Genomic DNA, 57,671 nt, shown 5'->3' on the forward strand with positions numbered 1-57,671 from the left:
CGCTTGAAAAAGCGGGCATTTCCAAGTCGCAACTGAGCGCCATAGCTTTTACGCGAGGTCCTGGTCTTATGGGTTCTTTGCTTGTGGGCACTTCATTCGCTAAGTCCTTAGCCTACGGATTGGATATTCCTTTGATCGATGTCAATCATATGCAGGCCCATATTCTGGCACATTTTATAGATGAGGACAAGCACCAAAAGCCCCCTTTTCCTTTTTTGGCCATGACCATCTCAGGTGGACATACACAAATTGTGAAAGTGAGTGATTATTTTGATATGGAGGTTTTGGGTGAAACTATTGATGATGCCGTCGGAGAAGCCTACGACAAAAGTGGGAAAGTACTGGGATTGGGATATCCTGCAGGTCCAGAAATCGACAGACGTGCTCAACTCGGAAATCCCAAAGCCTATCCATTTACCAAACCTAAAGTAGAGGGTCTTAATTTTAGTTTCTCTGGATTAAAAACAGGCATCCTCTATTTTGTACAGCGAGAAACTAAAGCCAATCCCAATTTTGTTAAGGAGCACCTCAATGATATCTGTGCGTCCATTCAATACACTATTGTCGGTATTTTAATGGATAAGCTTAAAGTTGCTGTAAAACAAACCGGCATAAAACATATTGCTATTGGCGGCGGTGTTTCTGCCAATTCAGGTATTCGCAAAGCCTTAAAAAATGCTGAAAGTCAATATGGTTGGACTACCTATATCCCAAAATTTGAATATACAACAGACAATGCCGCTATGATTGCCATTGTAGGTTATTTAAAGTATTTGGATCAGGATTTTTCGGATTTTGATGTGATGGCGACAGCACGATTGAAGATATGACATGATCCTAAAAATAGTATACATAGCAAATATCATAGTCGCCGGATGGATTGGTATTACTTCGCTCTTCTATCCAAAAACTGCTGCGAGTTCCATTTTTGAAAATGTGTATTCCAATTCTGAATTCATTAGACTCATTGGAGCCTTATGGTTAAGTATAGCCATTTTATCGGGTTTTGGACTCTTTAGGCCCCAAAGTTTTTCTCCCGTATTGGTGTTACAACTTGTTTATAAAAGCGCATGGTTGCTCGTCGTGGCCTTACCTGCCATAATTAATCAAACTCCCTACCCTAAAGGTATGGCTGGATTTTTTGTGATTTGGGTCGTGGTATTGCCATTTGTTATTCCATGGAACTATTTGTTCTCCAACTAATTGTTAAAACATCTGTTAATAAGCTAATACTTATCGCTTCAATTCCATTTTAAAATTTAGTTGATTTGTGTAACCCAAATCCTATTAAAATTTTATACAATGAAACAACTATTAGTTTTACTAGTCTTTATTCCAATTTTAAGTCTTTCTCAAGAATCCTTAGAAGAAGAGCTAGATTCCATAAGTTCAATAGAAGACGCCAAAGTTTTTGCTAAAACCCACAAAAAAGAGAACAAGAGTAAAGTTCTCATTTTTAACAAGGAAAAGCACAAAACAAAACTCGCGGATGCACTTTTCAAATTGTCCGTAGGAGGTAAAAAAGTGTTGGATGAAGACCAGAAGAAAATCTATTATAAAGTCATAGATAAGAAAAAAAAGCTACACTATAGAGTGAGCTACATTTACTTTGATGGTCGCACAATGCCCATGGAAGACATTAAGAGTAAACGCTCAAAAATTATTGCACAATATAAAGAGGGTTATAAATTTGAAGCATTGGCAGAGCTTCACTCTATGGATCTCAATGCGAAAAGAGGTGGTGATTTGGGCTGGTTTCCTGAAGGACGTATGCATCCAGATTTTGAAAATGCCGCAAAAATTCACGACAAAGACGATATTTTTACGCTAGATATTGAAGATCGACAATGGTACTATATTGTCTTAAAGACGCACGAAGCTAAACCTATTGAAGAAATTACGGTTTTAAAGTATACAGAAGTGACCAAATAATGCAGCTCTTTTATAATCCCCATATTTCTGAAGATCAAACAGAGTTCAACTTTGATAAAGATGAAAGTCGCCATATTGTAAAGGTGCTTCGGAAAAAAGTCGGTGACCGCATCCATATCACCAATGGAACGGGTTGGTTATTTGAGGCAGAATTGACTTTAGCGGATATAAAGCATTGTACTGTTGCTATCGTTTCTAAAGCTTTACAAGTCCAACGCAACTATCATTTGCATCTTGCTGTTGCTCCTACTAAAATGAATGATCGCTACGAATGGTTTTTGGAGAAAGCCACCGAAATAGGCATTGATGAAATCACACCGGTCATTTGCGATAATAGCGAGCGTAAAGTGGTGAAATTGGAACGCTTCGAAAAAATCATTCAGTCTGCCATGAAACAATCCCTGCAGTGCTATTTACCAAAACTTAACGATATTATACCATTCAAGGACTTTGTACATCAAAATATGGCTGGTCAGAAGTTTATTGCGCATTGTGAAGATACCGACAAAACATCGCTAAAATCAAAACTCAAGGTCGGCGATAAATGTGTAATTATGATTGGCCCTGAAGGTGATTTCAGCACCCAAGAAATTGCATTAGCACTTGAAAAATATTTTATTCCAGTGACCTTAGGCCATACGCGCTTAAGAACCGAAACCGCCGCTGTTGCAGCCTGTCATTCTGTAGCATTTACCAACGAATAGCTAAAGGACTTTTTGACCCGCTCCGGTAATATCCAGCGTATTATTTTCAATTACGACGATTAAAGATAAATCGTCGGAAGCTTTGACTATGTTTGGAATTACAAGTGAGCCTTTTCCAGAATTTGTCTCTAACTTAAAGCGTTGCTCATTAACGACGATATTGGTATTAATGAGCTCTCGATTTCTATTTTCACCGCGTTTGACGGACGTTTTGCGCTCGTTAATAACTAAAATGGTTCGTATGTAACGGTCTTGGAGCCCACCGCCTATGTCGTAATTAAAACGTACCAAGTCCTCTGATTTCGAGACCTCAGATAGCTCAACACTATTGGCATTGGCTTTAGCAGCATACTTAGTGATCTTCTGATTTAAAGCTTGCCTATTAGAGCCTACAATATGCTCCTGTCCATTAATGACAAGTTGCGGCGTATAAATAGTACTGCTGTTAAACTTAGAGCCATAAGAACGTTGTCTCTCGGTATACACAGATTTGCTAAAAGGGTCTTTCCATCCGATATAATTCCAATAGTCCACATGATAGGACAAGGCTATAATGGTATTGCTTTTTACCTCATCTAAAAGGCGATCTGCTGGCGGACAACTAGAACAGCCCTGAGAGGTAAATAACTCGAGGACAATGACGTTATTAGTATCTACAGGCTTATCCGTAAGTAAGGAAAAAATGAATACAGGAATTATAAATAATGTTAACAGAATAGACTTCATAGGATTTCTTTTTTACATTTGAAACATGAATCTTAAGTCGAAAAAAAGAATACCTCTTACACTACTCGTTGGAATTGTGATGAGTTTAACAAGTTCTCAACTTGTGGCTCAAGATGTGGCCGTGCTAAGATATAAAGGTGGAGGCGATTGGTACAGCAACCCTACGGCCTTGCCTAATTTGGTAAAATATTGCAATGATCATATTGATACTAACATCAACGAAAATATCCAAACCGTTGAAGTTGGGAGTACTGATATTTTTCAGTTTCCCTTGTTGCATATGACAGGCCATGGCAATGTATTCTTTAGTGATGATGACGCCGAAAACTTAAGACGGTACCTCATCTCTGGAGGGTTTCTTCATATCGATGACAATTATGGGATGGAGCCCTATATTACACAAGAACTCAAGAAAGTATTCCCAAATAATGAACTGCGGGAAATCCCGAAAGATCACGAAATCTTTAATTCGGCATATAATTTCCCAAACGGTTTACCAAAAATTCATGAGCACGATGGCAAAGCTCCACAAGCCTTTGGTGTGTTTCACGAGGGTAGATTAGTACTCTTATTTACTTTTGAAAGTGATTTAGGTGATGGCTGGGAAGATCAGGAAGTACATAACGATCCCGAAGAAGTAAGGGAAAAGGCACTTAAAATGGGCGCCAATATAGTTAAATATGCTTTTGAGAATTAGAACTACATATGAAACGTTTTTCCATTAAATATAAAATCGTGGCCATCTTATTGGGTATAGCTTTTGTCTTTCAATCTATGAATGAGATCAATTGGCATACCTATACAACTGGAGTTGACAGTTATCACTATCAGTGTGGCTGTTTCGGATGTTGGCCATCGCACTTGGCTGTTAAGTGTAGTTCTTATAACCACCAATAATTTCATGATTTTTGCAACTTACGCACTACACTTCCAACTTTAAAAAACAAAAACATCCCATTACCATAGTATGCGATAACATTAGTAATGCCCCAAATATTGGGTCCTTATTTCGCATCGCAGATGCCTTTAATATTGAAGAACTCGTGTTTTGCGGTGCCGATATTACTGTTGGAAAGCGTATGTCTAAAACATCGCGTTCTACAGAGAAATACGTTAACCATAGAATTGAAGATGATATTAACGCTGTAGTACATCAATTCAAAAGTACGCACTTTATCATAGCCTTAGAAATTACGGATAGCAGTCTGGAATTGAGCAAATTTAAACTGGACACCAATCGTCCCATTGCCCTTGTTATTGGTGATGAAAACTTTGGTATTTCAGAGTCTGTGTTACAACAATGCGATGCAATAGTACACATCAATATGTACGGCAATAATAGTAGCATGAATGTGGTACAAGCCACAAGCATTGCTTTATATGAAATTACGAACCAACTTAATTCATAAAATTTGTTCCACTAAATTTATTTCAGCATCTTTGAGCTATGAATTCAAAAATCATCGCTAATGGCATTTTAAGAGCGTTGGGCATTCTTGCTGCTATAGCCTTGGTGTTGTTTTTTCTTTACAAAATTCAATCCGTCATCGTATACATTGCAGTCGCTGCTGTGATTTCATTAATAGGGCGGCCTATCGTCTTGTTTTTAAGACGTAAACTCAAGTTCAACAATACTCTGGCAGTCATAGTGACAATGATTTTATTTGTGGGTATATTGCTAAGTTTAATTGGGATGTTTATTCCACTTATTGCCGACCAAGGAAAGAATCTGGCTTTATTGGATTTTCAACAGTTGGAACGAAATGTCGACGACCTTTACCAACAGATTACCACCTATTTTGAATTCAATAATATCGATGTTGAGCAATCCATAAAAGATTCTAATCTCTTATCCAAGTTAGATTTTTCGCTAATTCCCAACTTCTTTAATGGTTTAGTTAGTGGATTAGGCAGTTTTAGTATAGGCTTGTTTTCGGTTTTGTTTATTTCATTCTTCTTTTTAAAGGATAGTCAGTTGTTCGAAAATGGTATGATGATATTTGTTCCCAATGGTAATGAGATGCGCTCAAGACGTTCATGGAATAAAATTAAGGACCTATTATCTCGCTATTTTGTGGGACTTATATTCCAGATCCTAATTCTTTTTGTGATTTATACCATTGTATTGTTGATTTTTGGAATCGATAATGCCCTTGTTATTGCCTTTCTATGTGCCTTGCTCAACCTTGTCCCCTATGTCGGTCCTTTAGTAAGTGGTTTTTTAATGCTGTTGCTCAGTATGTCCAGTAATTTGGGTGAAAGTTTTAGTGCCGTTATTTTGCCAAAAACAACCTACGTCATGATAGGTTTTATTATAGCACAATTGGTTGATAATTTCTTTAGCCAACCTTTTATTTTTTCTAAAAGCGTCAAATCGCACCCACTCGAAATCTTTTTAGTGATTATCATAGCTGGTATCCTATTTGGGATTGTAGGTATGATTGTCGCCGTACCAGCATATACTGCCATCAAGGTAATTCTGAAAGAATTCTTATCTGAATATAAAATCGTATCTAAGCTCACCAAAGGCTTATAGTTATAGTTTGAATAAAACTATCTTAAATATTGAAATACAGGAATTTATAAATTCTCATCTTAAATCTGATATTTCTACTATATTGCTAAAAGGGCTTCCGTTTAAAGACATTGATGCCAAACTAATCATTGAGCAGATTGAAGCTAAAAAACGTTGTGAAAAAAAGTTGCCAACTTGGTTTAATACCCCAACTATTTGTTATCCTAATAAGCTTAATATTGAGCAAACATCTTCAGAAGTCACAGCCAAATATAAAGCGGATTTAGTTTCTGGACATTCATTAATCGATCTCACAGGTGGCTTTGGAGTGGATAGTTTTTACTTTTCTAAAACTATGGAAAGCATCACGCATTGTGAGATAAACCAGGAGCTTTCGGACATAGTACAACATAATTATAAAGTTCTAAATACACCAAACATTAACTGTTTGAATGAAAGTGGCATCGACACGCTTAAGCGATTGGACCGTCCATTCGATTGGATATACATTGACCCATCCAGGAGGGACGAAACAAAACAAAAGGTATTTCTTTTAACAGATTGTACGCCAAATGTTAAGTCGTTTCAAGGGCTGTTTTTAAAGTATTCTAAACATGCAATGATTAAAACTTCGCCCTTACTCGATATCAAAGCCACCGCCATTGATTTAAAATTTGTTAAGGATTTACATATCCTAGCGGTCGATAACGAAGTCAAAGAATTATTGTGGGTTTTAGAACGGGATTATACGGCTGAATTCACAATTAAAACCATAAATATTACCAAATCCACAAATCAGGTTTTTGAATTTCAACATAGCGAAGAGGCCTCAGCCTCAGTTACATATTCCGAGCCTCTCAGCTATTTGTACGAACCCAATGCGGCAGTTTTAAAAGCTGGTGCCTTTAATTCCGTAAGTGCTCTATTAAAAGTTGTTAAGCTTCATAAACACTCGCATTTATACACATCTAACCATCTCATAGATTTTCCGGGGAGACGATTTAAAATTGAAAAAGTTATCCCGTTTAATAAAAAAGAATTCTCAAAAGAACGTATCACCAAAGCCAATATCACCACTCGTAATTTTCCGCTATCAGTTCATGATATCAGGAAAAAACTAAATGTAAAAGATGGTGGTGATCACTATCTTTTCTTTACTACGAATGCGAACAACGCTAAAATTGTGCTGTTATGCTCTAAAGTGTAGTGGGTGTATATGATACAATCTCATTATTGGCATCAATCTCAATCTCATAGGCCATACAAGAATTCATTTGCAATGTGACCTTATCATCTATTGAAGACTCGTCAGTATTGAGATAAAATATCACTTCGCCTTCGGGAAAACTCGCCCAAGATGTTGTTGTATCTGGGGGAATATTAGGTATATCAACTAATGCAGACCCATTACCATTAGCTACAAGCAAACTAAAAGCAACTGTACCGTTATTAACGACCCTAGTAACGGGATCGTCATCAATACAAGAATTAGCTTGTGAGGTTAAAACATCGTCTTCAGTAGTTGATTCATTGGGGTCAGCCGTGCAGGCAAAAACTATCATTGCCACAAATGGCAAAAATCTAAGTAGGTTTCTCATCGGTTAATAGTTTTTTTATTGTAGAACTCGTCTACAACAATCAATTTGGGATTTCAAACATATAAAACTAAATTCAATTATCGGTAAAAAGCATTAAATATTCGACGAAATGCATATTAGTCAAATTTGAAAATCGTCGATTCTGTAAATGCATAAGAGATGGCATCTTCAGGACTTTCGTGCGTATTTAGCCCTGTAAACAGGCTAAACGCTGGCAAAACCAGATATCTTGAAGTCACTTGATAGCAAGGTAGTTTCACCTTTTGCCTACCCTTACCTTTAATGAGAATACCTGGATGGATATGACCAGAAATCATAAAATATTCTGAGGTTTCTGCACTTGAATCATGAACAAACAAGAACGGTTTCATGTGCAATTCTGTGACCTCTTCAATTCTTAAATCGCTCATGAGATTTTTAGATTGCCTATCGTGATTGCCTCTGACTAAGATTATTTTAAGCTGTTTGAAAGCGTTTAACCAGGACTTAAAGGTTTGAAGGTTGCTATTAGCTTCAGCATGGAACAAATCGCCAACAATAATGAGTTTAGACACTTTGAAATAGTGGATTAAGGTTTCAAGGCGCTCCAGATCTTTTACCAAAATATCATCTGGCATTGGTATTCCATGTTTCCGGAAATGCGCAGTTTTACCAATATGAAGGTCTGACAGAATTAGAGCATCTTCATGTTCCCAATATATGGCTCTTTGATTGGTTAGTGCGAGACGTTCGGCCTCTATGGTGATATTCTCGGTTATTATTTGCATTTAATTGTCATATCGAATGAATTTGAGGCGTCAAGCAAGTCTCTCAAAAAGAAACAAAATTATGTGATTTCTCGCTTTGCTCGAAATGACTAGTTAATTTTAAAAGCCTGTTCTTTAATACGCTGAATACGCTTGTCTAGATTTTCGTTACTCATCGTACCTCTCAAACTATCTACTTTAAGCGGAAAACTCAAGGGTGTAAAGGACTTTGCATACTTAACTATAATCTTACTTTTAGAGATACGTTCAAACGCCTGTTGCAACCTTGCTTCTTCGAGTTGTTGATTAAACACCTCTGTATAAGCTTGTCGTAGTAATAAATTATCTGGTTCGTAATCTTCAAGGACCCTAAATATAAGACCCGAAGAGGATTGTAAACTCTTGTTGTTCTTTCTGGCACCAGGTTGGGACTGCACCACTAAACCTGCAATGACTGCGATATCCCTAAACTTACGGGAGGCCATTTCTGAGGCATTGATGCTGGCAATAACATCGTCCATTAAATGCTCTTTACTAAGGAGGTCTTCAATAGTGTCTTCATCAACTGGAATCGGCTGATCACTCAATAATTCAAAACCATAGTCATTCATGGCGATGGTGAAGGTTATAGACTTGATTTTACTTATTCTATATGCGATTAATGCTGAAAATACTTCATGTACCAGTCGGCCTTCAAAGGGATACATAAATAAATGATGACCATCTTTGGTTTCGATCAGTTCTACTAAAAACTCATCATCTTTTGGAATGTGCGAGTGTTGCACCTGCCGACTTATCAATGGATTTAAAAACCGTAATTCTTTTTCCAGTCGACCAGGTTGTAGGGCATCTGACAATTTTAATCTTAAATAATGACTTAAATGTGAGGTCAACGGAAGACGCCCACCCAGCCAGCTTGGCGAGACCGCTTTCTTAGCCTTGCTACGTCTCACCAAAACGGTCATATCCTTAATTTGAACCAATTCGAGAATGCGCCCTGCTAAAATAAAACTGTCCCCAGGTTTCAATTTGGAAATGAAAAATTCTTCAATCATCCCGATGTAACCTCCAGACATAAACTTTACCATGACATTGACTTCGCTCACGATAGCACCAATATTCATACGATGTAACATGCTGATACGCCTACTTTTTACGCGGTAGATGCCATCATCTTCCAATAGGACCTTATGAAACTCTTCGTAAGAATTCAGGGTTTTTCCGCCCTTAGTAATAAAATGCAGACACCACTGCCAATCTTCTTTGGTTAGATAATGAAATGCATGTACTTGCTGGATGCGACCGAATACATCTTCTGAATCAAAACCTTCGCCCACAGCTAAAGTCACCATAAATTGCACTAGGACATCAAAGGTCAATACCATAGGATCTCTTGGTTCGACCTGTTTATTTTTAATGGCTTCTTTTAGCGCAGATACCTCAACCAATTCTAAGGAATGGGTAGGTACGAAGTATATCTTTGAGCGCTCAAATGGTGAATGCCCACTTCGCCCCGCACGCTGCATAAAGCGTGCTACACCTTTTACTGAACCTATTTGAATCACACAATCTACGGGTTTAAAATCTACCCCTAAATCCAATGATGATGTGCAAACCACGGCTTTTAAATAGCCTGAGGCAATATGGTCTTCGATCCAATTACGAAGTTTCTTATCTATGGACCCATGGTGTATGGCTAACAGACCTGCCAAATCGGGTTGTGCGTTCAGTAATAACTGATACCATAATTCCGCTTGACCTCTTGTATTCGTAAAAATTAAAGTAGTGGTATTAGAGGCAATAATTGGAAGAATTTTATCAACCATTTTCGCACCCAAATGCCCAGCCCACGGCAATACTTCTATCTCGTTGGGTAGTACTGAGATGATATCCAATTTCTTTTTTTGCTTGGCCTTGATTTGCGTAATTTTTAAATCGCTATAGGGCAGTAATACAGATTTGGCCTCTTCCAAATTACCAATGGTCGCCGTAATACCCCAAATTTGAAGTTTTGTCGAATAATGTCTTAGTTGAGAAATAGCTAACTCTGTGAGAACACCGCGTTTATTTCCTATAAGTTCATGCCATTCATCAATAGCCACACATTGCACGCTTTTAAACCATCGCGAATTCTTTTTCTGCGAGAACAGCAAGTGCATGGTTTCTGGTGTTGTCAGTAAAACATCAGGCATTAGTCGTTCTTGTTTTCGTCGCGTCGCAGTTGGTGTATCACCATTTCTTACTTGAACCGACCAGTCTAAACCGATTTCCTCAACGGCCTCAGACATCGCCTTAGCCAGATCTTTAGCTAAAGATCGTAATGGACTTATCCACAACAGTTTTAAACCTTTTTGGTAGCGTTCCGGATAATTGAGATAATCGATAACTACTGCCAAAAACACTGAGAAGGTCTTACCAAATCCTGTAGGTGCGACTACCATACCCGAGTAGCCATTGGCATAGCGCTGCCAGGTTTGCATCTGAAATGGAAAAGGTGCATGGCCTTTTTCGCCCATCCAATTGTTTACAATACGTAAGCCTTCGCTGTCTTTAAATTGACTCAAGTTGTTGTGATTAGTTCTTTTACGGTTTCTATGGTATCAATTTCGTCAACGGGCTTATCTCTTCGCCATCTTGCTATTCTCGGAAATCGCAACGCCACACCCGATTTATGCCGCTTACTTAAAGCAATACCTTCAAAGGCTATTTCAAAAACCAATTCTGGTTTGACGGTTCTAACTGGACCAAAACGCTCAATGGCATTTTTATTGACCCATTGAGAAATCTCTGTAATTTCCTTATCGGTCAATCCTGAATAGGCTTTGGCTACGGTAACTAAGGCGTCTCCATTTTTCACAGCAAATGTATAATCCGTATACTTTGAACTACGTCGACCACTGCCCTTTTGGGCGTAGATCATGACCGCATCAATAGTTAAAGGGTCCACCTTCCATTTCCACCAATCCCCTTTTTTCCGTCCTGTATGGTATGGTGAATGCTTTTGTTTTAGCATTAGGCCCTCACTATTAATGGCTCTTGAATTATCCCGAATGGCATTTAAATCATCCCATTTTTGAAATGCTACAATAAAAGATAACTTGATGTAGTCTGGTAAAGCGATAGAATTAAATACCGCTTCTAATCGCTGTCTACGCTCCATAAAAGGTGTATCTCTAATATCATCTCCATTAAACTCTAGCATATCGTAGGCATAAAAACCAATAGGTACATCTTCTAAAAGTTTCTTGGTAACATTCTTACGATTCAGTCGCTTTTGCAAATCGTTAAACAACAATACGTCATTGTCCTTCATCGCTAAAATTTCGCCATCAATGACAAAGTCATCCTTAAAATTGCTCATAGCTTCAACGAGCTCTGGAAACTGTTGTGTTACCAATTCCTCGCCTCTCGACCAGATATAGATTTCATTATTACGCTTTACAATTTGCCCTCTAATACCATCCCATTTTTGCTCGACCATCCAATCTTCGGGTTCTCCCAAATCTGATAAGTCTTTTTCTAAAGCATAGGCCAAACAAAATGGGTAGGGTTTGGAATTGTCATAATTAATATGGGTGCCATGTATAAGGGCTTCAAAGGTTATGGAGTCTACATCCCATTTTCCAATAATACTGTGCATCAATTGATTGGCATCTATACCAGTGAGTTTTGACAGGGCATTGACAAGCGTTTTTTTAGAAACCCCAATTCTAAAACTGCCGCCTATTAATTTGTTAAATATGAGTCGCTCTTGCTGGTCTAAACCAGACCAGGCCTCTAGCACAAAAGCTTTCTTTTCTTCATCAGACTTGGACTTTAAGACCTTTAACTCGGTCATCCATTCATGCAAACTCAAATCTAATCGATGCGTCGGTTCAGGCAATAATAATGCCAAGGTTTCCCCTAAATCACCAACGGTGCTATAGCTTTCTAAAAACAACCACTCTGGTAGCTTTGTAAGTTCCATACACCACGTCTTCATTAAGGTGGTTTTTACTGGCCGTGATGGTCGCTTCCCGGTGAATAAGGCAATAAGCCAAAGTTTGTCTTTATCTGGTGCAGTTTTGAAATAATGCTCCAAAGCCGCAATCTTGGCATTGGTCTTATTGGTGATTTCTAAAGCACTGATAAGGTCCGAAAACAACTTCATTCTACATTCGCTTTATCAGTTTCAACTTCTGTGTTAGCTAAGGTCTCGTCCCCATATTCGGTTACTAATTCATTTGCCTTAATACCTATTTCGTTTAAATATTTTGAGAATACGGCCTGATAACCGTGCGTCACATAGACTTGCTCTGCTTCTGAAGATTTTACTGCATCTATTAAACCGTTCCAATCGGCGTGATCACTCACCGCAAAACCCGCATCTACGGATTGCCAACGGCGATTACCACGTATTTGCATCCAACCTGAGCAAATGGCTGTTGCAGGATTTGGTAAGCGCTTTAGCATTCTTGAACCTAGGATAGCAGGTGGTGCCACGATGACCTTATTTTGAAGCGCTTTTTTATCTAAATCTGCAGACCAAAGTTTTGTTTTTGGCAATTTAATACCTGTTTCCTGAATGGCTTGGTTTAAATTATGAATAGAGCGATGCACATAGATATCATCATCTACACCCTTTAATAACGACAATAAACGTTGGGCCTTACCCAACGAATAGCCTAAAAACACCGAAGTGCGATTATTTGATCTATTGGTCTGTACCCAAGCATGTAATTCCTTTTGTAATTCTTCCTCCGATTTCCAATTGTAAATCGGCAGACCAAAGGTGCTCTCGGTGATGAATGTATGACATTTTATGGATTCAAAAGGGGTGGTAATGAAATCGGGTTGTGTTTTATAATCACCCGTAAACACGACGATATAGCCCCCATATTCTAAGCGTATCTGAGCCGAGCCTATGACATGACCGGCTGGATGAAAGCTGACTTTGACGCCATTGATGTCTAAGGCCTCACCATAGCCAATGCTTTGAATATCAATCTCTGCGCCTAACCTATGCTTTAAAATAGGTAACGATTCGTTAGTGCATAGGTAATGTTTCATTCCCCAACGTGCATGGTCTGCATGACCATGCGAAATAATGGCATAATCCACTTTTTGCCAGGGATCCAAATAAAACTTTCCTTGTGGGCAATAGATACCTTTTTTGGTGAATTTAATAAGTCGATTTTCTTTTGACATAGCTTAAAATAGCTATTAAAAATACGACCTTTTAGTATTAAAAAAATGCTAAATGATTCGAATTATAAAAATCTTTATTATAAAACAAGCATTTCATCTTCTCTATTCTTTACTTGGAATGAAATATTTAGTTCACATGATATAAAAAACTGAGAAAAATTGTTGCGTTCTTTAATATGATAAGTTACATTTGCACCCGCCTAAACAAGAAAAGTTATTTTTTCGGGCGGGTCTATAATTTTAAGAAACGTTCTTTTAATTTGAGGAGAGGTGCCAGAGTGGTAATGGAGCAGATTGCTAATCTGTCAACGCGTAAGTGTTGCCCGGGTTCGAATCCCGGTCTCTCCGCCTTCGCCCGCTGAAGTTTAAACAAAAGTGGGCTTCGTTAAATAGGAAAGCGGGCTTCATCGGACAAGTCCGCTCTTTCCTCTTAATAGTTTGATTACAGCGCAAGCTGTTGTCCGGGGTGTAGCACCTCGGCTTCGCTCGGTACAGGCTCTGCCCGGAACCGGGCTATAATTTCAGGTTCCATTGGAATTTGGTAACTGTTTTTTTGAAATATTGACCAGTAATATTGTTTTCGGGGTGTAGCGTAGCCCGGTTATCGCGCCGCGTTTGGGACGCGGAGGTCGCAGGTTCGAATCCTGCCACCCCGACAAATGAAGCTTTTAGGCTTTAGTAGAAAGTTTAAAAGATTCATTAAATTGAAGCTAAGCTTCAATTTGCAACAACACATGTTCAGGATCAACGCAGTTAATCCTTTAATCAGTGTAAAGAAGTTAAGCCCGCCCACCAGCTGGCCCCTTCGCTAAAAATGTCTACTAGACATTTTTTAAACACTCGGTCCGGTCGCGTAGCTCAGCTGGATAGAGCATCTGCCTTCTAAGCAGACGGTCACAGGTTCGAATCCTGTCGCGATCACGAATAAATAGTTCGATAAGAAAAAACGCCAAGCTTGCTTGAGCGTTTTTTTGTTTGGACTATTTTCAAAGCGGAACGCTTTGGATCATGAAAATAATCCTATCACAATCACAATTAAATAAACCCAACAAAAAATCAATTTAGACTTCAAACTCCATATAAGATTCAAAAAGAATACTGCAAAAACTACCAATCAATTGGCGCCGTCTCTACGCGGCGATGATCCTCGGGAATATTTGGGGGATCATAATCAGGATTATTCTTTCTCTGGAAATAACTCTCGTGAATAAAACTACGTTCTGGAATTGTGCGATACCTCCCCCAGGGAATACACCAGCGCTTGATTCTTTTAGCATAGTCTATCACTCTTTTTTTAGGAATGATTTCAAGCAAATACCAAAAGGTATGCAACGATTTATGTAGTTTTCCATTAGGATCTGGAGCCACATAATTGCTATCATTACCAAGTACCACTTGATCGTATTTTTCTTGATCAACTAAAAGGGTTTCCTGCATGGCTTCGTGTACCATCCATTGTAATGCTATCTTTGAAAGACCGCTATCCGCTTCGGGATAGGACCCGCCAACATCTGAATGCACACCTGGGAACCAAACCTCTTTTACGCTTTGACCTTCATGATGTTTTAACCCTAATCTATTATTGACATAAAAAGCTCTACGCTCATCAATAGCCACCGCGTGTTTAATGGTTCTTATGTTTTTATTATTGGCTGTATAAGGATAGGTTTTCCAATTCCAGAAGAAACCAACAGATGAAACGGTATCCCAAATACCCATAAATTCTATAGGGCATTCTCGTGAATATTGTTTTTTAAACCTTCTTGCTATATCCCACTTGGGCTTCTTTTTAGAATATATTTCAAAAGCATAAGGAATCAAGTTTTGATTACCTTTTTCTATCAAGCCCAAAAAATAAATAAACCCAGATAATACCCTTACGGTATACGCCCCTCGACTAAAACCAAACAGGAATACCTTATCTCCAGGTACATAATTTTCCATAAGGAATGAATAGGCCTCATAGATATTATTGTATAAACCATGACCAGTCGCCAAACCCAGAAGTTGCCTCCAGCGACTTTTTAATGATAACCCCACAACACCTGAATACTGATGCGTTCCCACACCAGGGTCATAATAAGCAATCTGCCTATCAGGTATTTTTTTTATAACACTATAAAGTTTAACAACATTCGAATTTGAATTACCGAATTTGTTTCCTGTGCCATCACAGCAAATAATAATATTTTTGGGCATATGACGATATTTTAAAAATTTACTCTAGAATAAAGGCTAAAACCTAGAACTCATACTGATACTATGGCCTAGTTCTGCTTTCTTTATGCCTCATTAGTGGGCGTATTCTTCAATCCTAACCATTTTTTTAGTCCATCAAATAATTTGTCTGCTAAATCACGAATAAAATCCCAGGACCTCCAGGGCGCCAAGCCAATTAAAAAGGCTACAATAATGACGACATATATGTTAGAAAAATCAATATTAATATTAGTTCCACCAATGGATACAGTAATTTCAAAGAAGGAAACAACGAGCGTAATTATCCAAGCAATTACCGGTATAGTAAATAGAAGCGCAGCCTTATGTGAGATACTATCTCGAAAAAATCTATTTCTTGAAATATAATAACTTGTATTACCAATCAATCTTAAGAGTGTTGCGAAAAACGCCCAAAAAAGAATTTCAACATAAATAAGAGGCTTACTTTCCCAAAACCATGAAGCCGTTAAATTAGGTACATCCAAAATTAAGTTTTTGATCTTGGAGAGCGATTTTATAACATCTTCTCGACTTTGCCTGGACAAGGCATTTTCTAAGGCTTCCATATTGCCTTGCACTAAGGCCTGGTAGGATGAATCCGTAGCTGCGACCTTAAATACCTCATTAGTTGCCTCTTGCAGTTGTTGTAATTTAAACCTTAATAAAGGCATATCTGTAGTGTCGATTAAACCATCTTTAAGTTGTAAACCACTTATCGCTAAAGAATCTGAGGTGACCTGACTCTCAAAGTTGTCCACGAGCGTATGGATTAATTTTGAATCAATCTCTTTTGGTGTTTCATCATTGGCGATATGGAACTCATAATATGCAAATCCTGCTAAGATTAAGGTTATAATCAGAACAATCAAAAACACAATGCCCGAAACGCTCGAAATTGGTCCTCTGTCTACAAGTTTAATTTCCGCATAATGCTTATCTTGTCCTTTATCAATAGGCACAATTAATGGTACTGGTTTGTATTGTGTCCCATGCTCGGAGCAGGCTTTTAATGAAATGTTATACTTAAGTTCATCTTGCCCTAAATCAGGCTCTTCGACATCCTTAAATTTAAACCTTCCGTCATCATCTGTATATTCTAACAATGTACTGTTAGGGGTCTTCAAGCTAACAACCGCATTACTGATCCGTTCGTTTGTCCCTTTATCAATTACAATTCCGCTAAGCGTTAGTTTAGTTGCCATAGTTATCAAATTAGGTGGTTAATTAAAAGCAATGAAAATAGTTTTGATGCGAAAAACGCTGTTCGATTATTACAAATAGAACATCGTATGGATTTTATTATCATTACGTTACGATCTAAAGTTAAAGAAAATTCCGGTTAATTTTAACAAAGCTCGAATTTCTTATTCAAGTATGTAAAGAGCTTGACCTCAAAATATAGTGACCTTCTCATTTTTTACAATTAGCCAAATGGGCAAGCCTGTTGCTTCAAAATTACCAAATGACCATTGGCAGTATTCTTTACAAATAATTCAGATTATTCACATTTAAATCATTATATTTATAAATCTCCTTAAACAAAATTCTTCATAAGAATTAAAGAACTAATAGCTTAACATAGATAATCTCTATGGTTGAGATCATCTTATTATTATTACAATTCAACTATCAAATCGAGTAATATGGGCAAAACATTTCACTTAGGAATTACCATGGCAGGAGCTGTATCGGCTGGAGCTTATACGGCGGGATTCATGGATTATGTATTAGAAGCGCTTAATGCATGGGAGGCTGCCAAAGCAAAGCATAAAGACGATCCAGAAAGTCCAATTCCAAACCACAATGTGGTGATAGACGCTATTGGAGGTGCTTCAGCAGGAGGTATGGTAAGTATGATTACTGCCTTGGCGCTATGCGACGGAAATATTGAACCTGTGTGCGATGTGTCTAAAACGAAAACGGGCAATATTCTTTATGATAGTTGGGTGTTTTTAGATGATGATGATAGTTTATACGACGGCAGTGGAAAAGGGAGAACCACTTTTGAGAAAATGCTATCCAATGACGACCTAAAATCCTCAAAAGGGGCACCATCCTTGTTGAATTCCGTGCCCATTGATCGCATTGCTGAAAAGGTGTTCGAGCAGCTGCCATCAAGTGCAAGTACTAGTAATTTCCCTTCGTACATTTCAGATGATTTGCGGGTATTATTAACGGTAACCAGTCTCAGACCTCTTGACTATAAGGTCAAATTCAGCAAGATTAAATCTAAGTTTTTAGATTCTACACCCGGACATCGCATAAGCAATCATGACATAGTGGCTCACTTCAAATTGAATTATGATGCTAATACGGATAGTGGAAAATATTTGCCATTTAGACCATTGCCTTCAGATGGCTCAAATGGAACACCACCATCAAATCGAGATTTTCTTATAAAGGTGACTAAAGCTACGGGGTCGTTTCCCGTTGGATTAGCTCCTCGTTATTTTGACAATGAATTTCCAATGGATTATGTTAGAAACAATCTTGTAGAACGGAAAGCCTTCAATGCCAATATGGACGTTGAATTAGGCGATGGCCATGGTGATAACTTCAAATTCACGGCTGTCGACGGCGGTACTATTAATAATGAGCCTTTCGATGAAGTACTTCGTTGTTTAGTAGCTAATCATGGTCCTGAAGATCCTGACAATCCTAAATACGGAACCATCTTGATCGATCCATTCCCCAACTTTGAAGATGAAAAAAGCAGTACACCACCAAATTATAATAAAACAAGTATCATGGATATCGTTGGAAGTTTAATTCCGACAATTCTTAATCAAGCAAGAAACAAACAAAGTGACACTTATGGCAGTGGCTTATTCAAGCTAATGGCGTTTCCAAGAAAATTGAAACTGGGTACATTGCGGGAGGCCGATCATCCCCCATTGGCAACCGGAGGCATAGGCGGGTTTGGCGGGTTTATTGATATTAAGTTTAGACAGCACGATTTCTTTTTAGGGCGTAATAATGCGCGTAATTTCCTCAGAGGTATATTGTTTATGGAATACGATCCCGACGATAAAAATAACTTATTCCATGGCGTTAGTGAAGAAGCTGTTAAGAAGTTCAGAAGAAAGATCACTCAAGATGGGGTAGAAAAAATATTTATGCCCATTATCCCCGACGTGAGCAAATTAGATCCTGACGATGATTCCAATCCTTCGAAATACACCGTTCCAGATTTTCCAAAATTCGACAAGGGTGCCTTCCGAAAGTTAGAGCGTCCTATTCGAAACCGCACCAAAGCGATTTTAAAAGCAGAACTAGAGGGAAAAATGTCAGGATTCTTTGGAAGACTATTCAAAGGCATCATTGTCAATAAAATCTCAAAGAAATTGACAAAATGGGTAATGGAAACCATAGAGAAGGACTTTGTAAAAAGAGGAATGTAATTGATATGCTATAAAAATTATGCTCAAACCATAAATATGAAGGTACTCACAAAATCAAGATTTAAACTTGGACTGGAATGTCCCAATAAGTTGTTTTTTACTGGCAAGAAATCCTATGCTAACAATAAAAAGGATGATCGTTTTCTGGAGGCCTTAGCCGAAGGGGGATTTCAAGTAGAGGAATTGGCAAGAATGACCTTTCCAAATGGTACACTCCTAGAAGGTAATGACTGCAATTATGAAACGCTTTGGTATAAGACGCGTGATTTGCTAAGGCAGGATAATGCCACAATATATGAAGCAGCTGTACTCTATGAAAGTTTGTTTGTTCGTGCTGATATCTTGGTTAAGAAAGGAGACACAATCCAACTGATTGAAGTCAAGGCAAAGTCGTACGATTCAACCGAAGATCATATATTTATTGGTAAACGCGGTGGTCTGCGCAGTGAATGGAAGGTTTATCTATTTGACATTGCGTTTCAGAAATATGTGCTTCAGAAGCGCTTTCCTGGATTTGAGATTAAGTCTTATATAATGATGGCAGATACTTCCAAAACAGCTTCCATCAATGGACTAAATCAATTGTTCAGAATTACGAAGACTGCCAATAATCGAACAGGTATTAATACTTTGGCCAATTCCATTGATGATTTGGGAGATCCTATTTTATCGCGTGAAGATGTCACAGAGATTATTGAAGACATCATCAACGATGTACATCAATATCAAGATGGCTTGAGCTTTAAGAAGACCGTGGCAAAATTCAAGTATAATTATGAACAGGATGATTACATTAATGCGCCTACTACCTATTCGGCCTGCAAACATTGCGAATTCAAAACCAGTCAGGAAGAAAAAGAAGATGGTTTAGATTCAGGTTATGAATACTGCTTTAAAAAACAACACCATTGGACAAGTGATGATTTTGAAAAACCCCACATTTTTGAAATCGGAGGCTTGTATTACCGTCGTGGTATTGCGTTCTTTAATAGCAATAAATTCTTCTTGTCCGATATCAAAAAAGACGATTTAAAAATTAAGACTGAAGATGGCAAGCTGTCTAGTACCGAGCGGCAATGGCTACAAATCGAAAAGTCCAATAATAACGACCATTCGCTCTTTGTAGATAAGAAAGGATTAAAAACAGAAATGGACAAATGGTCGTTCCCATTGCATTTTATCGACTTCGAAACCAGTACTTCGGCTTTACCTTTTCATAAAGGACGTCGCCCATACGAACAGATCGCTTTTCAGTTCTCACATCATATATACTACGAGGACGGACGCATTGAACATGCGAGTGAATTTTTGAATGCTGAGGCGGGCCAATTTCCAAATTTTGAATTTATTAGAGCCTTAAAGCGGGCTCTTGAGAAAGATGAAGGTAGTATTTTTAGATACGGCAATCATGAGAATACCATTGTCAATGCGATTTATGAACAGTTGGCTACGTCAGATGAAGCGGACAAAGACGAATTGATGACGTTTATTCAAAACGTTTCACATAGCACACAGAGCGCCTCAACGGAATGGCAGGGTTATCGTGACATGGTGGATCTACTAGAGGTGGTTAAAGACTTCTACTTTAACTCATTGACCAAGGGTTCTAATTCTATTAAAGCCGTATTACCAGCTATTCTGGCATCTAGTGCTGTATTAAAGAAAAAGTATTCAAAAAACATCGGTGCGCTAGCATTAAGTTCAAGAAACTTCCAATCAGATCATATATGGCTTGCTATTGACGGCGATCAAGTTATGAGTCCTTATGAGAATTTACCTCCGATTTTTGAGGATTGGTCGGAAGAAGATATTGCAAATTCAATATCGGAAATGGAATCCATTAGTGATGGTGGAGCGGCCTTGACCGCATACGGTAAGTTACAATATACAGATATGACCAAAAAAGAAGTTAAGCAAATTAAGGATGCTCTGTTGAAGTATTGCGAACTAGACACCTTGGCCATGGTGATGATCTATGAACATTTTTTAGAACTCATATCAACCCAATAAATAGAAGCCATTATGCCTTATTATTATCCACTAAAGAAAGACAAAGACATTAGTCGGCGTACACGTACTATTGAAGGTTTACAGCGCATTAGGAAGCAATTGAAGGACGAAAAATTCCCTAGAAAAAAGGAGGCGGATTCGCTAATTTTAGGAACATGGAATCTTCGAAACTTTGATGATGATAGATTCAATTTCGGACCAAGGATGACGGAGTCGTTCTATTATATTGCTGAGATCATTTCTCATTTCGATGTGATTGCCATTCAAGAAATCTGTTATGATTTATGGCCCCTTAAACGATTAATGCGCATTCTAGGAAATGACTATGATTACATAGTTACGGATGTAACCCATAGTAGCTTAGGGGGAAATGAAGAGCGTCTTGGTTTTATCTATAATAAGAAAAAAGTTGACTTTACTGGTATTGCGGGAGAGATTGTACTGCCGCCAAAAATGATGATCAGTAAGGAAACGGAACATAAGCGCCAGTTTTCAAGAACACCTTTCGGAGTGGATTTTCAATCTGGATGGTTCAAGTTCTTCTTTTCGACCGTTCATATTTACTTCGGATCTAACAGTCCGAGTTCAGCAAAGTATAAACGGCGCGTACAAGAGATTGAAGCTGTTGCAAAGTATCTTGCCCAAGAAGCCAAAAAGAATATTGAAAGCAATAACCAGAGCAATACCAATTATATTTTAGTTGGTGACTTTAATATTAAAAAAGAGGGCAGTGCGGGATTTAATGCACTAAAAGAAAATGGATTTGAGGTTGTAACCAATAATAAAGGTAGTAATAGTGATCAAACCAAATTTTACGATCAAATCTCCTTTATGTCCAAAAAGAACGAACTAAAATTGTTACAGCCACATCGCAAAGACCGTGTCTTTCAATTCTTCAACAGTGTCTTTAGGGAAGAAGAAGACTATGAAACCTATAAGCCAATAATGAAAGAACGCATTGCGGAGAAATTGGAATATGCCGAGGAGATGTTAGCTAAAGCGACAAATCAAAATGACAGGGATAAATATAGCGGTCAAATTAAAAGCTTAAAAGCAGCCAGAAAAACAGATGTGTCCTTAAAGGCTTATTATAAGAAATGGCGTACGTTTCAAGTAAGCGATCACCTACCGCTTTGGATAGAAATAGAAATCAACTTCACTGATAAGTATTTAGAGAAGATCAAAAATTTTAACCCAGACCAAAACCTTTAAAAAATTAAACTATGGGACTCTTATTTTTAGGAAGTACGGATGCCGCTAAATATCCGAACGATAGAAAAAAATTTCTCAAAAGATATCATACAGATGGGCTTTTAAAACAGGTGGTCACCTTTAGGGATGATGATCGTACGAAGTGGCGCTCATTCAGAAAAGTTCCTGGTAATGATGTTCAAAAATTGCAGGAATTCTTGAAAAAAGCTGGTTTTTTGACCAATCGTATGAATGTGGGTGTCTTTGATTATGCCACGCAATCTGCCGTGCGCTTATTTCAGGAATATGTACGTACTATAGATCCTAATGGCGACAAAACTATGGTTCCTGATGGATTTGTAGGGAGTGGAACGATGAAACATGTAGAACGTTGGCAACGTGATAAATTGGTTTGCAGTTGGAGACCAGAATCAGCAAATAATCCAACACAAGAGTATAAAGATTGGTTTAAGTTATTAGAAAAAGCCAAAAGGCACTATAAGTCAAATCCGGGTCCGATATTGAAGTACGTGAATAAGATGAATAAGACGTATTCAACTAGAAAAATCGACGATTGGAAATTCGATAAAGATGATATCCATTTGATTGGTATACGTCGAAATCAAGATCAGGCCGTTCATGATCGTGAAAATGACGATTTATTTATTCTTCTCATAAATGGTCAAGTCTTTAAATTCTGGGGCTCTACAGATCCCAGTGTACGTATGGCTGGAAGAAAAGATGAACCCTTTTTGGTAGAAGGGCAACATGACTATAGGTTTGGGTGGCATAAAATATGGGTAGAGAAAAAAATATATAAAGCTGCAAAACCAAAAATAGCAGAAGGGGTATTGGTTTTAAGAGATTGGAATAATGACAATTCTTTAACTCCAAAAGATTTAGAAATAACGGATCACAATGGTAAGCCTCTGGGTATCCGAGTCAACAATTCCATTAATATTCATTGGTCCGGAATTGGAAGTTTGAACTTCTCGGCGGGCTGCCAAGTCATCTCAGGGGAAAGTTATATCAACAACTTCAATACACCTATTAGCTGTAAGTCATTCGCTTCCCGTAGTTATAGTCAATTGACCACCTCTGAAAAGAAAACTAAAGGAGCTTATAATATGTTGACTGACTTGGTGATTTGTTATACCAAACCTGGACAAAATAGTTTGATTTATACCTTGGGACGTGAAGAGAGTTTAAACATAGATACGGATTTTGACGCCGACTATGCCAAGAAGGCCATGGAATCCATGAAACGTATTTAGGCACGGATCACCCTTTTAGTTTCTATTTTTGTTATTGCTTATCTAGCCAAAAGTGCAGCCCCTACGATTCCCGCATTATTTTGATATGCTGCAGGCATAACGGGAGTTGCTATGTTTATTTCGTCTTTAAATCGATCAAATTTTTTACTGGCTCCTCCGCCAAGGATGATGTAATCTGGAGAGAAAAGTTTCTCTATTAGTCTTAAAAATTTATGAACGCGCTTTCCCCATTCTGGGTAGGATAGTTTTTGGCGTTTACGAACGGCATCAGAAGCATAATACTCTATACGCTTATGCTCTTTGTAGGGTATAGACCCCAGTTCAAAATTCGGAATAAGCTCCCCATTATAAAAGGCGCCGGAGCCTATTCCCGTTCCAAGGGTTATCATAAATACCAAGCCACTTTTACCCTTTCCCGATCCGTAGGTCATTGTAGCCAATCCAGCAGCATCCGCATCATTGGCAACCGAGAAATCTAGACCCGTTCTTTCTTTAAACAAGTCTTCAATGTTCACACCTCTCCAACTTTTATGAATATTAACACTCGTATGCGCAACACCATGGGTGACTAATGCAGGAAAGCCACATCCCACTTTTCCTTTCCAATTAAAATGCTCTACGATTTCCGCCACTTCATCAGCAATATCCGCAGGTTTTGCACCATTTGGGGTCGCTACACGGTGACGTTCTGTAATGAGTTCTCCTGTTTCCGTATCTACTATTGCCCCCTTAATTCCCGTACCGCCAATATCTATACCTAGTAATTCCATAAATTGATGATGTGTATTTTGTTATGCCTAAATTCTTTATTTCGCGCTAAATATAATCAAAAGCATTTTCTTCGTTATATCTTATCATTTCAGATTGAAATTGAGTAATAAAAATACTTATATTTGTGGCCTTATTTATGGGATGTAGTCCTTCGACAAGCTCAGGGTAAACTGCACTACGGTTTGGTTTGTTCTGTTCTTTGAAAATTTTAAAAAACTGTTTTAACTAAGTACTTAAAACAGAAACTCGGGATGTAGCGCAGCCTGGTAGCGTACTAGCATGGGGTGCTAGGGGTCGCTGGTTCAAATCCAGTCATCCCGACAAACTAAAGCGAAAAGCTTGTGTAGAAAGTTTACTTTCTTAAGCAAGCTTTTTGCTTTAGTTAAAATTAAAGCAAAGCTTTAATTTGCAACAATAGCGATGTAAATGGATTCTATAAATCCTTTAAGATTCTAACTATCATTTTCAACAATCGTATTTGGGCAGTCCAAATCTCTTGAGACACTAAGCTTTATTTGCAATAAAGGTTTTATTGGATTCTATATATCAGCTAAAGCATTGCTTTAATTTGCAAAATTAACTCTATAATTGGAATGAAGTAATAACCACGATTTGTTTATATAAAGCTAAAAATTATGTGGGAGACAATGAGTAGTTATTGACCAAATTGATGAGGAATTTATTCATAAATGATTGAGGGCATGATATTTGATACATATTTTTTGGATCAACATATCTAGAGAATAAAATGAGTAAATTCAAGAAACTTGGTAGAGATGCTGCAGAGTTCAGTGTGGATTCTGCTTTAAGTCTTATATTCTTTTATGGGTACCCTGTTCCTACTTCCATATTTCTAAAGGCAATATATGCATTAGCAACCCAAAAGAATAATGATAAGAAAAGTATAGGATCTTTATACCCTTCTTTGGATAAATATATTCTAAACAAAGATGCACAAGTCGTGCCTATTCTTGCAGAAAAAATGATTCGAGATTTTCATTTATCCTGTATTGGAAATCGTGAACAAATTATAGAGACTAGGAAACTTTCAATTGCTCGATTTGAAGCAATTAAAGCTCAATCGGAAGAGCGCTTATATTTACCATTTGGCAAAGATTTATTTAACCTAGATGCTGATATTAATGAGACTATTTTATCTAATCCATCTAATGTTGACCTCTTCCCTTATGCGGAAAGAAGCAATAATCTAGTGAAGATGATTTCGAGATTAAAAAAAACAATTAGAGTAAGCATTACTTCTGTTTGTGCAGCAAGTATAGCAACTTTACTTAGTTTAAAAAAGCGATTTGACCTTAATATTGAAATTGGATTTTTTGACGTCAATGCCAAGAAACAGATGGAGACAATTTTGTTTGAAAATAATAAAAAAAACGATTTTATTTTTTCTGCTAATCCAACTCTTACATTCCATTCAAATGGTTTAATGGATGTAAAAGAGATGAGTCTAATAAAAGAATTACATTATGAATATCAATACCTAATGACGAAGTCAAGAAAGAAAAAGGCATTTAATAGAAACAATACAATATCAGTGTATTCAAAATCTACCGCACAAGAGCATTATCAAATATCGAAAAGTAAAAAAGGTTATAAGATTCAGTTGATTGATGAATTTAATGTTTACCCTAACCTAGAGAATGATCTTGTCTACGCTTGGGAACCATTGGCTTTTCATCTTGAAAATAATGGGTGGGTTAAAATACCTAATACCGAACATCAAATTATATTTTCAATATTTGGTAATGACAATAGAAAAGATCAACTAAACAAATATTTTTTAGAATTATTCTGTAGGGAGTGGTTTTACTGTAAACAGAATAATTTCAAGTCTTTAGAATTATTATTAGAGAGGCAGGATTTTGTTGAGAAATTTAAGCAAGGGAGCGGAATCTCCTAAATTGGCTGAATGTATTCAAGGAAACTAAGTGTGCTTTTGTGGTACCCAAAAACAAATTTACTTAACGCAATGGAATAAAAATCAAGGTCAAAATTATCTCTTTAACTATTGGTTTTAAAAAACTGAATGTAACTTTTTGATTTATAATGACTAATGACTATTGATTCAAAATTGTACAGATGAATTAAAGTTTTGCCCAAATTAGCAATAATCGCAAATTCAATTGACACGTTAAACCCAAACAGTTATTATTAGTAAACTAGCGATCTACATGATTTAACAGCCCTTTGGAAGATGTCACTCCGGATACTCAATCCTAAGATGATAAATATTGGCCAATTTATGCTTAAGTACTTTTTTAATAGACTGAATTTCCTTGAAGGTAATATTCGCATTGAGGAATTGGCCGTTGTCCATCTGCTTGTTAATAATGCTTTCTACAAAATCATTAAGCTTCGTGGTCGTTGGTTCTTTTAAGCTTTTTGAAGCCGCTTCTACACTATCACACATCATTAAGATCGCAGTTTCCTTGCTAAACGGTTTTGGCCCTGGATATGAAAACTCCTTAATATCTGTATCCTCTTCATTTGATTTCTCTTTCATGTAAAAATAATATACGGAGCTCGTGCCGTGGTGAGTCCGTATAAAATCGATAACACGATCTGGTAAGTTGTGCTTTTTTGCTAGTTCAATACCGTTTAGGACATGATCGATTATCATTTTTGCACTTTCCTTGTTGGAAAGCTCTTTGTGCGGATCTATACCATTACTTTGATTCTCTGTAAAATAGGTAGGGTTAACCATCTTACCAATATCGTGATATAAGGCTCCTACCCTAACGAGCATGGCATTAGCACCAATTTCATTAGCAGATGCTTCAGCCAAATTAGCAACATTTAAAGAATGATGGAACGTACCGGGTGCTTCATTAGACAGCTGCTTTAATAGTTTCGTATTAGTATCTGATAATTCTAACAAGGATACATCCGATACTAAACCAAAGATTTTTTCGTAAATGTAAATTAGGGGTTGAACAAATAAGGTCGCCAGTCCACAGAGTACAAAGAGCCCGAAGGTTTCCCATTTTAAACTTGTGATTTGGCCTTCATGAATCACGAAGAAGGCAAAATATGCAATAATATAAATCAAGGTTATTTGCCCAACTGAAATAAAAAGATTGGCACGCTTATATAGTTCTGAAACTGTAAGTATGGTCACAATACCAGCAATGATTTGAAGAAACATGTATTCATAACTGTTGGGAACTATAAACCCTAATAACAATACCGTTAATACATGTGCAAAAAGTCCCAATCTGGCATCAAAAAACGCCTTTAGCACCAGTGGCAAAATACACAATGGGACTACATATATATATTGTGAATCATAGTTGATGATCAAAGTGGTTAACAATATCATTAAAGCAATATTGAAAAATATAAAGGTCACTTTGGTGTTATTCAAAAATACCTCAGCTCTATACTTATGCAAAAATAGAAGCAACATTAGCAAGGTTAACGCGACCAATAATGTGTAAGCAAATAGCACCCAATTGTAGTTGGCTGTATTCCAAACTTGGGACTCGTATTCAGACCTTAAGGATTTTAGGATTTTGTACTCCTCATCTTCCACCACCTGTCCTTTAGAAATAATCAGCTGATCTTTATCAATACTTCCTCGAGTGAGCGCTATTTGGGACAATTCTTCTTCAAGTGTCTTCGTGGTGAGGCTTTCGCTAAGCGCCACATTGGGTTTTACTATATCGAAAAACAGAGATATCATTTTGTTCCTGTTATCTAAAGACGTCGATGTTCCGAAGTAGTCTTCCAAGTAGGATCTTAATTGATTAATCTCTATGAGGTTACCATATTCAAGGCGTTTTTCAATGGTATTAGAGGCAACCAAAGCAATGGGTTTATCCTTGGCATACGGATAGTCCGTATCTAAAATACCATTAGTATATAATCGATCTATTAATTGCTCACCCCTTTTATAGAGGTTTAAATTATTTATACCCGTAGAGTCTCCGAATAGCTCATAATAGGTCTTAGGATAATTAGATTTTATTTGTGTATATACTGCTGGATTTACATCAAAATAGACCGAGGCATTTTGCTCTATCTCTTGCCGCTCCTTATCTATTTCATCCTGCGATTTTTTTACAGCGAAGTTAAACGGAGCATAGAGATTCTCCGACTGCCACGGTTTTCCTTTTTCGAAAGAATATCTAAACTTACCAGTTTTTGGAAATAGGTAAACAATAAAAAAAGTGGTTGATAAGAACAGTAATATCTTATAGATTAATGCATGATTCTTATACCATTTATTTAAGAGTTCCTTCATATAAAATCAAATGTAACAAATATTAGAATCTTTGACTGCTATTATCATTAATACATTGAGAAATATCTCAAAAATTGATTAATTTCGCAGCAATTAATTTAAACAAAGACATCATGAGCAAGGAGGTTGTTATCGTATCTGCTGTTAGAACACCAATTGGAAGTTTTTTGGGCAGTTTATCTAGTGTTCCCGCCCCTAAATTGGGCGCTACGGCTATAAAGGGAGCCCTGGACAAAATCAGTTTAAAACCCGAGATGGTGGATGAAGTCTTAATGGGAAATGTTGTTCAAGCTGGTACTGGGCAAGCGCCTGCAAGACAAGCGGCAATCTATGCTGGGATTCCTGATACTGTTCCTTGTACAACCGTTAATAAAGTCTGTGCTTCTGGTATGAAAGCCATTATGCAGGCGGCTCAAGCTATTCAGTTAGGTGATGCGGAGATTGTGGTGGCAGGTGGTATGGAAAATATGAGTGCCATTCCCCATTACTATCATGCAAGAAGCGCTACAAAATTTGGACCTGCTGCTCTAGAAGACGGTATGCAAAAAGACGGTTTGGTGGATGCTTACGATAAAAACGCTATGGGTGTTTGTGCCGATGCTTGTGCTACTGAGTATAATTTTAGTAGAGAAGATCAAGATGCGTTTGCTATACAATCGTATGAGCGCTCAAAGACAGCATGGGATTCAGGAAAATTTGATAATGAAGTGATTCCAGTTGAAGTTCCTCAAAGACGTGGAGATGCTATAGTCGTTGACAGAGATCAGGAGTACACCAATGTAAAAATGGAAAAAATTCCTGCTTTACGCCCAGCGTTCACAAAGGATGGTACTGTAACAGCCGCTAACGCTTCGACTATCAACGATGGTGCTGCAGCTATGGTTTTAATGAGCAAAGAAAAGGCTGACGAATTAGGCCTATCTCCCCTAGCCCATATTAAGAGTTATGCCGATGCCGCTCAAGAACCAAAATGGTTTACAACGGCACCTGCCAAAGCTTTACCTAAGGCGTTAGCCAAAGCCAATGTCTCTATTGAAGATATTGACTATTTTGAGTTTAATGAGGCGTTTTCTGTTGTTGGTTTGGCAAATATGAAAATCCTCGGTTTGTCAGATGACAATGTCAATGTAAATGGTGGGGCTGTTTCTTTAGGTCATCCGCTCGGTTGTTCTGGAGCAAGAATTTTAGTAACCTTAGTTAATGTATTACATCAAAACAATGCCAAATTGGGCGCGGCAGCAATTTGTAATGGTGGTGGAGGTGCCTCGGCAATGGTACTAGAACGCGCTTAAATTTTATCTATGCAATACGGCATTTGCAATCTAGGGATTGTACCTATACGTCTTGAAGCTTCTGACCAAAGTGAAATGGTAACCCAAGCTTTGTACGGTGATGTTTTTAAAGTTTTGGAACAGCGGAAAAAATGGAGCCGTATTCGTTTTGCATATGACGGTTATGAGGGTTGGATTGACAATAAACAATACCTTGAAATTGAACACGAAGAGTATAGCCAACTTGCAAATTCGGAGATTTATCTGTCCAGAGATTTAATTGAATATGTATCGGACATATCAAATAGCTTATATCCTATTCCATTAGGTTCTGATTTAAACGGCATCACTTTATTGAAACATCATTTTGATGGAAATTCTATCACTTCAAAAAGTGAAAAGACCAATATCATAGAAACCGCTTTTTTATATTTAAACACCCCTTATTTATGGGGTGGAAAAACTCCGTTTGGCATTGATTGCTCTGGTTTCACCCAAATGGTCTATAAACTCAATGGCCATAAGCTTCTAAGAGATGCTTCGGAACAGGCGACTCAAGGGGTTCCTTTGAGCTTTATTGAAGAAAGCGAACCCGGGGATTTAGCATTTTTTGATAATGCGGATGGCGACATTATACATGTTGGTATCATTATGGCCGATAATCATATCATTCATGCTCATGGAAAAGTTCGGATAGATCGTTTAGATCATAGTGGTATTTATAACGCGGACAAAAATACCCATACCCATAGACTCAGAGTTATTAAAAAAATCATATAGGCATAAAAAAATGCGACTTTAAGTAAGTCGCATTTTTTTATCTTTTTATAAATCAAAAATTCTTAGTTACCACCAGCAGCTTTTAAAGCTTCAACTTTTGCCTTCATCGCCTTATATTTATCTCCTTCATCCAAAGCACTGTAGATATTTGCCAATTGATTGTAGATATCAATATTATTTAAATCTGGATTCTTCTCAATAAAGTTTTCCAAGATACCCGCACCGCTTTTAAAAAGGTCATTCTTTTGAGCTCTCAGCTCGTCATATCTTTTATTATCAGCTGCGCTATTACCTAAAGAATTCATCTCGTCATTCATAACATTTCCCTTATTAACTTCTATAAACGATAAGTTCAAGGCAGCATTGGCATAATCTGGTTTTAGACCTAAGGCTTGTTCAAAAGCCGTCTTAGCAACGTCATACTGATCGACTTCCATAGCCATAATACCGACATTATAGTTTAAGTCGGGGTTATTAGGATCTTTCTCAAGTGCTTCTTTAAATAATCCGAAGGCTTTTTCACTATTTCCTACTTTAATTTGCACAGAAGCTTCGGTCAGTACTAAATTATTATCGTCTGGAAATTCTTCTCTAGCGTCCTTTATCGCCGCTAAAGCTTTTTCATTATCACCATTAGACACATAGATAAAAGCAATGTTCTTTACAATATTGGCACGTTTTGACTCTTCTTTTTTATCAACTGGCTTATGATGTGTTTTTAGCGTTTTAACGGCAAAATCTCTGTTAGCCTTTTCAGGAAAGTATTCTTCACCTCCAGTTTCCTTGTTAGTGGCAATATAATTCATTTTAATACCCGTAAAGCCTAAATCTTTGAGTTTGATGAAATGCTTTAATGAGGTGTCATAATCATTGTTTTGCGCAGCCAATAAAGCGGCGTTATATAAATAAACCGTATCCTTAGGAGAAATCTTAAAGATATTTTCGTAAGCCTTAGACGCTACGGTTAAGTTCTTACTATTAAAAGCCTCATTGGCCTTCTTTAAAAAAGAATTGTATATCTCGGTCTTCATTTCATTAGCTTGATCCGTATATCTAAGCTTACCCATAGCGGACTCATGCGTCTTTAATTCATCTAAAGTCGCTATAGCTTTATCAATATCACTATCCGAACCAGCACCATTGGCGTAAAGCGCCTTTGCCTTTACAAAGTAAAACTTAGCTTTAGTCTTATCATCCATATTGCCAATTAAAGCCTCTGCAGCAGCAACAGCAGATTTAGCATCAGCAAAATTTAAGTTCTTAAGTGCCTTATCTATTGCCTTAATTTCATTTTTTTGCGCAAAAGACATTGTCGCTACCGTAAACACTAGCACTAAGGTCATTAACTTTTTCATCTTGTAATAAATTAGTTTATATTGTTATTTTAGTTTTCAGGTTCATTAGTATCAAGAGCCGTGCCATCTTCATTAGGATTCTGACTATCAGTTATTTCGATGTCGTTTTCTTCAGCCTCATCCTCATCATCTTTCATAACTTTGGCTACAGCTGCAATTGAGTCATTGCCCTTAAGGTTAATCAATTTTACGCCTTGAGTAGCTCTTCCCATAACACGCAAATCGGCAACTTCCATACGAATCGCAATACCTGATTTATTGATAATCATTAGATCATCTTCATCCGTTACATTCTTTATAGATACTAAATTACCAGTTTTTTCCGTAATAGAGATGGTTTTTACACCTTTTCCTCCTCTATTAGTAATTCTATAATCTTCTAAACTAGAACGTTTTCCGTAGCCATTTTCTGAAACAACAAGTATATTACTTTCCATATCATCAACGGCAATCATACCTATGACCTCATCCGAATCATTAGCTAAAGTTATACCTCTTACACCTGAGGCATTTCTACCCATAGGTCTAGTCTTGGCTTCTTCGAAACGAATGGCTTTACCAGATTTGAGCGCTAGCATCACTTGGCTTTCTCCTGTAGTTAACTTTGCTTCTAACAAGGTATCATCTTCCCTAATAGTAATGGCATTAATACCATTAGTTCGCGGTCTAGAATATTGCTCTAGAGACGTTTTCTTCACCTGACCTTTCTTAGTTGCCATTATGACATAATGACTGTTAATGTAGTCTTCATCCTTTAAATCTTGAGTACATATAAAGGCCATCACCTTGTCATCTTGCTCAATATTTATAAGATTTTGAATCGCTCTACCCTTAGATGTTTTTGCTCCCTCAGGAATTTCATAAACGCGCATCCAGAAACATTTCCCTTTTTGGGTGAAGAACAGCATATATTGATGATTCGTACCAACAAACAAATGCTCTAAGAAATCTTCGTTACGGGTGGTTGACGCTTTTTGACCAACGCCTCCTCTATTTTGGGTCTTATATTCTGTAAGCGACGTTCTTTTAATATAACCCGCATGAGAAATGGTGATAACCACCTTTTCATCTGGTATCATGTCTTCAATACTTAAATCCCCACCAGCATACTCAATAATCGAACGACGTTCGTCACCATATTTGTCTCTAATCACTTCCAGTTCAGACTTGATGATATCCATTCGACGTTCTTTTTTATTCAAAATGTCTTTAAGATCTTCGATGGTTTTCATCAATTCTTCATACTCTGCTCGTAACTTATCCTGCTCAAGACCTGTTAACTGGCGCAAACGCATTTCTACGATGGCCTTCGCTTGAATTTCAGTCAACTCAAAACGCTCAATTAATTTGGCGCGGGCTTCTTCAGCATTAGCAGATGCTCTAATCAGTGCAATAACTTCATCTATATTATCTGAAGCTATAATTAAACCTTCTAAAATATGTGCGCGTTCCTCAGCTTTTCTCAACTCATATTGCGTACGTCTCACAACGACTTCATGTCTGTGCTCAACGAAATAATGAATTAAGTCTTTGAGGTTCAATAACTGAGGTCGGCCTTCAACAAGGGCAATATTATTAACGCTAAATGATGATTGTAAAGCTGTGTATTTAAAGAGCTTATTCAACACGATATTAGGAATAGCATCACGTTTTAACACGTAGACAATACGCATACCTTTTCGGTCAGACTCATCCCTAATTGTAGCAATACCTTCAAGTTTTTTGTCATTGACAAGGTCAGCGGTCTTTTTAATCATATCCGCTTTATTGACTTGATAAGGAATTTCGTTGACGATAATACATTCTCTCCCGTTGACTTCTTCAATATTAGCCTTGCCACGCATTACAATACGTCCGCGACCTGTATGAAAAGCCTCCTTAACACCATCGTAACCATAAATGGTTCCTCCAGTCGGAAAATCTGGGGCCTTAATATGCTGCATTAACTCATCAACCTCGATATCATTATTATCGATATAGGCAATGGTACCGTTAACCACTTCGGTAAGATTATGAGGTGGCATATTGGTAGCCATACCAACGGCTATACCAGAAGCTCCATTGACCAATAATCCTGGAATACGCGTCGGTAACACTGTGGGCTCTTCGAGCGTATCGTCAAAGTTGAGTTTGTGATCTACCGTTTCTTTGTCAATATCTGCCAACATTTCCTCAGAAATCTTTTGCATTCTTGCCTCTGTGTAACGCATTGCTGCAGGACTATCTCCATCGACAGAACCAAAATTACCTTGCCCATCAATTAACATGTATCGTAAACTCCACTCTTGAGCCATACGTACCATGGTATCATACACCGAAGTATCGCCATGCGGATGGTATTTACCTAAAACTTCACCAACAATTCTCGCTGATTTTTTATGTGCCGTATTTGCTCTAACACCTAATTCATGCATGCCATAAAGCACCCTTCTATGAACGGGCTTTAGACCATCTCTTACATCTGGAAGCGCACGTGACACAATGACCGACATTGAATAATCAATGTAGGCTGATTTCATTTCATCTTCAATGTTAATTGGAATGAGTTTTTCTCCTTCTGCCATATAGTAAATTTAATTAGTTTTCATAGGTTTTCAAAACGTGCTAATATAACCAATTTAGTAGTGTTTGAGGTGAATTTAAAGCTTGTTTTTAGTAGTTTTTATTAACAATTTTTGATATCTTTTTCGTTAATAAGTATCCGTTAATTTGCTTTGATTTAAAGTGCTTTTTTAGTCTATTCGTTTAAGCCTTAAATTTAAGGTATGGTTTTTGACCATTAGATAATATGTTTTTACTATTTTTAATGCAGAAAGGAGTTTACTATGGACGATAATTTTTCCCCAAGAGTTAAAGATGTTATAGCTTACAGCAAGGAGGAAGCATTGCGTTTGGGCCATGATTTTATTGGCACCGAACACTTAATGCTCGGACTCTTACGTGATGGTAACGGAAAAGCTATAGATATATTGAGTTCCCTAGATGTAGATCTTAACCACTTAAGACGAAAAGTTGAGATTTTGAGTCCGGCGAATCCCAATATCACAACGACATCTAACGAAAAGAAGAACTTGCACTTAACGAGACAAGCCGAACGCGCTTTAAAAACAACGTTTTTAGAGGCCAAGTTGTTTCAAAGCACTTCAATAAATACCGCACATTTATTACTGTGCATTTTAAGAAATGAAAATGACCCAACGACTAAGTTATTGAATAAACTTAAAGTTGACTATGATAACGTAAAAGAAGAATTTAAATCTATGATTACAAGCGAAGAAGATTATTTAGACGAGCCAAAAGCAGAATCTTTCTCTGATGATGATATCAATGAGGAAGAAGAGGATGCGAAACAAAATCCTTTTGGTGGCAGTCAGTCTAGCAAAACAAATAAAAAATCTAAAACTCCCGTTTTGGACAACTTTGGTAGAGACTTAACCGTACTTGCCGAAGAAGGAAAATTAGATCCTGTTGTGGGTCGGGAAAAAGAAATACAACGCGTGTCTCAAATATTGAGTAGACGCAAAAAGAATAATCCCTTATTAATTGGTGAACCAGGTGTTGGTAAGTCGGCTATTGCCGAAGGATTAGCGCTAAGAATCGTAAAGCGTAAAGTATCACGTACCCTTTTTAACAAACGGGTCGTGACTTTGGATTTGGCAAGCCTAGTCGCCGGGACCAAATATAGAGGTCAGTTCGAAGAACGTATGAAAGCCGTTATGAACGAACTGGAAAAGAATGATGACATTATCCTCTTCATTGATGAGATTCACACTATCGTAGGTGCTGGCGGTGCAACTGGTAGTTTAGACGCCTCAAATATGTTTAAGCCCGCACTAGCGAGAGGCGAAATTCAATGTATTGGTGCTACCACCCTTGATGAATACCGACAGTATATCGAAAAGGATGGTGCACTAGAGCGACGTTTCCAAAAGGTCATCGTCGAACCAACCACGGTTGAAGAGACCATAGAAATATTGAACAACATTAAAAGTAAGTATGAAGAGCACCATAATGTAGATTATACCGATGGGGCTATTGAAGCTTGTGTGAAGTTGACCAATCGCTATATGACGGAACGCTTTTTACCAGACAAAGCCATTGATGCTCTGGACGAAGCAGGTTCTCGTGTTCATATCACTAATATTGATGTGCCGAAGCAGATTTTAGAGTTAGAAAAGCGTTTGGAAGAAGTAAAGGAAACGAAAAACAGTGTTGTTAAGAAACAAAAATATGAAGAAGCAGCCAAGCTTCGAGATGATGAAAAGCGTTTAGAAAAGGAACTGGCTTCTGCTCAAGAAAAATGGGAAGAAGAAACCAAACAACACAGAGAAATTGTCACCGAGGATAATGTGGCCGATGTTATCTCTATGATGACAGGGATTCCTGTAAATAAGATTGCACAAACCGAGCTGAATAAATTGGCCCAATTACCAGACCTTATCAAAGGTAAAGTGATTGGTCAGGATAATGCTGTAGCAAAAGTCGTTAAAGCGATACAACGCAATAGAGCTGGACTAAAAGATCCTAACAAACCGATTGGGTCCTTTATTTTCCTAGGTCAAACCGGTGTGGGTAAAACACAATTGGCAAAGGTACTGGCACACGAATTATTTGATAGCAATGAAGCATTGGTGCGTATAGATATGAGCGAGTACATGGAAAAATTTGCAGTATCTCGACTTATTGGTGCACCTCCGGGCTATGTGGGTTATGAAGAAGGCGGCCAACTTACAGAGAAAATAAGACGTAAGCCTTATGCGGTGGTGCTTTTGGATGAAATTGAGAAAGCACATCCAGATGTATTTAACATGTTACTTCAGGTGCTCGATGATGGCTACTTAACCGATAGTTTAGGTCGAAAAATTGATTTCAGAAATACGATTATCATTATGACCTCTAATATTGGTGCTAGAAAGCTTAAAGATTTTGGTACTGGTGTTGGTTTTGGGACATCTGCAAAAGAAGCCCAGGAATCTGATTATGCAAAAGCTGTTATTGAGAATGCTCTTAAAAAGGCTTTTGCACCTGAATTCCTAAATAGAATCGATGACGTTATCGTCTTTAATACACTTGAAAAGGAAGATATTAATAAGATTATTGATATTGAATTAGTAAAATTAGTTTCGAGAATCAAGGAATTGGGCTACACGCTTAAATTAACAGATAAAGCCAAAGACTACATTGCAGAAAAAGGATTCGACAAACAATATGGAGCGAGACCTCTAAATAGAGCCATTCAAAAGTATATTGAAGATGCTTTAGCAGAAGAGATTATCAATGCAAAAATCCAAGAAGGTGATACGATAACCATGGATTTAGATTCCAAAAATGATGAACTTAAGATTAAGGTCAAAAGTTCTAGTAAGACCACTGAATCGTAACTAAAGTACGACTAAAAATAGCTGAAACTCCTTCATTTTGAGGGAGTTTTTTCTTATCTTAACATAACGTAAGTACATTTTAGTCATGAAAGAAACTCTTAGTCTCGACTTTTGTGACATGACGATTTATGACAATTATCTTGTCGTTGTTATGAAAGAAGGTGCGAATATCACACCAGAATATAATGATGTTCTGTTGGATATCACCCATACCTATTATCCCGAGCGTCCTTTCGTATATATTGCCCACAGAATCCATTCCTATTCGGTAGATCCGATCATTTATCTCGAAACCGCAAAAATTGAAAATTTAAAGGGTTTTGCTGTCGTTTCAAAAAATTACCAAGCCAAGGTTAATGCCCAGATAGAACAAATGTTTTTCAAAAAACCTTTTGAAATTTTTAAAACCTTGGAAGATGCCGTGGACTGGGCCAATAAGCTTATCGAGATATGACTATATCCTATTTTAGCTTAGTGTTTCTCAACCCCATAATTATTGAGAAATAACTCTTCGACCTCGATGTCGACATCTTTCAAAAATTGAATTGAGGCCTCAATATCATCATGTAACACTTCATCTTCTTTTATAAACGGTACCACTTTTCTATAATACTCTAAAAAAGACTCGAGCAAGGGTGATGTTTTTAAAGGCCTTCTAAACGCAATAGCTTGTGAAGCATTCATCAGTTCTATGGCAATGACGCGCTCGACATTTCTAATCAATGTATAGGCTTGTGTAGCTGCATTGGCGCCCATACTTACGTGATCTTCCTGACCATTACTGGAAACAATACTATCGACACTGGCTGGGGTCGCTAATTGTTTATTGGCACTTACAATACTCGCTGCGGTATACTGTGGTATCATAAACCCTGAATTTAGACCTGGATTTTCCACTAAAAATGCTGGTAGACCCCGTAAACCAGAGACTAACTGAAAAATTCGACGTTCAGAAATATTTCCAATTTCGGCCATGGCGATTTTTAGATAATCTAATGCCAATGCCAATGGTTGGCCATGGAAATTTCCCCCCGAAATAATTAAATCCTCATTACTAAAAATATTGGGGTTATCCGTAACCGAATTGATTTCGGTTAAGATGACTTTTTCCACAAAGTCCAGGGTATCCTTCGTTGCCCCGTGTACTTGAGGAATACAACGGAATGAATAAGGATCTTGCACGTGTTCCTTTTCCCTAGAAATAAGCTCACTTCCTTCAAGAAGTTCGTTAAAACGTCTTGCTACCTTTCGTTGTCCTGGATGTGGTCTCACCTCATGTACCAAATCATGAAAAGGATCTAGCCGGCCATCGAAGGCGTCTAAGGAAATAGCAGCAACAATATCTGCCATGTAGGATGTTTTATGGGACATCAATAATAGATAAACACCATAGGCACTCATAAATTGTGTTCCATTTAATAAGGCCAGTCCTTCTTTTGCTTGCAACTTAATCGGTTCCCAATCGAACTGATCCAAAAGTTCGGCCGCCTCATAGTGCTTGCCCTCATGCACAACACTCCCCTTTCCTAAAAGTGGTAGTGCCAAATGTGCTAAAGGGGCTAGGTCTCCTGAAGCTCCCAATGAACCTTGGGTAAATACAAAAGGAAAGATATCATTATTAAAAAAATCGATAAGTCGGTTTATGGTTTTTAATTGTACACCACTATGCCCATAACTCAAAGATTGAATTTTTAAGAGTAACATGACCTTCACAACAGATTCGGGAACGCGCTCGCCTGTTCCACAGGCATGAGACATTACCAAATTTTCTTGAAGTTTTGTGAGATCGTTATCAGATATCTTAACATTATATAGTGACCCAAAACCTGTATTAATACCATACATGGGTTTCTTGTTATTTGCCAATTTATCATTGAGATACGCCTTGCATGCCACTATTTTTTCTATGGATTTTTCAGAGAGTTTTAACTTCTTTTTCTCTTTGAAAATGTTGTAAATCGTAACAATATCTAAGGCCTCAGAAGAGATAACGTGATAATCATTCATAAATCTTAAATTATTAGCCTCAAAATTGAGAATATTTTATTGGTTTGACAAAAAAATGTTAATCATTCAATATTTCTTTCATTTCATCTCATTATCATTATTTTTGATTAAAATAAATCTCCAATTATGAAAAAATTATTGACCCTTTGCATTGGCTTATCTCTATTTGCATGTAAAGAAGAGCCTAAGATCGACTATGCCTTGTTCTCTGGCAAAATTGAAAATCCCGCCGATAAAGTGGTTACGGTATACCATGGAAGAGAAAAAGTTAAAGAAATTCCCCTAACCGATGAAGGAACATTTGCAGATACACTTAACATAAAAAGTGGCTATTATTCACTCAACCATGGACGAGAAGGCTCCGCTATGTATCTTAGCCCTGGTGATGACATTAAAGTGTCTTTAGATACTAAAGAATTTGATGAGACCATAACATACAGTGGTATAGGATCCGAGAATAATAATTTCTTAGCGGCTAAATTTTTAAACGAAGAAAACTTAGACATCAACTTTGCTGAGCTTTATGCTATGGAGGAAAGCGATTTTCTTGCCATGATGGACGAGGTGAAAAGCTCGAAGGCCGATTTTTTAAAAGCAGCACAAGACATCAGTGCCGAATTTAGAAGTCTGGAAGAAAAAAATATGGGTTATGAGTACTTAACCTATTTACAGACTTATGCTTCTGCCCATAGCTATTATGCTAAAAAAGAAGTGTTTAAACCTTCTGAAGATTTTTCTAGAACCTTAGAAGAATTAGATTACACCAATGAAGAAGACTACAAAGCTTTTGACACCTATAAGCGATTAGTACAGCGTTATTATGCCGATAAAATTAGTAAGTCTGAGAATCCTTCCGAAGTTTTTAAGAGCATTAATGCCACTGGTTTTACGGCTTTGAAAAAAGATTTGGCAAATATGCTTAATTACAATATTTCACCTAGCAATGAACATAACGAAGCCTATTACAATGGCCTCATGGCAATGTCAACTGACGACAAATATAAAGAGGCACTAACCTCTAAATACAATACGGTTAAAAAGTTGGCTAAAGGTATGCCTTCGCCTCAATTTGTTGAGTATGAAAATCACAAAGGGGGTACAACGTCATTAGAAGAATTAAAAGGCCAATACGTTTACGTTGATGTTTGGGCTACATGGTGCGGCCCTTGCATCAGAGAGATTCCTTCACTTAAGGAGGTAGAGAAGAAATTTCATGGCAAGAATATAGCCTTTGTAAGTACTTCAATAGACCGTGCTAAGGATCACAATACTTGGGTGGACATGGTAAAAAATAAGGAATTAGGAGGTATACAACTTATGGCCGATAATGATTGGAATTCTAAATTTGTTAAGGATTATGCCATTGAAGGGATTCCGAGGTTTATTTTAATAGACCCAGATGGAAATATTGTCAGTGCTGACGCCCCTAGACCTTCCAATCCGAAATTAGTAAAGATGCTAGAAGAATTAAAAATATAGTGCTTCCCTGATTCAAAAAAAGCCTTCCAGTCGGAAGGCTTTTTTTATTGCTCTTCTTTCGATTCCTCTGCTTCAGTTTGCTCGGGTTGTCTAAACAAATCTATATAAGCTTCGCCAATGGTCTCAATGATATGGCTCGCAATTAAACTCTGATACCCGAAATCTTCCAAAGAGATGTCGGCTGATCGCCCATGCAAATAAACCCCAAAAATAGTTGCGCCTAAAGGCTCATAGCCCTGTGCTATTAAACCCGAAATAATACCTGTTAAGACATCACCACTTCCTGCTGTAGCCATACCGGGATTGCCTGTGGTGTTTATGTATAGTTTGTCCCCAAAAACCGTAATAGAATTGGCTCCTTTTATAAGCACAATAACCTTATGCTTTTTAGAAAAGTCTTTTACTTTTTTGAGTTTGTCAAAATCGTCGGACCACGTCCCTACTAACCGTTCGAGTTCTTTGGGATGTGGTGTTAATACGCTCTGCTCAGGTAAAGCACTTAAGAGGCTTTTCTTTTTGGACAATAGATTTAAGCCATCGGCATCTATCACTAGAGGTATCTTATTATTCTTTAAAAAAGTTTCGAAGGCTTTAGCCGTTTCATCGGCTGTTCCTAGTCCGACACCAATGCCTATCACTGTTGGTTGGATATCAAAATCTATTTGGCTTATGACATCATCCTCAGTGTCTGTAATGACCATAGCCTCCGGAAACGAGGTCTGCAGACTGTGATAGCCACATTTGGGTATGTAAGCTGTAACCAAACCCGCGCCAGAGCCCAAAGCAGCTCTGCTTGCCAAATTAACCGCTCCTATTTTTCCATAACTACCGCCAATAATCAGTACATGTCCAAAATCCCCTTTGTGCGCAAACTTATCCCTAGGTTTGTACAGAGGTATCACTTCAAACTTAGAGATCAGCTCAGCTTCGGTTTCGGTTCGCATAAGGTAATCTCTATCAATACCTATATCCAAAACTTCCCATTGCTGCGTATATTTTGCCGTTTCGGGTAAAAAGAATACGAGCTTAGGCGATTGAAAGCTTATCGTATAATTGGCATGAACGACAGCATTTTCGTCTTCCACGGCTCTATCGGTATACAAGCCTGAAGGGATATCGACAGCTAAGGTGAATGCTTTTGACGCTCTCCACCTTTGAAACAATTCTTGCACCCAATCATTAGGAGGACGATTAAGACCGATTCCAAATATGGCATCGACAATGATGTCTCTTTCCTCAATCACAATATCGGAATAGTCACCACCACAGCTGAGCATTTTTGGCCAGTCCTTGGTCACAGTTTTAATACGATCATAATTAATTAAGAAATCCTTAGAACGTTTATCACTGCAATTAACGATATAGGTAATGACATTATAACCGTGCGTTATTAAATGTCTAGCCAATACCAGACCATCACCTCCGTTATTGCCTATACCACAAAACACGTGAATAGGCACTTGGGCTCCCTGCATACGCATATGTATCCAATTGAATATTTGGGTGCCGGCACGCTCCATCAAATCGGCCGAGGATATGTTTTGGCGCTCAGTAGTTAATTTATCACCTTCGTAAATTTGCGCTTTAGAGAATATTTTCATGAATTATTAATTCAGTATATTTTGCTATGTAAAAATAACATATTACTTAGCAATACATAAAAATACTTTTAGGAAGCTTATGACAGTAACTAAATCATTCCAAACACAACGACTTCACATCAGACCTGTTACTGTAGAAGATGCGCCATTTATATTGGAGCTAATGAATACGCCGTTGTGGATTCAATTTATCGGAGACCGAAATGTAAGAACTATAGAGGACGCTGAAACTTATATCAAAGAAAAAGCCTTTTCACAATTAGAAACACATGGCTATACCAATAATGTCGTCATTAGAGTACAAGATGATATAAAACTTGGCACCTGCGGTGTGTATCATAGAGAAGGAAAAGAGGTCCCAGATATTGGATTTGCTTTCCTGCCCGACTATCATGGTCAAGGTTATGCTTTCGAGGCGGCAAACCAACTCGTACAAGAAGCGCGACACAATTACAGTTTAACCGAATTGAGCGGTTATACATTAGAGGAGAATATGGCGTCCCGAAGGCTCTTAGAACGTCTAGGCTTTCAGTTAAAAGGTGTTGGAAAATTACCAACAAGTAATGATGAGCTCCTACACTATCATCGCATTTTAGATTTTTAATGATAAATAAAATCTGTCAACTTTTACATTTCGTCCTAAATAAGCGTGGCTCATATAGTTTTTGCAAGTTGAATGATAAGAATAACTACATTTAAGCCTCAGTAACTAGTTATGAGAGTATCCGTTTATTTTAGTGTCATTTCATTTTTCCTAATTCTATCTATTGGTGCACAAGAACTGACATTAGAAACCGCACTCGAAGCCACAGTCAATGAAACTTCAGGGTTATTATATCTCAGTAATACACTGATAACCCACAACGACAGTTCTAATACCAACCAATTATTTGATATCGATCCTTCAACAGGCATGGTTACAAGAACGGTAACCATTACCAATGCCACAAATGAAGATTGGGAAGATTTAACTCATGATGGTACCTATATTTATATTGGAGATTTTGGAAACTTCAGAGGTGATAGAACAGATCTAAAAGTATATAGAATTTCAATTATTGACTATTTTACGAGTACTTCCGTTACTGCGGATATCATTAACTTTAGCTATAGCAATCAAACTGATTTTACACCAAACCCCTTAGCTACCAATTTCGACGCTGAAGGTTTAATTCATTACAATAATAGTTTGTATGTGTTTTCAAAAAACTGGCTAAACGGTAACACCGACATATACCAATTACCAAAAACCCCTGGCACATACAGTATTTCTAATGTGGATAGTATAACTGCAGAAGGTCTAATTTCTGGTGCAACTTACAATGCATCAGACAACAGTATTTTTCTAACTGGCTATGATATAAGTGGTGCCTTTTTAGTTCAACTAAGTGGTTTTAGTTCAGGGCTATTTTCCAATGGAAGCGTTATTAAAAGCGCCGTGAATGTGCCTGCCAATTTTTCATTTCAAATCGAGGCTATTACTCCAATTAACGCTAATGAATATTATATAACAGCTGAAGAAAGCGCACCCAATGCCTCTGGTTTGTATAGTTTTAATATTTCGACTTTAGATATTCCTGAAATTGATCACTTGGATATGGACTTTTATCCAAATCCAGCAACGTCTGTTATTAGGTTGAGTAAGGGCGATCTAAAAACAAAAATATATAACATCACAGGGCAAAATGTCAAAGCTTCAAACCAACAAAACATTGATATATCTGACCTAAAGTCGGGCGTCTATTTAGTAACAATTGAAGACAGTAGCACCGGAAGTCTCATATCGAAGCGATTGATTATTAATTGAGGGGCTTATCCTAAAATCCTAACTAATAGTTCTTTAAGCAAATCGCCTTGGGGAACAGCATTGGCACCTACACCTTTGCTTTTAACATCAAATTCGCGCAACAACGCAATCACCGAGCTTACTTTTTTCATAGGATAATTACGTGCAGCGACTAAATACTCATTGACAAAATAGGGATTCACCCTTAGCGCAGAAGCGACACTCCTTGGATTCTTGTCAGACATCCCATGAAGATGCAATAACTGTGAAAAGAAATTAAACAACAAGGCCACAGTCACCACCATGGGATTATCCTTAGGGTTATCGGCAAAGTATTTCGCAATTTGATGTGCCTTAACCACATTGCGCTCACCAACAGCTTTACGTAATTCAAAATTGTTGAAGTCTTTACTGATACCGATATTTTCTTCAACATGTTCTGGTGTAATCTGTGTGCCTTTTGGCAGTACAATTTTTAGTTTATCGAGTTCGTTATTCACCTTGCTCAAATCTGTTCCTAAAAATTCGACAAGCATTTGAGCTGCTTTTGGAGAAATCTCATAACCTTGCCCTTTCAAAACCCGTCTGATCCAATCTGGCACCTGATTCTCATAAAGCTTTTTGCTTTCAAATACAATACCGCCATGCTTAGTTATCGCCTTATATAAAGCTTTCCGTTTATCCAGCTTCTTATACTTATAATTAATAACTAGTACCGTGGTTGGCTGAGGATTTTCTGCATAAGGAGCCAGTTTTTCAATGGTCCTACTGAGGTCTTGGGCTTCTTTAACAATGACCACCTGTCGTTCGGCCATCATAGGATAGCGTTTGGCATTGCTTACAATATCGTCTACAGATACATCACGGCCATAGAGCACCATTTGATTAAACCCTTTTTCGGCCTCATCCAACACATTAGATTCGATAAAATCAGAAATCTTGTCAATGTAATAGGCCTCCTCACCCATTAAAAAATAGAGGGGTTTCAGGTTCCCTTTTTTAATATCAGCTACTAATTGTTTTACTTCGTCCAAAGTCTTAATTTGTAAGTCAGTTCGAGTTTTGACATTAGTCAAAGTATCGAGAACTTCTCGATAAATTTTCTACGAAAATCACTCGAAGTGACATTATAATTTTAATTTTGTGCAGTGCAAGAACTCAACTTTCCCAAGTTTGAATACCGATTCAAAAGTACAGAAAATAAAGTTTCTATTTTTGATGTGATTCGGAAAAAGTTCATCATTCTTCAACCTGAGGAATGGGTGCGACAACACTGTGTACACTATCTCATCAACAACAAAAACTACCCTAAATCCCTCATCAATATAGAAAAGGAATTGACCATCAACGGCTTAAAAAAGCGCTATGATATCGTTGTGTTTCATCCTAATGGGAGCATTCGTTTAATTGTAGAATGCAAATCTTATTCAATTAAAATCGATCAAGGCACATTTGATCAAATTGCGCGCTATAATTTAGCACTAAATGCAGACTACTTAATGGTTACTAATGGGATAAATCACTATTATTGCCAAATGGATACGGAAGCAAAACGCTATACGTTTTTAAAAGATATCCCTGATTATACAACCGCATAAATGTATACGCTAAAAGATATTGCCATCGTCATTTTAAACTGGAACGGCAAACCATTGCTCGAACAATTCTTGCCATCGGTTATAGCATATTCCGATCAAGCGGCAATATATGTTGCTGACAATGCTTCGACGGATGATTCTGTAGCCTTAATATCCGAAAAATTCCCGAGTGTTACACTGATACAAAATGTCGAAAACGGAGGTTACGCGAAAGGCTATAACGAGGCCTTAAAAGCTATTACAGAACCACTGCTCTGCTTATTAAATAGCGACATTGAAGTGACCGAGGATTGGTTACAACCGGTTTTAAATGAATTCAATACGGATGAAAACATTGCTATAGTTCAACCAAAAATTTTAGATTTTAAGCAAAAAACACATTTTGAATATGCCGGAGCAGCTGGTGGTTTCATAGATAAATATGGGTATCCTTACTGTCGTGGACGTATTTTTCACACTATTGAGGAGGATAAAGGGCAATACAATGACAGCATCCCTATTTTTTGGGCATCGGGTGCGTGTTTTTTTATTAGGAGCGCCGTTTTTAAACGTTTAAATGGTTTTGATGAGACCTATTTCGCCCATATGGAAGAAATTGATTTGTGCTGGCGCGCTTTTAATGCTAATTACACAGTGAAATATGTTGGGGCTTCAACAGTGTATCATGTCGGTGGTGCTACTTTAAGCCATACCAATCCTAAAAAGACCTATCTCAATTTTAGGAATAGTTTGTTGACACTGGTCAAAAATACCGATAAACATGTTTTTATAAGAACCATACTGAGAATGAAACTCGATGGTATTGCGGCTCTAGGATTTTTGCTACAACTCAAACCAAAATACTTTTTTGCCATTCTCAAAGCACATGCCTCGTTTTATAGAAATTTGAGACGGATTTTGAAGCTACGCCAACAATTACCTAAACGTTCTCATTATTACAAAACCAAGTCTATCGTTTGGTCTTATTTTATTAAAAAGCGTAAAATATTTTGATTGTTTATAAAACTGTTAAAAGTTTTGTTAATCCATGCTTGCCCATCTTTTCTTTTCTATAATTTTGAGTTGTCATATCTAAAAATTTAAACTGAAAACTGATTATGAAGAAATTAATGTTATTGAGTGTATGCACAATGTTGTTATTGGCATCTTGTGTATCGAAGAAGGAGTATTTGGCACTTGAAGAAAAGCAAAAAGAAACCCAGGATTTACTGAACTCAGCGACTGTAAAATTAAATGCGTGTTTATCTGATGCGGCTGCGGCAAATGCAAGGGTTGAGGCGATGAAGGAGCAACTAGCTGATTTGCGTAAGGCAAATCAAGATTTAATTGACACTAAGGGAAATCTAACCACATTAACCCAAAAAGGTGCTGAGAATCTTGAAAGATCATTAGAAAGTTTAAAAGAGAAGGACTTAAAAATCTCAAGACTTCAGGATGCCTTAAGCAAAAAAGACAGTGTAACCTTAGCACTTGTTACCAGTTTAAAGAAAGAAGTTGGTATTAACGATCCTGATATTGAAGTGAATGTAGAAAAAGGTGTGGTATTTATCTCTATCGCAGACAAGCTCTTATTTAAGAGTGGAAGCTATAACGTTACTGACAGAGCAAAAGAAGTTTTGGGTAAAGTGGCGACCGTTATTAACGGAAAGCCAAATTTTGAGGCTATGGTAGAATCACATACCGACAACGTGCCTTACAGCAAACCACCCTTATTAGACAACTGGGATTTGAGTGTAAAACGTGCGACATCTGTAGTAAGAGTCCTTGAAGAATTAGAGGTAAACCCTGAAAAGCTAATTGCTGCTGGGCGTAGTTACCATGTGCCATTAGTTGATAATGACACTGCTGAAAATAGAGCAAAAAATAGAAGAACTCGCATTATAGTACTACCTAAGATTGACGAGTTCTACGAAATGATTGAAGAAGAGATGAAGAATCTATCTGCGGGAAATTAAATATTTAGCTTATAAAATTGAGAAACCCAATGCGTTTGCATTGGGTTTTTTATGTTCCGAATAATTATTTGAGATAATTATAAGATTTAACAAGTCTAATAAATTCAGCTCTATAACCATCTTTATCATGCCCTCTACCTTTTTCAGCTAAAGCCACGACTTTGTTTAGCTTGACATTATTGTAATACTTGGAATTTCGTAATTGCATACCATACAATGCTATAGCGGAAGCAAAACTCATATCTTCGGATGCTATTGAAACATTAGTATCTTGAACATGAACCATTTCTATACTCTTGGTGCCATCTGGTTTTTTGTATCTAAATTTAACTGTGAATAATTCGTCCTTATAATTATCTGATGTTTCAACTTTGGTATATTTCAATTCTGGAGTTTTTTTGAGATAATCACTTTCTAGACCAACAGGGATTACTTCGTACAATGCAGTAACCGTATGACCGCTTCCTAATTCACCTGCGTCCTTGGTATCATCTATAAAATCTTCGTCTGCCAATAATCTGTTTTCATACCCTATTAAACGATAGGCTTGTACCTTATTGGGATTAAACTCCACCTGAATTTTTACATCTTTGGCAATGGTAAATAAAGTTCCACCAAATTCTTTACCGAAAACTTTTTGTGCTTCCTGCATGTTATCAATATAAGAATGGTTACCGTTGCCTTTATCTGCTAATGTTTCGAGTTTTGAATCTTTGTAATTACCATAGCCAAAACCTAAAACGGATAGAAAGACTCCAGATTTACGCTTTTCTTCAATCAGGTTTTGCATATCCTTATCAGTGGATGCTCCAACATTAAAGTCTCCATCAGTAGCTAAAATGACACGATTATTGCCATTTTTCTTAAAGTGCTTTTCAGCCAATTTATAGGCTAGTTTTATTCCTTCTCCTCCAGCAGTAGAGCCTCCTGCTTCAAGATGATCCAAGGCTTTTAATATTTTACCTTTTTGATTACCTGCTGTAGGCTCGAGTACAACACCTGCAGCACCAGCGTAAACAACGATAGATACTTTATCATTTTCCCGTAATTGATTCACTAAAAGCTTAAATGCTCTTTTTAATAATGGTAGTTTGTTTTGCGAATCCATAGAGCCCGAAACATCAATTAAAAATATGAGGTTCGACGCTGGTAGCTCTTCATTCTTATACGTTTTTCCTTGAAGGCCAATTCGTACCAGCTGCGTATCTTGGTGCCATGGCGTTTGAACGACTTCAGTATTAATGGAAAATGGGTGCTCATCGGTTGGTTGTGGATAGTCATAATTGAAATAATTAATCATCTCTTCAATTTTAACCGCATTAGGTTCTATATAAGCACCATTGTTAATCATACGTCTTATATTACTGTAAGAGGCTTTATCTACATCAATGGAAAACGTAGATAATGGAGATATAGAGGTCTTCTCAAAATCATTTTCATGTATTAAAGCGTAGCTCTCATTTTTAAATCTAAAATTACCTTGATGCGTTGTAATAACAATGCAACCATGTTTGGCTATTTTCCCGAATTTATCCTTTGCTTCAGAAGCTTCATAAATCGTTTTACTTTCAATATCCGTTTGTGGTATATCTTCGATGACATAATTGTTTGCTTTGTTGATAGGCCTACCATCTACAATGTATAAAGGTTGTTTTTGGATATTTAATTTTTTACCCTTTGTGGAAATAAGAATAACCCCATTAGCTCCTCTACTTCCGTAAATAGAAGTCGCACTGGCATCTTTTAATACATTAATATTTTCAATATTATTTGGGTTTATATCACCAATATTATTAGTAGAAATTGCACCATCTATGATAACGAGAGGTTGATGATGTCCATTGAGAGATCTATAACCCCGAATACTTATTTGGGCACTCGAACCTGGACTATCATTGCGCTCAATGACATTAACACCAGTAACTTCTCCTTGCAAAGTCTGAGTAACAGCGTTAGATTGAATCTGATCTGCTAATTTTTTGTGATAAGCTTGCTTTTTTTGTCTTCTTAATTCCGATTTACTAGGTTGACTGATATTTTCGTATGATACTACGGCTGCCGTACCCGTATAGGCTTCTTTTGTCGTTGTAGAATAACCAATCACCACAACTTCATCCAATGCATTTTGGTCTTCCTTTAAGGCCACATCGTATACATTGGCATCTCCTATTTTTACTTCGGCAGTTTCCATACCTACATAACTGACAACTAAAATATCACCTACCTTGGCTTTTATAGTGTATAATCCATCAATATCTGTCTGTACTCCTAGAGATGTTCCTTTAATAACTACACTTGCACCTGGTAACGGCAAACCATCGCTGATAGTAGTTACTGTTCCTGAAATTTCTTTTTCTTGACTATAGCCGCTCCAAGCAAAAAGAGAAATGCATAAAAAAATAAATACGTTTTTCATAATGACTGTCTTATAAGTTTACTGTAAACTTACAGACAGCTGTAATCTGAAAAAACCAATAATGAGCCAAAGTGACCTTTTGATGAGTTAACTCCTCAAGATCAGATTCTATAATCTTATGAGGTTGAATTTTCCGTTTAGTGAAGCCTTAATAAACCTATGGCAGGTATCGCTAAAATACTATTCCCGCTGGTGCAGGAGTCGCATGCCGTGGCATATAGACTAATGGTTCTTCATTTTCAACGGCTACCTCAGTGTTAAGAAGGTTGATCTTTACTATAGAATTCTTAGAGTCGTTTATAAATTGTTGTCTTGTATTCTTGTAGGCAAACTCAATAACATTAGCCCCTAAAAAATCAGTGCTAGGTACAGGATACTCTATGGCATGCAATATTTTTTTGCTTTGTTTCGGACTTGTCCAATCCAGTACAACTCCGTTATATTTTTCATAGGAAATAACACGAATTGCATCCTTTTCTCTTAGTCTGTCCGAGATTAATTTAAAGGCTTGTTTGAGCAATAACCTTTCTTCATCATTAAAACTATTGTCATAGGTCTGTATTAAAAACGTAATATTTCTAATCAGAATAGAATCCGTTACGACGGGATATTTTTCAAGAATAAAGCTTATGAAGTCTTTAATTGCAATAGACTCCGTTTCTATGGTCTTTTTTTTGGAAGAGCTTACTTGATAACACATTAAAGCAAGCATTGAATCAATAAATGTTTTCATGGTATGGCCTATAGTTTTATATAAAACTATAGGCCATACCTCTAAAATAAAACCAAAAATGAGGGAACGCCCTTTTTGAGTGAGTTAACTACCCTAGAACAGATGCTATCGTCTTATTACGCTGAATCTTACCATTAACAGTCTCTACAAACTTATCCGTAATATAAATATGCTTTGGGACTTCGTATTTAGTCAAACCTTTAATATACCGGATTCTGTTGGCAATACTTTCTGCAGTATCCCTAGGGTTCTCTACAATTAAGATCAGACGCTCTCCGAGCGCATCATCTTCTTCTCCTGCGACAATAAAACGCTCATCGATGACGGGCTGTAACTTGTCTTCAATCTGTTCTGGAAATAGTTTTATACCCCCAGAATTAATCACATTATCAATACGTCCTAATAGGTCGAAACTTGTTTCAGACTTTAAGTCTACTATATCACTAGTGACCAAAGGCTCATCTACTAATTTTGGAGCCCTAACCACTAAACATTGGCGGTCGTCCTGAGAAAAGGTAACATTAGGTAAGGCATTGAATAGCGCTTCACCATCAGAAACCTGCGACGCTAATCGTCTTATGGCTACATGAGTGACAGTCTCGGTCATACCATAGGTTTCATAGAATTTCGAATCGCTACTCTTAATGCGTTCTAGCAGAGGTTGCGTTATTTTAGAACCGCCAACAATTATGCTTTTAATATTTTGGGTATAGTTAATCGTATGTTTTAACTGTAGGGGAATCATAGCACAAAAGTCGTACTGCTTTTCATAATCGAAAATAGGATGTGCACTTGGCTCTACATGATCTATTTCCAAACCTAAAATCATCGCTCTAACCAGCATCATTTTACCGGCGATATAATGACTTGGTAAACAATCTAGAGCTGTATCCCCCGGCTCTAGACCAAAAAAGTCACCAGTGGCAATCGCGGAATTCACCATAGCCTGCTTCTTTAGCTTTATCAGTTTGGGCTTTCCTGTAGATCCAGAGGTGTTCACATGCAAGTAATCATTATCATTGAGCCAATCAATCAAAAAATTACCTGTAACTTTCTCATAAGCCTCACCTTCTTTAATAAGGCTGTAAGCCACTTCTTTTAAATCCTCATGGCTATAATGTAAACCATTTAATTTAAATCGGTTATGAACTTTATCGTATTTGGGTGTCATCTATTCTATAATTTTATAATCCTCTTTTGGTGGTTCTGATACGTTTCCAAATAATCGCTCTTGCCAGTTTTTCCAGCCATAACGCTTAGACAAAATCATAAGCATAATAGGATACACCACAAGAACGGGTACTAAGATTTCAGAGACTATACTCATGGAAGGTTCAGCCGTACTTTTAAATATGGCATCGGTCTGCAATGCGGTCCAATCGGCAGTGATTAAAAGTGAGGCTAAGAGGTTGTTCCCTAAATGGAAGCCTAAGGCCAATTCGAGCCCATCATCCATGAGAGTCATAATACCTAGCAGTAAACCCGTACCTACATAAAAGATCATCATTTTCCAAAAACCAATAGCAGCCACTTCGGGATTAGCACTATGCGCAATGCCAAATAATATAGAAGTGAATATTAGAGGAAACCATTTATTCTTAACCAAGACACCGATATGTTGCATTAAATAACCTCTAAACAAATATTCTTCAAGACCGATTTGAAAAGGAAATAAAACAATACTCACTAAAAATAGTATAGCGAATTTCTTAAAGTTAAACTGATAAACAATCTCAGAAGCATCTATGGAATAGCCAATAAAAAAGGTCCCTAAGGTAAAGACTGCAATCATCATAAAAGAAAAGAAAACTCTTCCAAAGTCTACTTTAGATCTTGCCGTTGTTAAAGACAAAATACTACGTTGATGCATAAATTTTACCAATAAAAACAGCAGTCCCAACAAAAAGGCAAAAGGAATCAAGTTTAATGCTAAGCTCAAACTGGAGGGAAGCCCCTTCATTAATTCATAAGCAGCATCCAAATCTGATGGATCGGAAAATAAGTACACCACAAAGTTTAGTAAAAAGATGCCTGCTACTAAAATTGTCGTCAAGATAAACATCCATAATTCCCGTTGTCCTTTATAAGCTTGTTGTATATAATTCATGCTTGTAAATTAAAATTCCAATCCTTTTCTATATCGTAATGCAAATTACCATTTTTTACGCTTAATGGCGAATCAAAATTATTGGTAAATAAACTGCCCGTCCCCAAACCTTGAGGCAAAGTATTTTTAAGGGTATAGGTCCATTGCGAAATGGCATTTAGACCTACGTTACTTTCCAAGGCACTGGTTATCCACCATTTAATATTTAAGTCTTCTGCCAAATCAATCCATTGTTGGCTTCCATAAAAACCACCGATTAAGCTAGGTTTCAAAATAATGTATTGTGGCGTTATGATTTGGAGCATGTTTTGCTTCTCTTTTTTCGAAAACACTCCTATCAATTCCTCATCCAAAGCGATGGGTAAAGGCGTTACTTCACAAAGCTCAGCCATGGCCTCCGTTTGTTTAGGTTTTATAGGTTGTTCTATGGAATGTAACTTGTACTCCGAAAGACGCTTTAATTTTTCTAAAGCTTCGTTAGCGGAAAAGGCTCCATTGGCATCAACCCGTATTTCAATATCAGAGGGGGAAAAGGTTTTTCTTATGGATTTTAGAATATTCAATTCAGTCTGAAAATCAATAGCCCCAATTTTAAGCTTAATACAATCGAAGCCAGCTTCAATCTTATCCTTAACCTGTGCGCGCATAAAAGCCTCATCTCCCATCCAAATCAATCCGTTTATACGAATCGCGTCGAAACCTTTGGTAAATGCTGAAGGAAATAAGGTAAAAGCATCAGTACCATCTAATGACTTAAAAGCCATTTCAACACCAAACTGAATGCTCGGCAGTTCGACTAGCTCACTGACCAATCTTTCCAGGCCCATATTAATATTAGCGCAAACCCATTTGAGTTTTTCTTCGTAATCTGGGCGATCATCTATAGAAAGACCTCGTAAAATACCACATTCGCCAATACCTTTTCGGTCATTATTTTCAATTATGATAAACCAAGTCTCCTTGGTGGTCATAATACCTCTAGACGTTCCACTAGGTCTTTTAAAATTAAGGACATACCTGTAGTAGCTTGCTTTTATCATCCTATATATTGTGATGCATACTAAATTGCAATTGGCCCTTTCCCCAGTTAACCGTTTTCTGATTCATCCACCCCAATTGAAAACGAATTTTAGAATTTAAAACATAGCCTACTCCTAAATAAGTTCTATTTCTATCAAAGAGTTGCACTTCCCTCCCATCACCTATGTCGGTTTGTCCGTTAATAAACAGTTCATTGTATAAAGCAACATAGATGGCCTTTTTATTTAAGGTTTTGCGATTGAGCGGTACATTTAAAAAGAGGTTGTAGCGGTAACGTGTCCTAAAATCCTGATCTTCAACAAAACGCTGTTCGTATCTAAAGCGATGCGTTAGATAGAATCGATTTCCCAACTTTTGAGGAATCAAAGCTTCTTGATATATACGGTTTTCCCCAACTGTACTATCGCTCTCACCAAATTGGCCTGTAGTAATATTGGCATACCCTAAGGTAAACATGATACCGGAGCCTTTAGGGGAAAAGGTCATACCCGAACGCAATAACAATTGTTCCATGTCACCGAGACCTTGCCAATCCCGATATTGAAAATCTCCTTGAATACCAAATTGGCTATTTTTAAGCTGAAGATTGTAAAAGTACATGTACCAAGCACCAGTTTGCGATTCATCAACTTGAGAATAGCTTAAACTGAAGCAAAAACAAGCCAATAGAACAATAAATTTATATCTCATAAATACCTGACAAAAATTAAGGTATAAAAATACGTAACTGACATTTTTTAACGCCTGTTTATTTTAAAAAATCTTATTTTTAAAGAAAAATAAATGCCGGACTTCCCCAACATCATTCTGTACGCCATTCCGTTCTTTATACTTGCCATGGCATTGGAATTATATGTTACTACAAGAGCACAGCTTAAGCATGTAAAAGGTTATGAAACTAAGGATGCTTTGGCTTCGATTTCTATGGGATTGGGCAATGTTATTTTGGGTTTTGCGAGTAAGGCCGTCGTATTACTCGCCTTTTTTTGGGTTTATGACAATTTTAAACTATTTGAAACCCCAATCACTTGGTGGTCTTTTGCTTTGTTGTTTTTTGCCGATGATCTGTCCTACTATTGGTTTCACCGCATATCGCACGAATGTCGCTTATTCTGGGCATCCCATGTGGTGCATCATTCATCACAACACTATAATCTCAGCACGGCTTTAAGACAAACTTGGTCTGGTAGTTTTTACACCTTTATTTTCTGGCTCTGGTTGCCTTTATTAGGCTTTCATCCAGCAATGATTATGCTTCAAATGTCCATTAGTCTTTTGTACCAATTTTGGATACATACGGAAGCTATTGATAAAATGCCAAGATGGTTCGAAGCTGTTTTTAATACCCCATCCCATCATCGGGTACATCATGGCAGTAATCCTATTTATCTGGATCGTAACCATGCAGGTATCCTTATTATTTGGGATAAGTTCTTCGGTACATTTCAACCTGAGCTAAAGGAGGAAAAAGTCACCTATGGTTTGGTGAAGAATATAAAAACCTTTAACCCGGTTAAAATAGCGTTTATGGAATGGTTATATATGTTTAGGGATGCTCTTACTGGACGGAAAACATTGAAAGAACGTTTGTCGTATTTCATAAAACCCCCAGGATGGAAACATGATGGCACGGGAAAGATAAGTGAGGATTTGCGAAAAGAGTGGCTGAACGAAAATGGGTAAGACTAAATTTGAAAATAAGGTTATATGGATTACCGGAGCATCGAGTGGTATTGGTAAAGCACTCGCTATAGCTTTATCCCATTATAACTGTAAACTTATCTTATCATCTCGAAGAGCGGCAGAACTACAACTGGTAAAACAACAATGCCTGCACCCCGAAAATGTTAAGGTTCTAACCTTAGATTTAGCTCATTATAGTGAAATGGAATCTGTTGTTGATAGAGCACTCACGTTTTTCAATCGCATTGATATTTTGGTCAACAATGGTGGCATCAGTCAGCGCTCTCCTATTATAGAAACGTCTATCGAAGTTGATAAAAAGTTAATGGAGATCGATTACTTGGGGACCGTGGCCTTATCCAAAGCACTTTTACCCCATTTTATTAAAAATAAATCAGGTTATTATGTAGTTGTCTCTAGTCTTATGGGGAAATTTAGCTCACATTATAGATCATCGTATTGTGGTGCAAAACACGCCTTACACGGTTTTTTTGATGCTTTACGATTAGAGCATAGCAAAGACCATATCAAAGTTACGATGATTTGCCCTGGTTTTGTCAATACCAATATTGCTCGTAATGCTTTAACAGGCGATGGTTCTGAACAAGGCTATCAAGATGATATGACAGAAAACGGTCTTGATGTCAATACCTTTGTAAAAAAGATGATTAAAGCTATGCGTAAAGAAAAATTTGAAGCCTACATAGGGCAATTTGAAAAATTCGGAGTTTACGTCAAACGACTGTCCCCTCGACTCATTCACAAATTGGTGATGAGAAGCAAAGTGAAGTAAAACTTACACCTCCATACTTTCTCCAATATCTAAAAGAATCAGTCGTTTTAATCTTGCATCGAACTTAGCTACGGCTTGTGGCTTATCGATTTCTATATAACCAAAAGTATCATAATGATACCCTAATATTCTGTGGCAATCTATAAATCTACAAGCAATGAGTGCATCGTCAACACCCATCGTAAAATTATCGCCTATCGGTAGTACGGCTAAATCCAAATCGTAGTGCTTTCCTATTAATTTCATATCATAAGTCAATGCGGTATCGCCTGCAATATATAAGGTCTTATCTGCTTGTATTACAAAACCGCCTGGCTGCCCACCATAGCTTCCATCCGGAAAAGAAGAGGTGTGGACGGCATTGACATACTTCACTTTTCCAAAATCAAATTTCCATGAACCGCCGTGATTCATAGGGTGACCTTTCAATCCCAAATTTTGGTAGTGCATAACTATTTCATAATTAGAAACGATAACAGCACCTGTGCGCTTGGCAACGGCTTCAACATCTAGCGTGTGGTCTTGGTGCGCATGAGTAACTAAAATATAATCGGCTTTAATACTATCTATGTCAATACTCGAGGCTCTTTCATTGCCCGTTATAAAAGGATCAACAAGAATATGAGTGTCTTTAATTTGTATACCTAGACATGCATGTCCGTAAAATGTAATTTTCATTATTGTGGAATTTGAGAACTAAACTTGTCTCTAAAATTACTATAAAATATAACCAACACCTAAGAGAAGTGCGAAAAGAAATGTGGATAAGGCCAAAACTTTCAGCTGACCATCAAAATCATCGGGTAGTTTGGCCGCACGTATTTTCTTGAGATGGATCACCAATGGCAAAAACACTAACACATATAAAAAATTATAAGGCGCTACGTAATAAAGAATAGAGAAAACTACGGTAATGAACATGGCCCCCATAATAAGAACGTAATGGTATTGTTTTGCTCGCTTAATGCCTAGCTTCACGGCAATAGTTATTTTCCCTGCATTGGCATCGGCATCTAAATCTCTCATATTATTGAGATTTAAAACTCCAACACTCAATAACCCCAATGCTATAGAAGGTAGTATCGTAACATGATCTATTTTGTGCATGTATAATAGGTAGCTTCCTATAGTGCTGACCAATCCAAAAAA

General features: G+C 37.4%; 48 protein-coding genes and 4 tRNA genes (2 of these 52 only partly in view). 29 read left to right on the forward strand and 23 right to left on the reverse strand.

All coding sequences use genetic code 11. The features are described 5' to 3' along the window. The 4 genes from tsaD to ACO052_RS15785 form a co-directional block, all read left to right on the forward strand. Window positions 1–830: the 3' portion of a tRNA (adenosine(37)-N6)-threonylcarbamoyltransferase complex transferase subunit TsaD gene (gene tsaD / locus ACO052_RS15770; RefSeq protein ID WP_422104752.1), read on the forward strand. 193 nt of this gene lie to the left of the window's left edge; only the last 830 of its 1,023 coding nucleotides appear in the window; its start codon lies off the left edge, out of view; it ends in the stop codon at window positions 828–830. Between the two features lies 1 nt (window position 831). Beyond that, window positions 832–1,203, forward strand: coding sequence for a hypothetical protein (locus ACO052_RS15775; protein WP_422104753.1), 372 nt, complete (start codon window positions 832–834; stop codon window positions 1,201–1,203). Window positions 1,204–1,302: 99 nt separating this feature from the next. Beyond that, on the forward strand, window positions 1,303–1,932 hold the full coding sequence (locus ACO052_RS15780; protein WP_422104754.1) for a peptidylprolyl isomerase: 630 nt from the start codon (window positions 1,303–1,305) through the stop codon (window positions 1,930–1,932). Beyond that, a complete protein-coding gene (locus tag ACO052_RS15785; protein WP_422104755.1) occupies window positions 1,932–2,636 on the forward strand; it encodes a 16S rRNA (uracil(1498)-N(3))-methyltransferase in 705 nt (234 codons plus the stop codon). Before ACO052_RS15780 ends, ACO052_RS15785 begins: the two co-directional genes overlap by 1 nt. On the opposite strand, the gene ACO052_RS15790 is transcribed toward ACO052_RS15785, so the two are convergent. Continuing rightward, entirely contained in the window at window positions 2,637–3,362 is a 726-nt protein-coding gene (locus ACO052_RS15790; RefSeq protein ID WP_422104756.1) for a DUF1223 domain-containing protein, read from the reverse strand. 79 nt (window positions 3,363–3,441) lie between these two features. On the opposite strand from ACO052_RS15790, the gene ACO052_RS15795 reads away from it, so the two are divergent. The 4 genes from ACO052_RS15795 (at window position 3,442) to ACO052_RS15810 (ending at window position 7,084) form a co-directional block, all read left to right on the forward strand. Then, a complete protein-coding gene (locus tag ACO052_RS15795) occupies window positions 3,442–4,059 on the forward strand; it encodes a DUF4159 domain-containing protein (protein WP_422108073.1) in 618 nt (205 codons plus the stop codon). 211 nt (window positions 4,060–4,270) lie between these two features. Continuing rightward, the gene (locus ACO052_RS15800; protein ID WP_422104757.1) at window positions 4,271–4,771 is read left to right on the forward strand and encodes a TrmH family RNA methyltransferase; all 501 of its coding nucleotides are present in this window, start codon (window positions 4,271–4,273) and stop codon (window positions 4,769–4,771) included. A 38-nt stretch (window positions 4,772–4,809) separates the two neighbouring features. Then, window positions 4,810–5,898: an AI-2E family transporter gene (locus tag ACO052_RS15805; protein ID WP_422104758.1), complete on the forward strand. Its 1,089-nt coding sequence runs from the start codon at window positions 4,810–4,812 to the stop codon at window positions 5,896–5,898. A gap of 7 nt (window positions 5,899–5,905) precedes the next feature. Beyond that, complete coding sequence (locus tag ACO052_RS15810; protein ID WP_422104759.1) at window positions 5,906–7,084, forward strand: THUMP-like domain-containing protein; 1,179 nt, start codon at window positions 5,906–5,908, stop codon at window positions 7,082–7,084. On the opposite strand, the gene ACO052_RS15815 is transcribed toward ACO052_RS15810, so the two are convergent. From ACO052_RS15815 to ACO052_RS15835, 5 genes are all read right to left on the reverse strand, one after another. Continuing rightward, window positions 7,074–7,475 carry a hypothetical protein gene (locus ACO052_RS15815; RefSeq protein ID WP_422104760.1) on the reverse strand — a complete coding sequence of 134 codons (402 nt, stop codon included), beginning with the start codon at window positions 7,473–7,475 and terminating at the stop codon, window positions 7,074–7,076. The genes ACO052_RS15810 and ACO052_RS15815 overlap by 11 nt on opposite strands. Before the next feature lie 116 nt (window positions 7,476–7,591). Further along, entirely contained in the window at window positions 7,592–8,242 is a 651-nt protein-coding gene (gene pdeM, locus ACO052_RS15820) for a ligase-associated DNA damage response endonuclease PdeM (protein WP_422104761.1), read from the reverse strand. A gap of 89 nt (window positions 8,243–8,331) precedes the next feature. Further along, window positions 8,332–10,737: a ligase-associated DNA damage response DEXH box helicase gene (locus ACO052_RS15825; RefSeq protein ID WP_422108074.1), complete on the reverse strand. Its 2,406-nt coding sequence runs from the start codon at window positions 10,735–10,737 to the stop codon at window positions 8,332–8,334. A gap of 44 nt (window positions 10,738–10,781) precedes the next feature. Then, on the reverse strand, window positions 10,782–12,371 hold the full coding sequence (locus ACO052_RS15830) for an ATP-dependent DNA ligase (RefSeq protein ID WP_422104762.1): 1,590 nt from the start codon (window positions 12,369–12,371) through the stop codon (window positions 10,782–10,784). Continuing rightward, window positions 12,368–13,408, reverse strand: a complete 1,041-nt coding sequence (locus ACO052_RS15835) for a ligase-associated DNA damage response exonuclease (RefSeq protein ID WP_422104763.1) — start codon at window positions 13,406–13,408, stop codon at window positions 12,368–12,370. The genes ACO052_RS15830 and ACO052_RS15835 overlap by 4 nt, the downstream gene beginning before the upstream one ends. A gap of 264 nt (window positions 13,409–13,672) precedes the next feature. On the opposite strand from ACO052_RS15835, the gene ACO052_RS15840 reads away from it, so the two are divergent. The 3 genes from ACO052_RS15840 to ACO052_RS15850 all read left to right on the forward strand — a co-directional run bounded on the left by ACO052_RS15840 (window position 13,673) and on the right by ACO052_RS15850 (window position 14,329). Continuing rightward, window positions 13,673–13,756: transfer RNA gene (locus tag ACO052_RS15840), tRNA-Ser, on the forward strand. Between the two features lie 233 nt (window positions 13,757–13,989). Next, a tRNA-Pro gene (locus ACO052_RS15845) sits at window positions 13,990–14,064 on the forward strand. Window positions 14,065–14,255: 191 nt separating this feature from the next. Continuing rightward, window positions 14,256–14,329 (forward strand) — tRNA-Arg (locus ACO052_RS15850). A 186-nt stretch (window positions 14,330–14,515) separates the two neighbouring features. On the opposite strand, the gene ACO052_RS15855 is transcribed toward ACO052_RS15850, so the two are convergent. Together ACO052_RS15855 and ACO052_RS15860 are read right to left on the reverse strand one after the other, a co-directional pair. Beyond that, the gene (locus ACO052_RS15855) at window positions 14,516–15,607 is read right to left on the reverse strand and encodes a DUF2235 domain-containing protein (protein ID WP_422104765.1); all 1,092 of its coding nucleotides are present in this window, start codon (window positions 15,605–15,607) and stop codon (window positions 14,516–14,518) included. A gap of 83 nt (window positions 15,608–15,690) precedes the next feature. Beyond that, the gene (locus ACO052_RS15860; protein WP_422104766.1) at window positions 15,691–16,830 is read right to left on the reverse strand and encodes a hypothetical protein; all 1,140 of its coding nucleotides are present in this window, start codon (window positions 16,828–16,830) and stop codon (window positions 15,691–15,693) included. Window positions 16,831–17,271: 441 nt separating this feature from the next. Here ACO052_RS15860 and ACO052_RS15865 point away from each other — a divergent pair, with 441 nt between their 5' ends. From ACO052_RS15865 to ACO052_RS15880, 4 genes are read left to right on the forward strand one after another with little or no spacing between them, the layout of a single operon-like run. Continuing rightward, window positions 17,272–19,029, forward strand: a complete 1,758-nt coding sequence (locus ACO052_RS15865) for a patatin-like phospholipase family protein (RefSeq protein WP_422104767.1) — start codon at window positions 17,272–17,274, stop codon at window positions 19,027–19,029. A gap of 36 nt (window positions 19,030–19,065) precedes the next feature. Then, the gene (locus ACO052_RS15870; RefSeq protein ID WP_422104768.1) at window positions 19,066–21,039 is read left to right on the forward strand and encodes a DUF2779 domain-containing protein; all 1,974 of its coding nucleotides are present in this window, start codon (window positions 19,066–19,068) and stop codon (window positions 21,037–21,039) included. Window positions 21,040–21,051: 12 nt separating this feature from the next. Continuing rightward, the gene (locus ACO052_RS15875; protein WP_422104769.1) at window positions 21,052–22,251 is read left to right on the forward strand and encodes an endonuclease/exonuclease/phosphatase family protein; all 1,200 of its coding nucleotides are present in this window, start codon (window positions 21,052–21,054) and stop codon (window positions 22,249–22,251) included. 11 nt (window positions 22,252–22,262) lie between these two features. Next, window positions 22,263–23,504, forward strand: coding sequence for a peptidoglycan-binding domain-containing protein (locus ACO052_RS15880; protein WP_422104770.1), 1,242 nt, complete (start codon window positions 22,263–22,265; stop codon window positions 23,502–23,504). Between the two features lie 38 nt (window positions 23,505–23,542). On the opposite strand, the gene ppgK is transcribed toward ACO052_RS15880, so the two are convergent. Continuing rightward, a complete protein-coding gene (ppgK, locus tag ACO052_RS15885; protein ID WP_422104772.1) occupies window positions 23,543–24,274 on the reverse strand; it encodes a polyphosphate--glucose phosphotransferase in 732 nt (243 codons plus the stop codon). Window positions 24,275–24,522: 248 nt separating this feature from the next. On the opposite strand from ppgK, the gene ACO052_RS15890 reads away from it, so the two are divergent. Then, window positions 24,523–24,596 (forward strand) — tRNA-Pro (locus ACO052_RS15890). Window positions 24,597–25,023: 427 nt separating this feature from the next. Then, window positions 25,024–26,193, forward strand: coding sequence for a hypothetical protein (locus tag ACO052_RS15895; protein ID WP_422104773.1), 1,170 nt, complete (start codon window positions 25,024–25,026; stop codon window positions 26,191–26,193). A gap of 297 nt (window positions 26,194–26,490) precedes the next feature. On the opposite strand, the gene ACO052_RS15900 is transcribed toward ACO052_RS15895, so the two are convergent. Continuing rightward, window positions 26,491–28,536 (reverse strand): HD family phosphohydrolase, encoded by a 2,046-nt coding sequence (locus tag ACO052_RS15900; protein ID WP_422104774.1) that lies wholly within the window; start codon window positions 28,534–28,536, stop codon window positions 26,491–26,493. Window positions 28,537–28,649: 113 nt separating this feature from the next. Between ACO052_RS15900 and ACO052_RS15905 the strand changes: the two genes are divergently transcribed. Beyond that, window positions 28,650–29,828, forward strand: a complete 1,179-nt coding sequence (locus tag ACO052_RS15905; protein WP_422104775.1) for an acetyl-CoA C-acyltransferase — start codon at window positions 28,650–28,652, stop codon at window positions 29,826–29,828. Between the two features lie 9 nt (window positions 29,829–29,837). After that, window positions 29,838–30,587 (forward strand): NlpC/P60 family protein, encoded by a 750-nt coding sequence (locus tag ACO052_RS15910; protein ID WP_422104776.1) that lies wholly within the window; start codon window positions 29,838–29,840, stop codon window positions 30,585–30,587. Between the two features lie 62 nt (window positions 30,588–30,649). Here the strand turns inward: ACO052_RS15910 and ACO052_RS15915 are convergent, their stop codons facing one another. After that, window positions 30,650–31,942, reverse strand: coding sequence for a tetratricopeptide repeat protein (locus tag ACO052_RS15915; RefSeq protein WP_422104777.1), 1,293 nt, complete (start codon window positions 31,940–31,942; stop codon window positions 30,650–30,652). Window positions 31,943–31,971: 29 nt separating this feature from the next. Further along, a complete protein-coding gene (gene gyrA, locus ACO052_RS15920) occupies window positions 31,972–34,506 on the reverse strand; it encodes a DNA gyrase subunit A (RefSeq protein WP_422104778.1) in 2,535 nt (844 codons plus the stop codon). Window positions 34,507–34,767: 261 nt separating this feature from the next. Between gyrA and ACO052_RS15925 the strand changes: the two genes are divergently transcribed. Both ACO052_RS15925 and ACO052_RS15930 read left to right on the forward strand, forming a co-directional pair. Next, window positions 34,768–37,323: an ATP-dependent Clp protease ATP-binding subunit gene (locus tag ACO052_RS15925; RefSeq protein ID WP_422104779.1), complete on the forward strand. Its 2,556-nt coding sequence runs from the start codon at window positions 34,768–34,770 to the stop codon at window positions 37,321–37,323. 85 nt (window positions 37,324–37,408) lie between these two features. After that, window positions 37,409–37,777 carry a hypothetical protein gene (locus ACO052_RS15930; protein ID WP_422104780.1) on the forward strand — a complete coding sequence of 123 codons (369 nt, stop codon included), beginning with the start codon at window positions 37,409–37,411 and terminating at the stop codon, window positions 37,775–37,777. A gap of 17 nt (window positions 37,778–37,794) precedes the next feature. Here the strand turns inward: ACO052_RS15930 and hutH are convergent, their stop codons facing one another. Further along, window positions 37,795–39,330, reverse strand: coding sequence for a histidine ammonia-lyase (hutH, locus tag ACO052_RS15935; RefSeq protein ID WP_422104781.1), 1,536 nt, complete (start codon window positions 39,328–39,330; stop codon window positions 37,795–37,797). A gap of 126 nt (window positions 39,331–39,456) precedes the next feature. Here hutH and ACO052_RS15940 point away from each other — a divergent pair, with 126 nt between their 5' ends. Beyond that, window positions 39,457–40,809 carry a TlpA family protein disulfide reductase gene (locus ACO052_RS15940; RefSeq protein ID WP_422104782.1) on the forward strand — a complete coding sequence of 451 codons (1,353 nt, stop codon included), beginning with the start codon at window positions 39,457–39,459 and terminating at the stop codon, window positions 40,807–40,809. A 44-nt stretch (window positions 40,810–40,853) separates the two neighbouring features. Here the strand turns inward: ACO052_RS15940 and ACO052_RS15945 are convergent, their stop codons facing one another. Next, window positions 40,854–42,410 (reverse strand): NAD(P)H-hydrate dehydratase, encoded by a 1,557-nt coding sequence (locus ACO052_RS15945; protein WP_422104783.1) that lies wholly within the window; start codon window positions 42,408–42,410, stop codon window positions 40,854–40,856. 79 nt (window positions 42,411–42,489) lie between these two features. On the opposite strand from ACO052_RS15945, the gene ACO052_RS15950 reads away from it, so the two are divergent. Both ACO052_RS15950 and ACO052_RS15955 read left to right on the forward strand, forming a co-directional pair. Further along, entirely contained in the window at window positions 42,490–43,014 is a 525-nt protein-coding gene (locus ACO052_RS15950; RefSeq protein ID WP_422104784.1) for a GNAT family N-acetyltransferase, read from the forward strand. Between the two features lie 111 nt (window positions 43,015–43,125). Next, window positions 43,126–44,217, forward strand: coding sequence for a T9SS type A sorting domain-containing protein (locus ACO052_RS15955; protein ID WP_422104785.1), 1,092 nt, complete (start codon window positions 43,126–43,128; stop codon window positions 44,215–44,217). Window positions 44,218–44,222: 5 nt separating this feature from the next. On the opposite strand, the gene holA is transcribed toward ACO052_RS15955, so the two are convergent. Next, a complete protein-coding gene (gene holA, locus ACO052_RS15960) occupies window positions 44,223–45,230 on the reverse strand; it encodes a DNA polymerase III subunit delta (protein WP_422104786.1) in 1,008 nt (335 codons plus the stop codon). A 114-nt stretch (window positions 45,231–45,344) separates the two neighbouring features. Here holA and ACO052_RS15965 point away from each other — a divergent pair, with 114 nt between their 5' ends. From ACO052_RS15965 to ACO052_RS15975, 3 genes are all read left to right on the forward strand, one after another. Next, a complete protein-coding gene (locus ACO052_RS15965; protein ID WP_422104787.1) occupies window positions 45,345–45,794 on the forward strand; it encodes a type I restriction enzyme HsdR N-terminal domain-containing protein in 450 nt (149 codons plus the stop codon). Beyond that, window positions 45,795–46,787 (forward strand): glycosyltransferase family 2 protein, encoded by a 993-nt coding sequence (locus ACO052_RS15970; protein WP_422104788.1) that lies wholly within the window; start codon window positions 45,795–45,797, stop codon window positions 46,785–46,787. A gap of 104 nt (window positions 46,788–46,891) precedes the next feature. Then, window positions 46,892–47,749 (forward strand): OmpA/MotB family protein, encoded by an 858-nt coding sequence (locus tag ACO052_RS15975; protein ID WP_422104789.1) that lies wholly within the window; start codon window positions 46,892–46,894, stop codon window positions 47,747–47,749. 64 nt (window positions 47,750–47,813) lie between these two features. Here ACO052_RS15975 and ACO052_RS15980 read toward each other — a convergent pair whose 3' ends face one another. The 6 genes from ACO052_RS15980 to ACO052_RS16005 all read right to left on the reverse strand — a co-directional run bounded on the left by ACO052_RS15980 (window position 47,814) and on the right by ACO052_RS16005 (window position 54,736). After that, a complete protein-coding gene (locus ACO052_RS15980; protein ID WP_422104790.1) occupies window positions 47,814–50,165 on the reverse strand; it encodes a YfbK domain-containing protein in 2,352 nt (783 codons plus the stop codon). Between the two features lie 172 nt (window positions 50,166–50,337). Further along, complete coding sequence (locus ACO052_RS15985; RefSeq protein ID WP_422104791.1) at window positions 50,338–50,898, reverse strand: hypothetical protein; 561 nt, start codon at window positions 50,896–50,898, stop codon at window positions 50,338–50,340. Between the two features lie 88 nt (window positions 50,899–50,986). Beyond that, complete coding sequence (locus ACO052_RS15990) at window positions 50,987–52,069, reverse strand: AMP-binding protein (protein ID WP_422104792.1); 1,083 nt, start codon at window positions 52,067–52,069, stop codon at window positions 50,987–50,989. Further along, window positions 52,070–53,005 (reverse strand): CPBP family intramembrane glutamic endopeptidase, encoded by a 936-nt coding sequence (locus tag ACO052_RS15995; RefSeq protein WP_422104793.1) that lies wholly within the window; start codon window positions 53,003–53,005, stop codon window positions 52,070–52,072. It lies immediately after the preceding gene. Continuing rightward, window positions 53,002–54,042 (reverse strand): o-succinylbenzoate synthase, encoded by a 1,041-nt coding sequence (locus tag ACO052_RS16000; RefSeq protein WP_422108075.1) that lies wholly within the window; start codon window positions 54,040–54,042, stop codon window positions 53,002–53,004. The genes ACO052_RS15995 and ACO052_RS16000 overlap by 4 nt, the downstream gene beginning before the upstream one ends. A 4-nt stretch (window positions 54,043–54,046) precedes the next feature. Beyond that, a complete protein-coding gene (locus ACO052_RS16005; protein WP_422104794.1) occupies window positions 54,047–54,736 on the reverse strand; it encodes a DUF2490 domain-containing protein in 690 nt (229 codons plus the stop codon). A 93-nt stretch (window positions 54,737–54,829) separates the two neighbouring features. Between ACO052_RS16005 and ACO052_RS16010 the strand changes: the two genes are divergently transcribed. Next, complete coding sequence (locus tag ACO052_RS16010) at window positions 54,830–55,729, forward strand: sterol desaturase family protein (RefSeq protein WP_422104795.1); 900 nt, start codon at window positions 54,830–54,832, stop codon at window positions 55,727–55,729. Next, a complete protein-coding gene (locus ACO052_RS16015; protein ID WP_422104796.1) occupies window positions 55,722–56,522 on the forward strand; it encodes an SDR family oxidoreductase in 801 nt (266 codons plus the stop codon). The genes ACO052_RS16010 and ACO052_RS16015 overlap by 8 nt, the downstream gene beginning before the upstream one ends. A 3-nt stretch (window positions 56,523–56,525) precedes the next feature. On the opposite strand, the gene ACO052_RS16020 is transcribed toward ACO052_RS16015, so the two are convergent. Together ACO052_RS16020 and menA are read right to left on the reverse strand one after the other, a co-directional pair. Continuing rightward, window positions 56,526–57,200: a metal-dependent hydrolase gene (locus ACO052_RS16020; RefSeq protein ID WP_422104797.1), complete on the reverse strand. Its 675-nt coding sequence runs from the start codon at window positions 57,198–57,200 to the stop codon at window positions 56,526–56,528. Between the two features lie 39 nt (window positions 57,201–57,239). After that, a protein-coding gene (gene menA, locus ACO052_RS16025) for a 1,4-dihydroxy-2-naphthoate octaprenyltransferase (RefSeq protein WP_422104798.1) crosses the window boundary here: on the reverse strand, window positions 57,240–57,671 show its 3' end. It continues 471 nt past the right edge of the window; 432 of the gene's 903 nt are visible here — the last part of the coding sequence; the start codon falls outside the window, past its right edge — the gene reads right to left on this strand; the stop codon is at window positions 57,240–57,242.

The organism is Winogradskyella sp. (genome assembly GCF_965228925.1).
Taxonomy (GTDB): domain Bacteria; phylum Bacteroidota; class Bacteroidia; order Flavobacteriales; family Flavobacteriaceae; genus Winogradskyella.

Bases quoted from the DNA above. Each gene is read 5' to 3' on its own strand.
- ACO052_RS15940 (WP_422104782.1), top strand. From the start codon at position 39,457: ATGAAAAAATTATTGACCCTTTGCATTGGCTTATCTCTATTTGCATGT.
- pdeM (WP_422104761.1), bottom strand. From the start codon at position 8,242: ATGCAAATAATAACCGAGAATATCACCATAGAGGCCGAACGTCTCGCA.
- ACO052_RS15995 (WP_422104793.1), bottom strand. From the start codon at position 53,005: ATGAATTATATACAACAAGCTTATAAAGGACAACGGGAATTATGGATG.
- ppgK (WP_422104772.1), bottom strand. From the start codon at position 24,274: ATGGAATTACTAGGTATAGATATTGGCGGTACGGGAATTAAGGGGGCA.
- ACO052_RS15815 (WP_422104760.1), bottom strand. From the start codon at position 7,475: ATGAGAAACCTACTTAGATTTTTGCCATTTGTGGCAATGATAGTTTTT.
- ACO052_RS15990 (WP_422104792.1), bottom strand. From the start codon at position 52,069: ATGACACCCAAATACGATAAAGTTCATAACCGATTTAAATTAAATGGT.
- ACO052_RS15870 (WP_422104768.1), top strand. From the start codon at position 19,066: ATGAAGGTACTCACAAAATCAAGATTTAAACTTGGACTGGAATGTCCC.
- ACO052_RS15865 (WP_422104767.1), top strand. From the start codon at position 17,272: ATGGGCAAAACATTTCACTTAGGAATTACCATGGCAGGAGCTGTATCG.
- gyrA (WP_422104778.1), bottom strand. From the start codon at position 34,506: ATGGCAGAAGGAGAAAAACTCATTCCAATTAACATTGAAGATGAAATG.
- ACO052_RS15880 (WP_422104770.1), top strand. From the start codon at position 22,263: ATGGGACTCTTATTTTTAGGAAGTACGGATGCCGCTAAATATCCGAAC.
- ACO052_RS15970 (WP_422104788.1), top strand. From the start codon at position 45,795: ATGTATACGCTAAAAGATATTGCCATCGTCATTTTAAACTGGAACGGC.
- ACO052_RS16020 (WP_422104797.1), bottom strand. From the start codon at position 57,200: ATGAAAATTACATTTTACGGACATGCATGTCTAGGTATACAAATTAAA.
- ACO052_RS15900 (WP_422104774.1), bottom strand. From the start codon at position 28,536: ATGAAGGAACTCTTAAATAAATGGTATAAGAATCATGCATTAATCTAT.
- ACO052_RS15915 (WP_422104777.1), bottom strand. From the start codon at position 31,942: ATGAAAAAGTTAATGACCTTAGTGCTAGTGTTTACGGTAGCGACAATG.
- ACO052_RS15875 (WP_422104769.1), top strand. From the start codon at position 21,052: ATGCCTTATTATTATCCACTAAAGAAAGACAAAGACATTAGTCGGCGT.
- ACO052_RS16010 (WP_422104795.1), top strand. From the start codon at position 54,830: ATGCCGGACTTCCCCAACATCATTCTGTACGCCATTCCGTTCTTTATA.
- ACO052_RS15925 (WP_422104779.1), top strand. From the start codon at position 34,768: ATGGACGATAATTTTTCCCCAAGAGTTAAAGATGTTATAGCTTACAGC.
- ACO052_RS15950 (WP_422104784.1), top strand. From the start codon at position 42,490: ATGACAGTAACTAAATCATTCCAAACACAACGACTTCACATCAGACCT.
- ACO052_RS16005 (WP_422104794.1), bottom strand. From the start codon at position 54,736: ATGAGATATAAATTTATTGTTCTATTGGCTTGTTTTTGCTTCAGTTTA.
- ACO052_RS15805 (WP_422104758.1), top strand. From the start codon at position 4,810: ATGAATTCAAAAATCATCGCTAATGGCATTTTAAGAGCGTTGGGCATT.
- ACO052_RS16015 (WP_422104796.1), top strand. From the start codon at position 55,722: ATGGGTAAGACTAAATTTGAAAATAAGGTTATATGGATTACCGGAGCA.
- ACO052_RS15830 (WP_422104762.1), bottom strand. From the start codon at position 12,371: ATGAAGTTGTTTTCGGACCTTATCAGTGCTTTAGAAATCACCAATAAG.
- ACO052_RS15855 (WP_422104765.1), bottom strand. From the start codon at position 15,607: ATGCCCAAAAATATTATTATTTGCTGTGATGGCACAGGAAACAAATTC.
- ACO052_RS15795 (WP_422108073.1), top strand. From the start codon at position 3,442: ATGAGTTTAACAAGTTCTCAACTTGTGGCTCAAGATGTGGCCGTGCTA.
- ACO052_RS15985 (WP_422104791.1), bottom strand. From the start codon at position 50,898: ATGAAAACATTTATTGATTCAATGCTTGCTTTAATGTGTTATCAAGTA.
- ACO052_RS15785 (WP_422104755.1), top strand. From the start codon at position 1,932: ATGCAGCTCTTTTATAATCCCCATATTTCTGAAGATCAAACAGAGTTC.
- ACO052_RS15835 (WP_422104763.1), bottom strand. From the start codon at position 13,408: ATGTCAAAAGAAAATCGACTTATTAAATTCACCAAAAAAGGTATCTAT.
- ACO052_RS15790 (WP_422104756.1), bottom strand. From the start codon at position 3,362: ATGAAGTCTATTCTGTTAACATTATTTATAATTCCTGTATTCATTTTT.
- ACO052_RS15955 (WP_422104785.1), top strand. From the start codon at position 43,126: ATGAGAGTATCCGTTTATTTTAGTGTCATTTCATTTTTCCTAATTCTA.
- ACO052_RS15945 (WP_422104783.1), bottom strand. From the start codon at position 42,410: ATGAAAATATTCTCTAAAGCGCAAATTTACGAAGGTGATAAATTAACT.
- ACO052_RS15775 (WP_422104753.1), top strand. From the start codon at position 832: ATGATCCTAAAAATAGTATACATAGCAAATATCATAGTCGCCGGATGG.
- ACO052_RS15980 (WP_422104790.1), bottom strand. From the start codon at position 50,165: ATGAAAAACGTATTTATTTTTTTATGCATTTCTCTTTTTGCTTGGAGC.
- ACO052_RS15895 (WP_422104773.1), top strand. From the start codon at position 25,024: ATGAGTAAATTCAAGAAACTTGGTAGAGATGCTGCAGAGTTCAGTGTG.
- ACO052_RS15905 (WP_422104775.1), top strand. From the start codon at position 28,650: ATGAGCAAGGAGGTTGTTATCGTATCTGCTGTTAGAACACCAATTGGA.
- ACO052_RS15910 (WP_422104776.1), top strand. From the start codon at position 29,838: ATGCAATACGGCATTTGCAATCTAGGGATTGTACCTATACGTCTTGAA.
- ACO052_RS15860 (WP_422104766.1), bottom strand. From the start codon at position 16,830: ATGGCAACTAAACTAACGCTTAGCGGAATTGTAATTGATAAAGGGACA.
- ACO052_RS15780 (WP_422104754.1), top strand. From the start codon at position 1,303: ATGAAACAACTATTAGTTTTACTAGTCTTTATTCCAATTTTAAGTCTT.
- ACO052_RS15975 (WP_422104789.1), top strand. From the start codon at position 46,892: ATGAAGAAATTAATGTTATTGAGTGTATGCACAATGTTGTTATTGGCA.
- ACO052_RS15930 (WP_422104780.1), top strand. From the start codon at position 37,409: ATGAAAGAAACTCTTAGTCTCGACTTTTGTGACATGACGATTTATGAC.
- ACO052_RS15825 (WP_422108074.1), bottom strand. From the start codon at position 10,737: ATGGGCGAAAAAGGCCATGCACCTTTTCCATTTCAGATGCAAACCTGG.
- hutH (WP_422104781.1), bottom strand. From the start codon at position 39,330: ATGAATGATTATCACGTTATCTCTTCTGAGGCCTTAGATATTGTTACG.